Source organism: Rheinheimera baltica DSM 14885 (genome assembly GCF_000425345.1).
In the GTDB taxonomy this organism is placed as follows: Bacteria; Pseudomonadota; Gammaproteobacteria; order Enterobacterales; family Alteromonadaceae; genus Alishewanella; species Alishewanella baltica.
The window spans coordinates 13738-59326 of record NZ_AUDG01000023.1 but is presented as its reverse complement, the minus strand read 5'-3'; the positions used below and the strand labels follow the sequence as shown (position 1 = coordinate 59326).

43 protein-coding genes and 2 rRNA genes are annotated in these 45589 nt (G+C 47.8%); 26 read left to right on the top strand and 19 right to left on the bottom strand.

Features of this window, described 5'->3' with window-relative positions:
* Positions 1-271: ribosomal RNA gene (locus H595_RS0109525) — 23S ribosomal RNA — on the top strand; the annotation flags it as partial.
* Positions 272-436: 165 nt separating this feature from the next.
* Positions 437-551, top strand: a 5S ribosomal RNA gene (rrf, locus tag H595_RS0109520).
* Positions 552-722: 171 nt separating this feature from the next.
* Here the strand turns inward: rrf and H595_RS0109515 are convergent.
* The 3 genes from H595_RS0109515 to uvrD all read right to left on the bottom strand — a co-directional run bounded on the left by H595_RS0109515 (position 723) and on the right by uvrD (position 5869).
* Positions 723-1532, bottom strand: coding sequence for a hypothetical protein (locus tag H595_RS0109515; protein ID WP_156885952.1), 810 nt, complete (start codon positions 1530-1532; stop codon positions 723-725).
* 95 nt (positions 1533-1627) lie between these two features.
* A complete protein-coding gene (locus tag H595_RS21995) occupies positions 1628-3697 on the bottom strand; it encodes a tRNA(Met) cytidine acetyltransferase TmcA (protein ID WP_084153552.1) in 2070 nt (689 codons plus the stop codon).
* A complete protein-coding gene (gene uvrD, locus H595_RS0109505; RefSeq protein ID WP_027671008.1) occupies positions 3698-5869 on the bottom strand; it encodes a DNA helicase II in 2172 nt (723 codons plus the stop codon).
* A 187-nt stretch (positions 5870-6056) separates the two neighbouring features.
* Here uvrD and H595_RS0109500 point away from each other — a divergent pair, with 187 nt between their 5' ends.
* Complete coding sequence (locus H595_RS0109500; RefSeq protein WP_027671007.1) at positions 6057-7478, top strand: hypothetical protein; 1422 nt, start codon at positions 6057-6059, stop codon at positions 7476-7478.
* A gap of 16 nt (positions 7479-7494) precedes the next feature.
* Here the strand turns inward: H595_RS0109500 and H595_RS0109495 are convergent, their stop codons facing one another.
* Together H595_RS0109495 and H595_RS0109490 are read right to left on the bottom strand one after the other, a co-directional pair.
* Positions 7495-8193, bottom strand: coding sequence for an HAD-IA family hydrolase (locus H595_RS0109495; RefSeq protein ID WP_027671006.1), 699 nt, complete (start codon positions 8191-8193; stop codon positions 7495-7497).
* An 18-nt stretch (positions 8194-8211) separates the two neighbouring features.
* Positions 8212-9123 carry a LysR family transcriptional regulator gene (locus H595_RS0109490; RefSeq protein WP_027671005.1) on the bottom strand — a complete coding sequence of 304 codons (912 nt, stop codon included), beginning with the start codon at positions 9121-9123 and terminating at the stop codon, positions 8212-8214.
* A gap of 157 nt (positions 9124-9280) precedes the next feature.
* Here H595_RS0109490 and H595_RS0109485 point away from each other — a divergent pair, with 157 nt between their 5' ends.
* The gene (locus tag H595_RS0109485; RefSeq protein WP_027671004.1) at positions 9281-9727 is read left to right on the top strand and encodes a DoxX family protein; all 447 of its coding nucleotides are present in this window, start codon (positions 9281-9283) and stop codon (positions 9725-9727) included.
* A 186-nt stretch (positions 9728-9913) separates the two neighbouring features.
* Here H595_RS0109485 and xerC read toward each other — a convergent pair whose 3' ends face one another.
* From xerC to lptM, 5 genes are read right to left on the bottom strand one after another with little or no spacing between them, the layout of a single operon-like run.
* Entirely contained in the window at positions 9914-10852 is a 939-nt protein-coding gene (gene xerC / locus H595_RS0109480) for a tyrosine recombinase XerC (protein WP_027671003.1), read from the bottom strand.
* Positions 10839-11495, bottom strand: coding sequence for a DUF484 family protein (locus tag H595_RS0109475; protein WP_027671002.1), 657 nt, complete (start codon positions 11493-11495; stop codon positions 10839-10841). The genes xerC and H595_RS0109475 overlap by 14 nt, the downstream gene beginning before the upstream one ends.
* Positions 11492-12322 carry a diaminopimelate epimerase gene (gene dapF / locus H595_RS0109470; RefSeq protein WP_027671001.1) on the bottom strand — a complete coding sequence of 277 codons (831 nt, stop codon included), beginning with the start codon at positions 12320-12322 and terminating at the stop codon, positions 11492-11494. Before dapF ends, H595_RS0109475 begins: the two co-directional genes overlap by 4 nt.
* Before the next feature lie 12 nt (positions 12323-12334).
* Positions 12335-13591: a diaminopimelate decarboxylase gene (lysA, locus tag H595_RS0109465; protein ID WP_027671000.1), complete on the bottom strand. Its 1257-nt coding sequence runs from the start codon at positions 13589-13591 to the stop codon at positions 12335-12337.
* On the bottom strand, positions 13578-13766 hold the full coding sequence (lptM, locus tag H595_RS21990) for an LPS translocon maturation chaperone LptM (RefSeq protein ID WP_037054285.1): 189 nt from the start codon (positions 13764-13766) through the stop codon (positions 13578-13580). Before lptM ends, lysA begins: the two co-directional genes overlap by 14 nt.
* A 71-nt stretch (positions 13767-13837) precedes the next feature.
* On the opposite strand from lptM, the gene cyaY reads away from it, so the two are divergent.
* The 10 genes from cyaY to H595_RS0109410 all read left to right on the top strand — a co-directional run bounded on the left by cyaY (position 13838) and on the right by H595_RS0109410 (position 22919).
* Positions 13838-14155 carry an iron donor protein CyaY gene (gene cyaY / locus H595_RS0109455; RefSeq protein WP_027670999.1) on the top strand — a complete coding sequence of 106 codons (318 nt, stop codon included), beginning with the start codon at positions 13838-13840 and terminating at the stop codon, positions 14153-14155.
* 25 nt (positions 14156-14180) lie between these two features.
* Positions 14181-14861, top strand: a complete 681-nt coding sequence (locus H595_RS0109450; RefSeq protein ID WP_027670998.1) for an alpha/beta hydrolase — start codon at positions 14181-14183, stop codon at positions 14859-14861.
* A gap of 1 nt (position 14862) precedes the next feature.
* Positions 14863-15792 (top strand): hydroxymethylbilane synthase, encoded by a 930-nt coding sequence (hemC, locus tag H595_RS0109445; protein WP_027670997.1) that lies wholly within the window; start codon positions 14863-14865, stop codon positions 15790-15792.
* Positions 15789-16553, top strand: a complete 765-nt coding sequence (locus H595_RS0109440; RefSeq protein WP_240474867.1) for a uroporphyrinogen-III synthase — start codon at positions 15789-15791, stop codon at positions 16551-16553. Before hemC ends, H595_RS0109440 begins: the two co-directional genes overlap by 4 nt.
* A complete protein-coding gene (locus H595_RS0109435) occupies positions 16550-17668 on the top strand; it encodes a uroporphyrinogen-III C-methyltransferase (RefSeq protein ID WP_027670995.1) in 1119 nt (372 codons plus the stop codon). The genes H595_RS0109440 and H595_RS0109435 overlap by 4 nt, the downstream gene beginning before the upstream one ends.
* On the top strand, positions 17665-18744 hold the full coding sequence (locus tag H595_RS0109430) for a heme biosynthesis HemY N-terminal domain-containing protein (protein ID WP_027670994.1): 1080 nt from the start codon (positions 17665-17667) through the stop codon (positions 18742-18744). The genes H595_RS0109435 and H595_RS0109430 overlap by 4 nt, the downstream gene beginning before the upstream one ends.
* Entirely contained in the window at positions 18725-19246 is a 522-nt protein-coding gene (locus H595_RS0109425) for a DNA-deoxyinosine glycosylase (RefSeq protein ID WP_037054282.1), read from the top strand. Before H595_RS0109430 ends, H595_RS0109425 begins: the two co-directional genes overlap by 20 nt.
* Before the next feature lie 330 nt (positions 19247-19576).
* Positions 19577-20962 (top strand): pre-peptidase C-terminal domain-containing protein, encoded by a 1386-nt coding sequence (locus H595_RS0109420; protein WP_027670992.1) that lies wholly within the window; start codon positions 19577-19579, stop codon positions 20960-20962.
* Between the two features lie 78 nt (positions 20963-21040).
* Positions 21041-22096: a cyanophycinase gene (locus H595_RS21985; protein WP_051219813.1), complete on the top strand. Its 1056-nt coding sequence runs from the start codon at positions 21041-21043 to the stop codon at positions 22094-22096.
* Between the two features lie 94 nt (positions 22097-22190).
* Positions 22191-22919 (top strand): hypothetical protein, encoded by a 729-nt coding sequence (locus H595_RS0109410; RefSeq protein ID WP_027670991.1) that lies wholly within the window; start codon positions 22191-22193, stop codon positions 22917-22919.
* Here the strand turns inward: H595_RS0109410 and H595_RS0109405 are convergent, their stop codons facing one another.
* Positions 22920-23372 (bottom strand): acyl-CoA thioesterase, encoded by a 453-nt coding sequence (locus H595_RS0109405; RefSeq protein WP_240474866.1) that lies wholly within the window; start codon positions 23370-23372, stop codon positions 22920-22922.
* 130 nt (positions 23373-23502) lie between these two features.
* Here H595_RS0109405 and H595_RS23460 point away from each other — a divergent pair, with 130 nt between their 5' ends.
* On the top strand, positions 23503-24819 hold the full coding sequence (locus H595_RS23460) for a TonB family protein (RefSeq protein ID WP_051219812.1): 1317 nt from the start codon (positions 23503-23505) through the stop codon (positions 24817-24819).
* A gap of 48 nt (positions 24820-24867) precedes the next feature.
* On the opposite strand, the gene fre is transcribed toward H595_RS23460, so the two are convergent.
* The 4 genes from fre to H595_RS0109380 form a co-directional block, all read right to left on the bottom strand.
* The gene (fre, locus tag H595_RS0109395; protein WP_027670989.1) at positions 24868-25575 is read right to left on the bottom strand and encodes an NAD(P)H-flavin reductase; all 708 of its coding nucleotides are present in this window, start codon (positions 25573-25575) and stop codon (positions 24868-24870) included.
* A 26-nt stretch (positions 25576-25601) separates the two neighbouring features.
* Positions 25602-25880, bottom strand: a complete 279-nt coding sequence (locus tag H595_RS0109390; protein WP_027670988.1) for a 2Fe-2S iron-sulfur cluster-binding protein — start codon at positions 25878-25880, stop codon at positions 25602-25604.
* The gene (gene ubiD / locus H595_RS0109385; RefSeq protein ID WP_027670987.1) at positions 25877-27367 is read right to left on the bottom strand and encodes a 4-hydroxy-3-polyprenylbenzoate decarboxylase; all 1491 of its coding nucleotides are present in this window, start codon (positions 27365-27367) and stop codon (positions 25877-25879) included. The genes H595_RS0109390 and ubiD overlap by 4 nt, the downstream gene beginning before the upstream one ends.
* 140 nt (positions 27368-27507) lie before the next feature.
* Positions 27508-27771 carry a DUF6471 domain-containing protein gene (locus H595_RS0109380; protein WP_027670986.1) on the bottom strand — a complete coding sequence of 88 codons (264 nt, stop codon included), beginning with the start codon at positions 27769-27771 and terminating at the stop codon, positions 27508-27510.
* 90 nt (positions 27772-27861) lie between these two features.
* On the opposite strand from H595_RS0109380, the gene H595_RS0109375 reads away from it, so the two are divergent.
* The 10 genes from H595_RS0109375 (at position 27862) to H595_RS0109330 (ending at position 38287) form a co-directional block, all read left to right on the top strand.
* On the top strand, positions 27862-29562 hold the full coding sequence (locus tag H595_RS0109375) for an ABC transporter substrate-binding protein (protein ID WP_037054277.1): 1701 nt from the start codon (positions 27862-27864) through the stop codon (positions 29560-29562).
* Between the two features lie 12 nt (positions 29563-29574).
* Positions 29575-30333: a vWA domain-containing protein gene (locus H595_RS21975; RefSeq protein WP_051219811.1), complete on the top strand. Its 759-nt coding sequence runs from the start codon at positions 29575-29577 to the stop codon at positions 30331-30333.
* Positions 30333-31874 carry a phosphate ABC transporter substrate-binding/OmpA family protein gene (locus H595_RS0109365; RefSeq protein ID WP_027670984.1) on the top strand — a complete coding sequence of 514 codons (1542 nt, stop codon included), beginning with the start codon at positions 30333-30335 and terminating at the stop codon, positions 31872-31874. The genes H595_RS21975 and H595_RS0109365 overlap by 1 nt, the downstream gene beginning before the upstream one ends.
* 2 nt (positions 31875-31876) lie before the next feature.
* Positions 31877-32662: a hypothetical protein gene (locus H595_RS0109360; protein WP_027670983.1), complete on the top strand. Its 786-nt coding sequence runs from the start codon at positions 31877-31879 to the stop codon at positions 32660-32662.
* A gap of 18 nt (positions 32663-32680) precedes the next feature.
* The gene (locus H595_RS21970; protein WP_051219810.1) at positions 32681-33898 is read left to right on the top strand and encodes a toxic anion resistance protein; all 1218 of its coding nucleotides are present in this window, start codon (positions 32681-32683) and stop codon (positions 33896-33898) included.
* 6 nt (positions 33899-33904) lie between these two features.
* On the top strand, positions 33905-34945 hold the full coding sequence (locus tag H595_RS0109350; RefSeq protein WP_027670982.1) for a putative urea ABC transporter substrate-binding protein: 1041 nt from the start codon (positions 33905-33907) through the stop codon (positions 34943-34945).
* Positions 34929-35783 carry an ABC transporter permease gene (locus tag H595_RS0109345; RefSeq protein ID WP_240474865.1) on the top strand — a complete coding sequence of 285 codons (855 nt, stop codon included), beginning with the start codon at positions 34929-34931 and terminating at the stop codon, positions 35781-35783. Before H595_RS0109350 ends, H595_RS0109345 begins: the two co-directional genes overlap by 17 nt.
* Positions 35780-36670 (top strand): ABC transporter ATP-binding protein, encoded by an 891-nt coding sequence (locus tag H595_RS0109340; protein ID WP_027670980.1) that lies wholly within the window; start codon positions 35780-35782, stop codon positions 36668-36670. The genes H595_RS0109345 and H595_RS0109340 overlap by 4 nt, the downstream gene beginning before the upstream one ends.
* 119 nt (positions 36671-36789) lie before the next feature.
* A complete protein-coding gene (locus H595_RS0109335; RefSeq protein ID WP_027670979.1) occupies positions 36790-37431 on the top strand; it encodes a class II aldolase/adducin family protein in 642 nt (213 codons plus the stop codon).
* An 85-nt stretch (positions 37432-37516) separates the two neighbouring features.
* A complete protein-coding gene (locus tag H595_RS0109330; RefSeq protein ID WP_027670978.1) occupies positions 37517-38287 on the top strand; it encodes an EAL domain-containing protein in 771 nt (256 codons plus the stop codon).
* 98 nt (positions 38288-38385) lie between these two features.
* Here H595_RS0109330 and H595_RS0109325 read toward each other — a convergent pair whose 3' ends face one another.
* A complete protein-coding gene (locus H595_RS0109325) occupies positions 38386-40884 on the bottom strand; it encodes a TonB-dependent receptor plug domain-containing protein (RefSeq protein ID WP_027670977.1) in 2499 nt (832 codons plus the stop codon).
* A gap of 183 nt (positions 40885-41067) precedes the next feature.
* Between H595_RS0109325 and H595_RS0109320 the strand changes: the two genes are divergently transcribed.
* Positions 41068-42240, top strand: a complete 1173-nt coding sequence (locus H595_RS0109320; RefSeq protein WP_027670976.1) for a cystathionine beta-lyase — start codon at positions 41068-41070, stop codon at positions 42238-42240.
* A gap of 119 nt (positions 42241-42359) precedes the next feature.
* On the opposite strand, the gene H595_RS0109315 is transcribed toward H595_RS0109320, so the two are convergent.
* The 3 genes from H595_RS0109315 to H595_RS0109305 all read right to left on the bottom strand — a co-directional run bounded on the left by H595_RS0109315 (position 42360) and on the right by H595_RS0109305 (position 45085).
* Positions 42360-42596, bottom strand: coding sequence for a hypothetical protein (locus H595_RS0109315; protein WP_027670975.1), 237 nt, complete (start codon positions 42594-42596; stop codon positions 42360-42362).
* A 274-nt stretch (positions 42597-42870) separates the two neighbouring features.
* Positions 42871-44343 carry an amidohydrolase family protein gene (locus tag H595_RS0109310; protein WP_027670974.1) on the bottom strand — a complete coding sequence of 491 codons (1473 nt, stop codon included), beginning with the start codon at positions 44341-44343 and terminating at the stop codon, positions 42871-42873.
* Between the two features lie 424 nt (positions 44344-44767).
* Positions 44768-45085: a hypothetical protein gene (locus H595_RS0109305; protein ID WP_156885950.1), complete on the bottom strand. Its 318-nt coding sequence runs from the start codon at positions 45083-45085 to the stop codon at positions 44768-44770.
* Positions 45086-45589: the final 504 nt, after the last annotated feature.

Below are 45589 nucleotides of genomic sequence, written 5' to 3'. Positions count from 1 at the left end.
GATTGAGTGGAGTTGCTCCTAGTACGAGAGGACCGGAGTGAACGAACCGCTGGTGTTCGGGTTGTCATGCCAATGGCATTGCCCGGTAGCTACGTTCGGAACGGATAACCGCTGAAAGCATCTAAGCGGGAAGCCGGCCACAAGATGAGTCATCCCTCAGACTTTAAGTCTGCTAAAGGGTCGTTGGAGACCACAACGTTGATAGGTGAGGTGTGGAAGCGCAGTGATGTGTTAAGCTAACTCATACTAATTGCCCGAGAGGCTTAACCATACAACGCCCAAGATGTTTTGCGTGATAAAGCGCTAAGAAAGTACAGTGTGCATTTACTAATCAGATTGCCAAATACTGGAACGAGTTTTTATCAATTCCTATCCTGGAATTGACCCTAACGGGCCGCACTAAAGTGCGTTAAAACTTGTTCCCTACAAGTTTTTGCCTGGTGGCAATAGCGCTGTGGAACCACCTGATCCCATTCCGAACTCAGAAGTGAAACGCAGCTGCGACGATGGTAGTGTAGCATTCGCTATGCGAGAGTAGTTCACCGCCAGGCTCCCAATACGAAGCCCCGCTCATCGAGCGGGGTTTTTTTATGCCTGATATTTAGTGATGATAAATTTCAATTCAGGCTGTCATGGCTTAACAATCTTTATAAAGCACCGTCAGTTGGCTTCTTAGATACAAAAAAGCCCGCATTGCGGGCTAATTAATTAATGCTAATCTATTAATTTCGAAGCAGATTGCCGTGTATATCATATCGCCATTCTGCATTTAACAATATCGATAGGTAAGGCTTGGCTTTATCCGATGAAATTGCTTTTATAAAGTGGCCATTTTTATCTAAAAATATCAGCCATTCTTTCGCTGTTGAACTAAATTCACGCTCGGAAAGCTGAATATGCATGCCAAGATATTGTGAGATATTACTACGCCAACCATATTGTACTTTGAAAACGTAATTGCTTGCGTAGTCAGGGTGTAAATAGTTGGCTTGTTGAACAGCATTTAGCAAGTTTTTATCCGTAACACTGACTAATGCAATGGCGTGACTGCTGGCAATAAGTTGTTTTACAGCATTTTGCTCAGCGTTTGAACGTACTTTAGCTGACGTTGTTTTGCTACGTAGGCCATTTTCAATGGGCATAGAAATTTCTAGGGAGAATAAAGCGACTTCATAGCTGTCCATTAATACCTGTAGGCCTTTACCATCCATACAGTCTTTAGGTGGAACGATGCTGCTTTTAGCTCGCCTTGTTAGCATGTTATCTGCAGCAAGTAACTGCTCGATATTTTGGCTGCCAACTCTTTCTTGTAGTAATGCCAACATCTTAGATTCAGATTTATCTCTCATGACAAGTTCTGGTTCGCCTGCCTTTGCAGGTTCTTTGCATTGTTGATAAAAACGATTAATTTCTGCTGAGTGAAGTGCACTACTGATAGCCGATTGTAAGGTGCGTTTTTCTGATGACGAATAGCTGCTGGCAATGGCTGGCATTGATGAAAGCGCACTAAGTAGCGGTAACACAATAAACATATAAAAATACCTACGAAATGTTGGCGGCACCATAGCCTGACTGGATAAAAAAAGAAAGGTTTTACTGGTTTTATCTGTCTGAAATGTTAATTTTATCAATCATATTTACGTAGTAGCGTGACAATATGATTAATACATTCTTTTTTGCTGACAAACGAGTAGCATTGTAAGACAACAGACCAATCTGATTGCTGCCATAATAACGCCGAAAGAATCTGATGTAACTGTGAGTCTGGCTGGTATTTTTGTTGGTCGAACCATTGAAGTAACAGCGGTCTTATGAGTTCGAACGGGCGTTTTCCCTCACGGAATAAACTTAATTGTTCAAGTTCATTGTGAGTTAACGGTTTTTGTTTTTCAGGTTGAGCTAACATCAATGCTAACTTACTACTAAGTGAAGGATATTGCGCAAGGGCTCGATATAGTTGATGGCCAAATCGCTGTTGTAGATTTAAAGGTATATCCGGCGAGGCACTTACTGAGCGAAGCATAAGAATAGAATACTCTGCACTAGCCTTGTCAAAGGTTGAGCCTAATCTTACCGGCAGATATGATGAATGCTGCCAAAATTTGACTAAATTGGCTGTGGCCCCAAAGCTAGTACCCAGATAATCTATCTCAGCTATTTTTGCTGTTTGATAAAGCTGTTCGAGAAGCATGGCGCCGAGTTTTTGCCGCTGTAGTGCTGGTTGTACAGCAATTCGCATAACTCGCCACAACGCTGTTGTTGCTAGTTGTGGTTGGGCAAGATGAAATGCCAAACTCTGCGCTAGCAGGTGCCCTTGCACCCGGCGCTGTGCATGATAAATTTGCGTACAAAGCTCAGTAGGTAAATTGCCTTCGCGACTAATTAAACCGCAAGCCAGCAGTTGATTATCCTGCTGTAATGTTATTACGGTAAGTTGAGGGTTATCTAGCAAAGCGGCTAAATCTTTTACTTGTGTTTGATAATGCGCGAGGCTAAGCAAACCGAAAACCTGCTGCAATTGTATGGGGTGCGTAAGCCAGTCTTTTGCGCTGTAATAGATGAACTTTATAGCCATATTGGGCGCGTACGAAGGCTGATTGCAGGTTTGGCTTAGCAAGAAGCCATTAAAGATTAACTGTTCCAATGGGTCGGCCGCTTGATACCGAATAGCTTGGTGCATATGCAGTTTATGCCAGCCAGGACATTGTTCTGATAAATATTGCTGGAAGCGCAGCTGAAATCCCCGCCCTGTACCTTCATAGCCGTGTTCTGTGGTTGCGAAAACGATACGGCTAAACCGGCCAAGTAATTGCTGCAACACGGGAGCTGGAATTGCAGCGGCCTCATCTATTAGCAGCAAATCTGTCTTAAAGACGCTGCGTAACAGCTCATCGTAGGGAACAAACTGTAATTGATGCTGCTGATCAGCCGTGGCTAGCATCTGAAAGTGCTTTAACGCGGTTTGCGCAGCCTGCGGTGATGGTGCTGTAATAAGTATGTGTTTATTTTCTCCCGCAAGCTGCGCCGCAGCGATACCTAAAGCAGCTGACTTACCGCGTCCACGATCTGCTGTTAATACTAATGGCCGACGCCGGTGCCCAGTAACCACTTTCATAATGGCTGCAACTGCGTGTTGCTGCTCGTCGGTAATACAAGGCGGCGGGACGTTTTTTAATGCAGGCAAGGCCGGCCAGTCAAGTTGTTGTATCAGGTTTTCATTATGCAAAATAAGTACATTCTGCAGCTGCAATTGCTGTAGCCAGAAAGGTAAAAACTGCCCAACATGATTATTGGCGTTTATTGGATAAGGTAGCAGGCTTTTGTGTGCCGTATTTGGCTGCATTATCCAAGATGAAAAAGGTGGACAAAGTAGTAACCAAATGCCGCCCGCTTTTACGCATCCGGCAGACGCTGCAATTAAATCTGCAGGAAAACCATTGAATGCGTTGATCACCAAAACATCACATTCACTGCCAAGCAGCTGGTAATTGTGTTTGCCGGTTAAGTTTGTAGCATCAGTGGGCGCCTGCTCACCTATCCAATACAGTGTTTTATAGTTGATTAAGCCAAGTAGCTGCCGAGATACATCGAGCATTGTATCCTGCTCGCCCTGCCATACTATCGGCAAGCGTATATGCAACTGCGAGGCTTGCTGTTGCCATTGTTGTAGCTGAGTTAATAATGCCGGCAGTGGCATTTAACCTACTGCCTGTAACCGGGCATAAGCCGTTACCAACCATTTACTGCCCAAGCCATCGAAGTTGACTTGAATGCGTGATTGGCTGCCCGTACCTTCATAATTGAGTACTGTACCTTCACCAAATTTATCATGCAGTACACGCTGCCCTAGCTTAAAACCGGTATTTTCAAAAGCAACATGTGAGGCTGCACTGCCAAAACGGTTAAACTGTGTCGGCCGGCTCACCTGAGTTGTAAGACGGATTTCTTCCAGATACTCTGCGGGGATTTCACGAATAAACCGCGATGGTTTGTGGTATTGCTCCTGACCATATAAACGGCGGCTTTCGGCATGGGTTAAGTACAGCTTTTTCATCGCCCGTGTCATGCCGACGTAGCACAGCCGTCGCTCTTCCTCTAACCGAGTTGGGTCATCGCCACTTTGTTGGCTGGGAAACATGCCTTCTTCCAGGCCACAGATAAACACCAGCGGGAATTCCAGCCCTTTGGCACTGTGTAGTGTCATCAGTTGTACAGCATCGGAATGTTCCTCTGCCTGATATTCGCCGGCTTCCAGCGCGGCTTGAGACAAGAAAGCCGCTAGGGGCGTCATATCTTCAGCACGACGTTCATCAAAATTCTGACAAGCAGTAATTAATTCGTTTAAGTTTTCAATACGGGTTTCGGCTTTTTCGCCTTTTTCTGCCTGATACATGGCATACAAGCCGGTTTGTTTAATGGCATGTTCGGCTTGCTCATGTAGTGGCAAATCCACTACTTGAGAGTCAAGTTGTTCTATCAATTGCATAAAGTTATCGATGGCGGTGGCAGCACGGCCGGCTAACTGCTTTTGTGCCAGCATTTGTTGTAAGCTTTGCCATAGTGTTTGTTGCTGGCTGCGGGCATATTCACGCACTTTATTTAAGGTTGTATCACCAATGCCGCGTACCGGAGTGTTTATAACACGCTCCAGCGCAGCATCATCCTGACGGTTATGCAACAGGCGCAAATAGGCTAGTGCATCTTTAATTTCCTGCCGTTCATAAAAGCGCAGGCCGCCGTAAATACGGTAATGTAAACCTTCCTGAATTAACGCTTCTTCCAGTACCCGCGATTGGGCATTGTTACGATACAAAATGGCGGCTTCACTTAGCCTGTCGCCCTGTTTGTGCCAGTCTCGAATTCGGCCAACAATAAAACGCGCTTCGTCCAGTTCATTAAAAGCGGTATATAAAGAAATTACCTCGCCCTGTGCACCATCGGTCCACAAGTCCTTACCAAGCCGACCGGTGTTGTTGGCAATAACCGCATTGGCAGCTTTTAAAATGGTTTCGGTGGAGCGGTAGTTTTGCTCCAATCGGATTGTTTCTACATCAGGATAATCTTTTAGGAAGGTTTGAATATTCTCTACCCGGGCACCACGCCAACCATAAATAGACTGATCATCATCGCCAACAATCATCACTTTGGCCGTGCTACCGGCCAACAGACGCAGCCATTGATATTGAATAGCGTTGGTATCTTGAAACTCGTCTACCAGTATATGGCGAAAACGTTGCTGATAGTGGCCACGTACTTCGGCACTTTTCTTTAATAACTCGAAGCTGCGCAGCAGTATTTCTGCGAAGTCTACCAAGCCTGCCCGGTCGCACATATCCTGGTAAGCGGCATAAATTTTTACCATTTGTTGCAGGCTAAAATCACCTGCTGCGTCAATCATCCCAGGGCGCAGGCCGTCATCTTTGCGGGCATTAATAAACCATTGAATTTGCTTGGGTGGCCAGTGTTTCTCATCCAGGTTTAATGCTTTTAGTACACGCTTTACCAGCCTATACTGATCATCGCTGTCAATGATCTGAAAGCCCTGTGGTAAGCCCGCTTCCTGATAGTGCGCCCGCAACATACGGTGCGATAAGCCGTGAAAGGTGCCCATCCACAAGTTGTTTAAACTAACACCAATGGTGCTTTCAATACGGCTGCGCATTTCTTGCGAGGCTTTATTGGTAAAGGTCACCGCCAGCAAACTAAAAGGCGCTACCCGTTCTACCTGCATTAACCAGGCTAAGCGATGTACCAGTACGCGGGTTTTACCACTGCCGGCACCAGCCAGCACCAGCATGTGCAGCGGTGACGCGGCCACTGCGTCGCGTTGTTTATCGTTTAGCCCGTCGAGCAGGTAAGATACATCCATTAGTTCGTCTCGCTATTAACAATGGTCGCCATTATAGCAGGCAAAAGCGAGGCGCCAAGTTAAGCTGGAAATTTAGTGGATAAATAACCAGTTACTCTCAAAATCAGTACCGCACTTATCACATTGCAGCTTTTTACAGAATCGGGAAGGATAACAGCCAGCGTGATGCTACTATTAGAAACAGCTCATGCTATCTCTCGGCAACGTTAGAAAACAAGGTGATAAATTGGTTAGAACGTTACTCTTGGCTCTGCTCATTGTTTTCTCTCAAGTACAGGCGGCAACGCTTACACTGGCGTTTGACACGCCGGGCATCGAAATTTCAACTCAAGAGCAACTTAAGCTGATACAGCGCGTTGCTGAGATTAGTAATGCGGATATCCGTATTGTTACTAGCGGAAACTCTGCTGAAGCAGATTTGCTTTTGACTACAAGGCCATCTTTAAACTCCTGGATATTCAGCCAGATTGTTGTGAGCTATGTACCATCACTTATCGCATTGTCTCTGCAAGATGTGGATTTGCTGTCAGGTGCCAAAATTGCACAACTGCCCAGAGCCTATACTTTAGCTGACAATGATGTGGATCGCATTCCAGTAGATAGTAATGTGCTGTCTTTACTTCAGGCAAAACGATATGACGTTATTGTCGAAGTCAGTAGTGGTGTATTTCAACACGACATTAAGTCGCAGTTATATCGGCGCAGTCTTTATCCCGGTCGGTATATTCGTTTAGCAATGAAGACCAATGGGTTAAAGGATGGCATCGAGCAACTGGCGCAAAGTAGTGTTAATACTGAAGTTAAACTTCTCGATGAGTCTGCTAGGCCTGTAAAAATTCAATTGATTGCAAAGTCTTTTAATCCAGATAAATACTTGTTGCAGGAAACTACAGAAGACTTAGGTTTTTTTTCATTATTGCAGCAGCAATTACCGCAGTCTTTTCTAACGTCTGTTGTCACATCGACAGCGGATGCTGCAGCAACATTGCAGCAACCGCTACCCGCTTGCATCGTCAATTATCGGAAAAGAGCTGATCGTGATCATTTGATTTTTTCACTACCCACTCAGGTTTACTTAGGACCCAGGCTTTATGTTGCAAAGACAAACCCCCTTGTTGGCACCTTGACGGCGCTGTTGGAGGCAGGGGCGGAGTTGTCGTTTCAGAACATCGCCAGGCACGCACCAATGACAAGATTGGCAACGCTAGAAGCGCTGAAGCAAGATGTCTCGGTACCCAATGCCATTGAACAGCAGCACCATTTTTTACCTCTATTGCGTTTTGATAGCTCAGTTAGCTTGTTGCAGCGCAACAGAGTCGACGGGCTGTGGATATACCCGGTGATGTTTAGATTTAGCCTGGATGACGTCGCTAATGCCAGTGATTTTAGTAGCTTTATATTGCAAGAAACGGCCAAAACGACGCCGGTATATCTTGCCTGCAACAACACTGTTGAAACGCATCAGTTAATTGAAAACCTTAATCAATTACTTTCTGATGCTAGCTTTCTGGCCAAACTGTTAACGCACTACTCCATAGGGCTAAATCCAGCGGATGCTGAAGACTACTCAATTCAATACAGGCAAGTGTTAAAAGATGCCGCGCAGTAGCGCAAAGTGCCGGTGATCAGATTAGTGCAGTAAGTTCATTAATGTGCTGAATTCTGATATGCGGCAACACAGGCACCTGGCTGTTATGATGATCCAACCAGGCTGTCTGACAACCAGCGTTTAACGCGCCCAGAACATCGGCGCGGTGACTGTCGCCAATATGCAAAATTTCCGCTGGTGGAACCTTTAGTCGTGCGGCGGCGAGTAGAAATAAGTCGGCATAAGGCTTCATTCGGCCATCTGGCCCGGCTTGTAAACTGAATTCAAATAATTCACCGATACCCATCTTTTGGATACAGGCATTGCCATTGGTAATGGCGATAAGCCGATATTGTTTTGCTAGTGCACTAAGTAACTGCTTTATCTTAGGTTGCACACTTATTCTGGTGCGCTCGGTAAGAAAGGCGTCATAGGCTAGCTCGGCAATTTCACCGGCTTCACACTGTGCCAGCCCCAATGCAACTAAACCGGCTTCTACTCCAAGTAATCGCCAACGGCCAATATCATGGCGTATTTGAGGTGTGGCCTTTGCCAATAAACGCCGTTGCTGCCACCAGAACTCACTATCTGTCGTCACTGTGCACGGCGCATACTTTGCCAATACGTTTAACATGACCTGTTCAGCCGCGGCGATGACCGGCTTGTTGTCGTAAAGCGTATCGTCTAAATCGAAAGATAATACCTTTATGGGGCTTAACCCTTTAAATAACTGCATAGTGCTACCTAATAAGTATTAGTGTGACAGCTGCAAAACATGCTGCCATGCTACTGCGGCGAGTTGTTGGCTAAACCAGCTCAGTGCCATGCCTTCGCTTTGTTTTTGCCATGCCAGATATAACTGGATATTCGCTCTGGGTATACTGCACGCTTTGGCAATCAGTTCACCACGTGCAAGCTCATTGCCAACCAAATGTCGCGGCACAAAGCCAATACCTAAGCCTTGTTTTTGCGCATCTATTTTAGCCTGCATATTGCTTACAGTGACACGCTGGCGGGTGTCAAACAAGCCAGATGAGCGCTTGGTTGCGTCGATAGCTGAGTCGGCGACGATAATCGCCGTATGTTGCTGTACATCTTCCTGGCTTACCACCCGGTCTAATGCGGCTAGTTGATGATGCGGAGCTACCGCAAACACAAACTCGACCTCGCCTAGTGGTAGCACGGTAAACTGCCCTTTGGCAAAGTCGCCAGATAAACCCACAGCAATGTCGGCGCGGCCAGTTTGCAGTGCTTCCCAGCCACCTGCCATCACTTCTTCTTTAAGATTTACTTGGGTAATTTTGCCCAGTTGAAGAAATCGGTTAATGACATCAAGCACGGGGGCATTAGGCACAATGCTGTCTTTGGCGATAACCAGCTCAGTTTCCCAGCCGGTATCAAGCTGTTTTACCGCATTTTGTAGCTGATTTGCTGCATGCAATAGCGTACGGCCCTGATCAAGTAATAATTGGCCGGCAGGTGTGAGTTGTGCACGCTGCTTGCTACGGTCAAACAATGCTACACCCAAGTCAGATTCCAGTTTGGCGATAGTGTAACTTAGTGCTGACGGCACCTTGTACAGCGCTTCAGCTGCAGCAGCAAAGCTGCCTTTACGGTCTATTGCGTCTAATGCGCGCAGTGCGTCTAAGCTCAATACATTTTGCATGTTGGTATCACCCAGGCTTGATTCAAATATTTTGAATAGTGTAGTCAAAACATTGCGTTTTTACAGCTGGAATTATCTCGTTATAGTTACTCCATCGACACAAGGCTGCTGTCGACAGGCAGTAAACTTAACTTTAAACAATTTGATAGGTGATATTATGGCTACTTCAATGATTCAGAAAGTTTTAACATCAAATGCGGGTATTGCTGCATTAGCGCTAAGAGTTCCGGTTGGTATTATCTTTGCTGCTCATGGAGCACAAAAGTTATTCGGTTGGTTTGGTGGCTATGGTCTCGAAGGCACTGGAGGCTGGATGGACAGCATAGGTTTATCTCCGGGCATTGTGATGGCATTTTTGGCCGGTGCTGCAGAGTTTTTCGGTGGTATCGCCCTGGTGCTGGGCCTGTTAACCCGTCCCGCGGCACTTGCGCTTAGCCTCGCAATGGTGGTGGCGATAGTGGCAGTACACCTGCCAAACGGCTTGTTTATGAGCAACAACGGCTACGAATTTGGTTTAGCTCTGTTAGCTGCTAGTGTGTCCCTGCTATTTAGTGGCGCTGGTAAAGCCTCACTGGACAACCTGCTGGCCAAACGCTTTAACTAAGAAAGTAAAGTACACCAAGCGCCCGGTTCTGCCGGGCGTTTTTATTGCTGTTGAAATTGGATGTGTAACCAGAACCGCTATACCCACAGCAACACGCCGTCAACCCATCCATGGGGCTCGTTTCCGCCCGTCCAGGGCTTCAACGGTTGCTTTAGGATATAACGGTTCTGTATCGAGTTGCGTTAACTAGCCAGACTTCTTTTTCGCCCTTGGATGAGCATTATCGTAAACCTTAGCTAAGTGGGCGAAATCCAGATGGGTATACACTTGAGTGGTGCTTAAGTTAGCGTGGCCGAGCAATTCTTGCACCGCGCGTAAATCCTGGCTGGATTCCAGCATATGGCTGGCGAACGAGTGGCGAAGCATGTGCGGGTGTACATGCTGGTTTAGCCCTTGCTGTTTTGCCCAGAGTTGCACGCGTTCACGCACGTGTCGGGCGCTAATACGTTTATGCTGTTTGCTGAGAAACAACGCTTTAGTATCTGCCTCTGGTAGCTGCGCTGTAAACGCAGGGCGTTGTGCCAACCACGCCTTGACTGCCGTCAGTGCTATTTTACCCACCGGCACAATACGTTGCTTGCTGCCTTTGCCGGTAACACGCAAAAGCTGTTGCTGCCAGTCGATATTATCAATGTTGGCATTCACCAGTTCTTCTAAACGTAAACCGGAAGAATAAAACAGCTCCAGCATGGCTTTATCACGACAGGCCAGAATATCGTCGTGACTGTCAAAGCTCAGCAAGTGGTTAAGTTGATCAACACCAAGATTTTTTGGCAAGCTGCGTGCTGCCTTGGGCACAGACAAGTATTGTGCCGGGTTATCGGCCCGCAAACCTTGCGCCTGCATAAAGCGGTAAAAGCTACGTAGTGCTGCCACTTTTAGGGCAATGGTGCGTGGTTTGGCACCACTGCGACGCAGTTGAATAACATGCTGTTTTAACTGTGCTTCACTAAGCACTAACCAATGCGAGTCTGCTGCTGCAGGGCTTAACGCGACCTGTTGTAGCTGGCGCTGATAACTGTCCAGCGTTTTACTGCTGTAGCCGCGTTCATACTGTAAATAGCGAAGAAACGCCTGCAGCGGCTGTTGCCACTGCGGCGATAGGGTGGTGTCAGGCTGCGTCATAACCGGGTAACAGTTGCGACAAAATGGTCGCCAGGTGACTAATAAACAGCTTATCCATAGACGGCTGAAAATGGTCATCTTGTTCGCTGCCAAAGGCGAGTAAGGCCTGCGGTTGTTCTGCCGTAACAATAAGCACCAGAGCAACAGAATGAATGTTGTCGCCAAACAAGCCTTGTTGTTCTTCTTTGTTTAACCGGCCAAGGTAAACACCCTGCTGATTTAACCGCCGCGTGAGCAACATTTGAAACGGATGTGTGCTTTGCTCGTCACTAAAACGCACTAATCGGCATGCCTGCACTTGCGGCATGGCTGCCGTAAATTGTTGCAGGTTAGCTTGTGCCTGTTGCAAGGTGGTTGTTTGATAAAGTTGTGCCTGCAACTGGTTAAATGCCAGAAAGATTTGCTCGTTTTGTCGGGCAACTGACATTAGGCGGGTAATGTCATCTTCCAATGCTTGTATTTTTTCCCGCTGCAGTTCCAGCTGACGCTCTACCAGTGAAACACTGCCACGCTGTTGGTGCGGCAGCCGTAAATTAGCCAACAATTGTGGATATTGTTGAAAAAATTCCGGGTGATCCTGCAAATAGTCGTACACCACGTGCGCGGCCAGTAAGTCGGTTTCTTTAATTACATTGTCTGTCATAGCAATATTTGTCCATCATAAACATGCTCAGCCGGGCCAGTCATCTTCAGCGGTTGGCCAGGGCCATTCCAGCGAATATGCAAGCTGCCGCCGGGTAAGTCTACCCGCACCTGCTGCTGTAGTTTTTTTTGTAATTGTCCCACCACTACCGCAGCACAAGCGCCGGTACCACAGGCCTGAGTTTCTCCAGCTCCACGCTCCCATACCCGAAGTTTAATGTGCCCCGGGTTTATCACTTGCATAAAACCAATATTGGCCCGTTCCGGAAAGCGCTCATGCAGTTCAAACAGCGGACCTTGTATCTGCACCGGTGCGGTTACCACATCGTCCACTTCGACTACCGCATGTGGGTTGCCCATAGAGACAACACCGCAAAGTATTGTGTGGTCGTTGGCACGCAAAATATAGGTAACTTCCTGTTTTTGCGCTTTAAACGGTACTCTGGCTGGGTCTAGTTGTGGCTCGCCCATGTTAACCGTTACCTGGCCATCGGCTTCAACATACAACATAATCTTGCCAGACTTGGTGCTAACACCAATTTTATGCTTGTTAGTTAAACCGCGAGCCCGGACAAACTTGGCAAAGCAGCGGGCTCCGTTGCCACACTGTTCAACTTCAGAGCCGTCGGCATTAAAAATACGGTAATGAAAATCTAATTCCGGATCGTACGGTGGCTCCACCATTAACAGTTGATCAAAGCCAATGCCGGTGTGGCGATTAGCCAAGGCTTTGATCTGCTCTTTGGTCAGAAACACATTTTGGCTTACCGCATCGACCAACATAAAGTCGTTACCCAAGCCATGCATTTTAGAAAAATGTAACAACATCTGCGCCCCTACTTAATCGGTGACGATTTGTTCGCCACGCCATAAATCCTGCCATTGTTCGCGGGCGCGGATTAAATGCACATTACCACCATCTACCAGAATTTCGGCAGCGCGTGGGCGGCTGTTGTAATTAGAGCTCATGGTGAAGCCATAGGCTCCGGCAGAGCGCACGGCAAGTAAGTCACCTTGTGCAATAGCCAGTTCACGATCTTTACCCAGAAAATCACCGGTTTCGCACACTGGGCCAACAATGTCATATATTGCCGCGGGTGCTGCGGCATTAATATCTACCGGCACGATGGCTTGCCAGGCACTGTAAAGTGCTGGGCGGATTAAATCGTTCATCGCGGCATCAACAATAGCAAAGTTTTTTTCTTGCCCCGGTTTTAAAAACTCTACCTTGGTTAATAGCACGCCAGCATTTGCCATAATGGCACGGCCGGGCTCCATAATCAGTTCAAGTTGCGGGTAACTTTTAAGCCGTTCAACCACTTTACTGATGTAGTCGGCCGGTGATGGTGGCGTTTCTTTATCGTATGTTACGCCTAAGCCGCCACCAATATCGATGTGCTTAAGCACTATACCGTCACTGGCCAACTGATCAATTAACGTAAGCAGCTTTTCCAGTGCTTCTAAAAAAGGCTGTGTTTCTGTGAGCTGTGAACCAATATGACAATCAACACCCACCACATTTAAATGGCTGTAACTGGCGGCCTTACGGTAAATATCTCGAGCCAGCAGGATGTCGATGCCAAATTTATTCGCTTTTAAACCGGTAGAAATATAAGGATGTGTTTTGGCATCAATGTCCGGATTAACCCTTATAGAAACTGCTGCTGGCATATTGAGTTTGCTGGCAACGTGTTGCAGGCGATCCAGCTCGGCAATGGACTCTACATTAAAGCATTTAATGCCCAGCCCCAAGGCAAAGCGCATTTCGTCTTCGGTTTTCGCCACACCAGAAAACACCACTTTTTTCGCATCGCCGCCGGCGGCAATAACGCGGCGCAACTCGCCACCCGATACGATGTCAAAGCCACTGCCCAGTTTTGCCAGCAGGTTTAAAATGGCCAGGTTGCTGTTGGCTTTAACGGCATAGCACACCAAACTGCTTGGGTGTTGTGCTGCCGCACTGGCAAATGCTTTATAATGGCGCTCTATGGTCGCGCGGGAATAAACGTAACAGGGTGTGCCAAATTCGGTCGCAATGTCGGTCAGGGCGCGTTGTTCCGCAAATAAGCGGTTATTTTGGTAGCTAAAGTGGTCCACGTTGTTCATCCGTTTGTTGAGTGGGAATGGGTGTGTTTTGCTGCGGTTCTGCCACTTCTGGCGCCTGTTGTGGTAAGGTAAGTGGACCTTTTTGACCACAAGCACTTAGCAGGCTACACAGTAGAATTACTGCAGCAATAGTTAACAGCGGATCTTTGGTTGTAAAAGCATGCATGATGTTATTTTTTTATGGTGATTGCGCTCTATAATCGCATCCTTAGCGATAAAAGCAAACAGGTGAAGCAGATGAATGACCTAGAATATGATGATTTGACCGATAGTGTGTTGCTGGCAGTAGAACAAGCCGTTGATGACGCTGATGCCGATCTGGATTATGAATCGCATGGCGGCCTGCTTAGCATTAGCTTTGCTGATGGCAGCAAGATTATCATCAATAAGCAGCCTCCGCTGCAGCAACTGTGGGTTGCCACTAAGTTTAATGGCCATCATTTTGAATGGAAAAATGGCCAATGGATAGATAACCGTACCGGTGCTGAGTTTTGGCAATTAGTAAATGATGCCGCGAGCAAACAGGCTGGCGTACCACTGAATCTGGCGCCTTAAGCGCTATTGTTTTTGGAATTGTGTAATGGCTTTACTCCCTTTTGTTGATGTTAAAGCACAGGGCGATACTCGCGCTGTTGTGGTGTGGTTGCATGGGCTGGGTGATTCGGGGCATGGTTTTTCGCCGATAGTGCCTGAATTACGTTTGCCGGCTGATGCGGGCATTCGGTTTTTATTCCCGCATGCCCCAGAGCGTCCGGTAACGGTTAATGGCGGCATGCGTATGCGTGCCTGGTATGATATTAAAACCATGGAGTTAACCAGCCGGGCAGACGAAGAGGGAGTGCGCGAATCGGCTGCGGCTGTCCAGCAACTACTAGATAAACTGATTAGTGACGGCATAAGCAGTGAACGTATTATTCTGGCTGGCTTTAGTCAAGGTGGGGTAATAGCCCTGCATTTGTTAGCTCGGTTACCCTATAAGTTGGCGGGAGTCATGGCGTTGTCTACGTATATGTGCGCGCCGGAAAAAATAAAAGAAGAAGCCAATAGTGTAAATAAGTCGACACCAGTATTGGTCGCGCATGGTAGCCAGGACCCGGTTGTACCATTATTTGCCGGGCAGCAGGCGTATCACGTGCTTAAAAATGCGGGTTTTAACCCCAGCTGGCACGAATACAAAATGCCGCACAGTGTTTGCGCGCAAGAAGTGGCAGACATTAGCAGCTTTATCCAGCGACGTTTGTTGATACAGGCAGAAAGTTAATATGAACACTATTCGTATCGCCACCCGTAAAAGCGCATTGGCCTTATGGCAGGCTGAATATGTAAAAACAGAACTGTTACGCCATCATCCACAGTTAACCGTTGAGCTGGTGCCAATGTCGACACAAGGTGACAAAATCTTGGATACCCCACTGGCCAAAATCGGTGGTAAAGGGCTATTTGTTAAAGAGTTAGAACAGGCTATGCTCGAAGGGCGGGCCGATATTGCGGTGCACAGTATGAAAGATGTGCCGGTAGAGTTCCCCGATGGATTAGTGCTGCACACTATTTGTCCGCGAGAGAACCCGCAGGATGCTTTTGTGTCTAATCAGTTTAGCAGCATTGCCCAGTTACCCGCAGGTGCCGTAGTGGGAACGTCCAGTTTGCGCCGTCAGTGTCAGTTAAAAGCTCTGCGCCCCGATCTCACCGTGCGTGATTTACGCGGTAATGTAAATACCCGCTTAGCGAAGCTGGATAACGGCGAATATGCTGCCATCATTCTGGCCGCGGCAGGGTTAATACGACTTGGTTTTGAGCAGCGTATTGCCAGTTTACTGCCCATTGAAACCAGTCTGCCTGCCAATGGTCAGGGCGCGGTAGGTATTGAATGTCGTAGCGACGATATTGCCCTGCAGCAGTTGCTGGCGCCGTTAGAACATAGTGTTACTCGTAGCTGTGTACTGGCAGAGCGTGCGATGAATCGAACGCTACAGGGTGGCTGTCAGGTGCCGATTGGTGCTTATGCAGAGATTAACGGTGACACCTTATGGTTGCGCGGTTTAGTTGGTGCGCTGGATGGCAGTGAGATTATCCGCCATGACGTTCGTGGTCCGGTGGCACAAGCAGAGCAGTTAGGTGTTAGCCTGGGTGAGCATTTATTGCAACACGGTGCAGATCGTATTTTGCAGGCGGTATATCAGGCTGCACCATGACAACTGCCATGTTAGAAAGCATTCCGTTTTTAATTACCCGGCCTGCAGGTAAGGCTGACAATTTGTTGGCCTCGCTAGATAGTCTTGGAGTAGGCTATTTGTATCAGCCCCTTATTACCACGGCACAGGTCAGCTTAAAGCAACAAGATCAGCAACAGCTGCAAAACGCGGCCGCGGTTATCTTTGTTAGTGTTAGTGCAGTAAACAGTTTGCAAAATCAATATGATGGCGCCTTACTCACAGCGCCTTTGTTTGCGGTAGGACAGACAACGGCACTGGCATTGCACCGCTGGTTAGGCCGCGAAGTTATAGTGCCAGATGATCAGCGCAGCGAAGGTTTGTTGCAGTTACCTCAACTGCATGACGTGAGTGGCAAGCAGTTGGTGGTGGTACGTGGTAATGCCGGGCGTGAATTGATCAAACAAACGTTAGTGACACGTGGTGCCAGCGTACGCTACGTGCAAAGTTATAAACGCCAGCCACTGCCGTTAGATGGCGCCTTGTTGTGTCAGCAGTGGCAGCTGGCAGGCATTCGTTGTATTGTGGCAACAAGCAACGAAATTTTACAGCAGCTGTTTAATCTGGTGCCCAGCGCCAACCAGCATTGGTTACAGCAATGTGACTGGATCCTGGTGAGTCCGCGGATGCAGGAAAGTGCAATAGCACTGGGTATCGCGACAGAGCGAATTACACTGGCAGACAATGCTAATGACAGCGCATTACTGGCGGCTATCAGCCAGTTACAGAGGGAATATCAATGAGTGACAGCTTAGAGCGCGCGTCAGAAATGGATGCGCCATTGCAGCAATTAAAACATAAAATAGATGCTGAACCGGCCCCACGACGCGGCGGTGGTGCTATCAGTGGCTTAAGCTTATTGCTGGTGTTAGCACTGGGGGGCGTAGTAGGGGCTGGTGGTTATTGGCTATGGCCACAATGGCAGAGTCTGCAGCAGCAAACGAATACACTGCAGCAAAATCAGCAACGCTTAACCGACCAAAGTTTGCAGCAGCAAGAGACAAACAATCAGTTGCAACAGCTACTGCAACGTGAACAGCAACAACGTTTAATGCAGTTGGAGCAAAGCTTACAGCAGCAACAGCAGCAATTAGCGGCACAAAACCAAGCGCAAATTCAGGCACTACGTCAGTTAGTGCAAGAGCGCGATAGTGCACCGCCACGACATTGGTTACTGGCTGAAATTGAGTATTTGTTACAGATAGCCTCGCAAAAAGTCTGGCTGGAACAAGATTTTGCCACCAGCCGGGCGTTACTGGCCAGTGCCGATGAAAAATTAGCTAAACTGGACGATCCTTCTTTAATGCTAGTGCGACAAGCTATTGCGGCCGATACGGAGCAGCTTAGCCGTATTGTATTACCTGATGTCAGCAAGGCGCATGTGCAGCTGCAGCAGCTGCAAAAATACGTTATGGAATTGCCGTTGAAGTTGCAGGTATCAACCAAGGCAGAGCCTAAAGCACCATCGACCGAATTAGCACAGTGGCGGGAAACCTTGGCCTTTCATTGGAACAATACCTGGAAAGGCCTACTGAACCCCAGAAGCGCGGTGCCAGAAGACTACTTTGATTTAACTACAGAACAACAACTTATGTTGCGTGTTGCAATGCAGCAGCAATTGCAGTTAGCGCAATTGGCGATGATGCAACACCAGCATACGGTTTATGTTGCTGCTTTACAGCAATCTAGCGACAAACTGCAACGCTACTTTAGCGCTGATGACCACGCCGTTCAGCAGTTTAGTGCTGTGCTTACAGAGCTGGCAACCATTGATGTTACACCGCCGGTCATTCAGGCGTTAACCAGTTTGGCAGAGCTACAACAGTATCAACAACAATTGGCAGGAGAGGCATTATGATCCGTGTCTTGCTGCTGATTGGTGTGCTGGCGGCAGCCATGTGGTTTGGTCCGACGCTAATAAATCACGCTGGCTACATCAAAATTATTGTTGCCGGGCAGGTATTTGAATCTACCTTGCTCGGCCTGGCATTGCTTGTTTTAGTCGCAATGGCTGCCTTGTGGTTTGCCGGCTTGCTGCCGCGCAAACTGCTGCGGCTGCAACATGTGTCGTTTAACTTTTTACGCTGGCGCCGTCAACGAAAAGCCCAGCAGGCTTATGTATTGGGTATACAAGCATACGCGAAGCAGCAGTGGCAGCTGGCAAGTCAGCATTTAGCAAAAGCCTGTTACGACGATTTTATGCAGGACGAAAAGCGTTTACTTGCTGCCTATGCGGCTTTTTATGCTGGAGATGTTGCGCTGGCCAATAGCCATGTTGCGGCATTGCCGGTAGACGATAACACGACGTTGTTTTTACAAGCCGATTTGCTATTGCAGCAGGGGCAACCGGCACAGGCCAGTGCGCTGTTGGTGGATAAAGTATCGGCAGATAACGACGACAAGGGGCTGGGGCAGCTTTATTTACACGCGTTGCAACAGGCTGGGCAGTGGCAGCAGTTGCTGCAAATGGTACCGCTAGCGCTAAAACAGCAATGGTTCGATAAGGACAAGTGGCGGCAACAACGGTTTAATATTTACCCTGCTGCTATTAGTCAGCTAAGCCAGCAGCAACGCTTTGATGAAAACGCAGACTACTGGACTAATTTACCCGCTAAAGAGCGAAAATCGACCGCAGCAAATATTGGCCGAGCCTGGGCTATGGCGCAAAATGGTCAAAATGAGGCGGCGGAAAAAATACTGGTGAGCCAGCTGCAACTTGCTGAACTGCCGCAATTATTGCCTTATATCCGTCAAATACCCTTAGGTAAATCGGTACTAAAACTGCGTAAGCAGGTGCAACACTGGTTACGTGATAATGCCAGCAATGGTTACTTATATGCGCTGTTAGCATATCTGGCAGAGCAAGAAGGTGAAGTGCAACAAGCCGAGCTGGCCTGGAATAAAGCGCGGCAATATGAACCCAAGCTTGGATAAACCTGCATTAAATGGGCTGGCAGCGCAAAGCACGTCTCAAGCAAAGGTGCTGGTGCTGGGCAGTATGCCTGGTGCCATCTCATTGCTTGAACAGCAGTACTATGCCCATCCACGTAATCAATTTTGGCCAATAATGGCCGAAATTGGCGGTTTTTCTGCCAACCTTTCCTATCAAGATAAAGTTGAAGCACTTAACACACGCGGCGTAGCATTGTGGGACGTTATTGCCAGCTGTCAGCGAAGTGGCAGCCTGGACAGTGCAATTCGAGATGAGCAGCCAAACGATTTTGCCGGTTTTTTTGCAACCCATTCCCAGTTAGTTGCTATTGGTTTTAATGGCGCTAAAGCCTGGCAAAGTTTTAAGCGCTATGTGCTGCCACGAAATACGCTGCCCTCGCATATACAGTTACTAAATTTGCCTTCAACCAGTCCAGCGTATGCAGCGATGAGCTTTGCCCATAAACTCAAAGTATGGCAACAACTTAAACCCTTTTTGTTGTAGTTCACCTCAGGCTTGTGTTTGATTATTTACGCGTTTTGACATTTATTTTCTTGACAGATTTCGGCGTAAGAACAATATTGATTAGTAATTGAACTGTCATGTATGTGTGCTATGACTTTATTACTATGCAGCGCTGGAACATCTCAGCAGTGGGTCGCCCGACCTGCTAACCTGCATGGCTGTTCAACAGACTATCATTTGTCTGAGTGGTTCGACGAATAGCATTTCCCCTCTGATTTATCCCTAATTTTCTGCTCAGCGTTTTGCTGTGCGGAATAATACGGCCGTTTGGCCATTTCCTTGAAAAAAAACAATAAGCAGGAAGTAAAAATGAAAGCACTAAGTCTATTGGGCGTAGTTGCGCTATTGCTATGTGGCAATGCGCAGGCCTGTCTGCAACAAGAAAGTGAAAATAATAATAGCGAAAGCAGGGCTAATGGCCCGCTATGCAGTGGTGTAGCTGTGCAAGGCGCTATTGGTAGCCGGACTGACAGCGATTGGTACGCATTTGACACCACATCGACAGGTGATATTAGCGTTAGCTTGAGTCATGGTAATAATGCCGATTTTGATTGGTTTTTATATCGCTCTAGCGGCAGCTATATCGCTTCCGGCCAAAGTGGTTCTAATCCTGATAGTGGTACCTATAGCGCTTCACCTGCTGGCCAGCATTTTATCAAAGTTACCCGGTATAGCGGTACCGGCGCTTATCAATTGTCTGTCACCTTCAATGGCGCAGGCAGCGGTGGCGGCGGTGAGCCAGAGCCAGGCAGCTGTAACTACGGTGCCAGGCCGTCTAAGCCGGGTGGCTTAACGGCAACTTTGGTTGGTAGCAGCGCGGATACCTGCATCAGTTTAACCACGCCTGCCGTACTGCTAATGGGCGGTGGCGCAGATGTTGATGCGGCATTTAGCAATCGTATTAAACCGCATATTAAGGGAGGTAATGTTGTTGTACTACGTACCTCAGGCACCGATGCATACAACGACTACCTGCAAGGATTAACTAATGCGGCATCGGTAGAAACGCTGATTGTTAATACCCGTACTAAGGCCAATAGCGACTATGTCGATTGGGCCATTCGTGCTGCAGAGTTCGTGTTTATTGCTGGCGGTGATCAGTCCGACTACCTTAATCAATGGCAGGGTACCAAAGTTGAAGATGCGCTACTGCACCTTTATAACAAAGGCGGCGCAATTGGTGGTACCTCAGCGGGTAATCATGTACTTGGACAGTTTATTTACGATCCGGACGGTGTTTCAGGCGCAATCAGCTCGGAAGCGGTTACCGACTTTTGCCACCAAACGATCAATATCAGCAATGATTTCCTTAATCTACCGCTGTTGAACGGCATTATTACCGATACCCATTTTCGGCAACGTGATCGTATGGGCCGTTCTGCGGTATTACAGGCACACTTAGGCAGCACAGGACGGGTTGTCGCCGTGTCTGAAGCCACTTCAATGTTTGTTACGGCAAATGGTCAGGGTGTTATTGACGGCTCTAATGAAGCGTATGTGCTTAGGGCTGACGGTCAAACGCAATACCAGCAAACCAATTGCGGTCAACCGGTCATCATTAATAACCTGTTGCGTTACAAACTGTTACCAGGTCAAAGTTATAACCTGCTGAACAACAGTACTAGTGTAAGCCCAACCCGGCTGAGTATCGACGGTCGAAGTGGTAACTTCTACAACCCAACAAATCCATATTAAACATAACGTTTGATAAGGTGCAGTACAGTCTGTCGCCGCAAGGCGACAGACTTTTATTTACAAAAAGGTAGAGTCAAAATGAAAGCGATATTACCGCTGTGCATGTTGTTGTTTGGATGCACTCAACAAGGACAAGATAGCGTGAGCAATGATGCATTGGACGCGATAGCGAATGCTGAACAATGCGGTTTTGGCCCCCGGCCGACAAAACCCGCGTCACTGCAGCGTTATGCTGTGGGTTATACCGAAGATGTCTGTGTGCCGTTATCACCCGAACAAGCTGGCGTGATCTTAATGGGAGGCAGTACCGATGTAGACAGTGTTTTTATTGATAAAGTGCGGCCGCATATTCAAGGCGGCAATGTTCTGGTACTAAGAACGCAAGGCGAGGATGGCTATAACGACTATTTATGGCATTTGCTGCAGGCAGCGTCGGTAGAGACATTGTTGGTCGATAGCAGAGATAAAGCTAATAGTGAATATGTCAGCTGGGCGGTGCGTACGGCCGAGTTTATTTGGTTTGCTGGTGGTGATCAGTCAACGTATATCGCCAATTGGCAAGATACCGCATTACAGCAAGCACTGCATAATGCCTATAACCGCGGCGCCATTATTGGCGGTACGTCTGCCGGCAATGCCATTCTGGGCAGCGTCGTGTATAACCCAGATGGTGTGGGCAGCGCGGTATCAAGTGAGGTAGCGCAAGATTTTTGTCATGAAAACATTAAATTTAGCCCAGACTTTTTAGCCGCACCTATGCTGGCCAATACCATTACCGATACCCATTTTAAGCAGCGCGATAGGATGGGGCGGCTTATGGTGTTTTTGGGTCATCATCAGCCGCAAAATCTAACAGGCATTGCCGTGTCAGAGCGCACGGCAATGTGGGTGGAACGTTCTGGCGATACCGAGGTATTTGGCGAGCATGAAGTCTATATCGTACGCGCTGACACGCAATCGCGCTACCAGCAAACCCGCTGTGGGCAACCGGTTCAGGTAACAGACTTACTGCGTTACCGCTTAGTGCCAGGTGATAACTACCAGTTATTGCGGCATCAGTCTAATGTGAGCCCGATACGGTTAAGTTTAGATGGAGATCGAGCCCAGCTTTATAGCCCGCTAAATCCATACTGATAACACCAATAAGCCTTATGTTTAAGCGCAAACGGAATTAATTACTGTCCCGCTGGTCTGATGCTGACTAAAGCAAAGCAGGGACAGTCATTTTTTGTCAGGTGTTATTCTCGCAGTAAAAGTCTTTTTACAAGCCTATGGCCGAGCTTTAGCTTTGGCGTTGCTATTGCACTTACTATTTTTGACTGCATTATTACAAACCCGATTTACACCGTTGGCTAAGCCGCCTGCCGCTGAAGCAACAGTGTCGTACTTGTACCAACCGCCACCGCCATTGCAACAAAAAGCGCAGGCATTGTCCGTGCCTGAAAGCAGTGATAAAACTGAACCTGTCGCGACAACCACAGCTCCCGCTGTGGTGGAAAAGTCAGCAAAGAAAGTTGATACCCGTAGCGCTGTTGTTGCTGAAAAATTACCTGATATCGTTGACCAACCAGAAAAAAAACATACAGAGCAAGCGGCAACGACACTGCAACTAAGCCTGGCACAGCGTGCATTAAACCGTGCCGCAACCAGTGTACCTGCATCGATAGAGCAGGCAGCATCTGCCGGGTATCAACAATTTATGCAGGCGCAGCAACAGCCTAAAATGACGGTAGAACCGCGTCATTATCAATTGGATCCTGACCCAGCAAAGCAAGTGCTGGCAAAGCTAGACAATGGTAAACAGTTAGTTCGTATTAAAGGTGGTTGCCGAATTGTTGATCCCAACCTAGACGGTTTTGAGGCATTAATGGCTGCTAACCCAGTAGTACCGTGTGGTGATGAAGCAAAGACCAGCGACCTGCTTAAACAGGCGCTGGACAAACACAGTAAACGTTAATCAGGCTTCAGCAATATGCTGCTCTAAGCGGGCTTTTAACTCACCCTCAATTGCAACGGCTTTGCCGGTTTTCTGGTCAAGACAAACAAAGGTCACTTGGGCATCGGCGGCAACGGCATCTTTACCGGCAATACGCACTTCTTGTGTTACAACGGCACTTTTACCGCCTACTTTACTAAAGCGGGTAAACACTTCGAGTGTATCGCCCATGGTGGCGGCTACCCGGTAATTGATATTGATATTAACAATGACCCAAGCCAGGTTATGTTTGGCAAACCACTCAATATCGCCGCTGTCTTCTAGGTAGCCCCAGCGCGCTTCTTCCAGAAACTCCAAATAGCGGGCGTTATTCACGTGCTGGTAAATATCTAAATGGTAACCGCGCACTTTAATCAGGGTTTTGTGTGTCATGTGTTGGCTTAGTATTTGATTCAGGTGAAGTGATTGTGGCATATCAAAACTGGCCAAACCAGTGTTAGTGCTGAAGTTTTTTGTAACATACAGTGATCAATATTTGCAAAATAAAACTTTTTCGGTAAATTGCTAGCAAGCTTAATAAAATCAATCAGTTTAAGGGAACCGGATGAAAAAGTGGATTTGGCTGGCGCTGCTAAGCTGTGGCGCTGTGCAAGCTGACATGTTGGACGCGTTAAAAGCTTATGAACAAAAAAACTATATTGATGCGCAGCAACAGTTTGCTGAGTTGTTGCCATTGGGCAATGAGCTGGCAGCTTTTAATTTAGGTGTTATGGCATACCAGGCTGAAGGGCAACCGCAAGACCTGACCAAAGCACTAACCTATTTTATGCTTGCCGCTGACTTGCGGCATGAGCAGGCAAAAAATTTATTGGCACGTTTGGCTGCGCAAGCCAGTGAGCAACAATTGGAGCTGGCCAATCAGGAGTTTGAACGGTTAAAACAACGCGTGGCTATTGTCGCGACAGATTTAACCAAATCTCGCAATGCTAACGCACCTGAACCTATTCGGCGTGTACATCCTGACTACCCAATAGAGGCTGCGCGGCAAGGGCAGTTTGGTTATGTAGCGTTGCGCTTTTTAGTTGATGAGCAGGGCGAAGTTACCGCGGTGGACACCATGGATGCGTATCCAAAGAAGGTGTTTGAAAAGTCGTCAATTCAGGCGCTGAAACGCTGGCGTTTTGAGCCCAGTGGGCAAAAGCATCTGATGAACGTTCGGTTAGATTACTCCTTCGATGGTGGCGTTAAATTATCCGCTGTAGAAAATATGATGGAACAGCATAAGTTGTGGGAGTACGCCGCTTTAGGTGCGCCAGAGTATCAGCTGGCGCTTGGGACTTTGTTGTCGTTAATTGAAATACAAAGCCCGAACAGCTTTTGGTACGACCCTGATATGCCATTAGCCGCAACGCCAGATTTTAGTATTTATACCAAGCATGCCGTGCTTCGTCCTGACTTTGATGGTTTTTGGGGGCGTGCGATTGTCAGGGTAGCTGAAGACGGCACGATTACTGAACAAATCAAAGCTGACTTTGAACCGGGTAGTGAGTTAACCAGCCTGGTAGGTTTAAAACTGAAAGGCAAAGTGGAAACGGATGTATATCGTGTAGCGCGTTCATCTACTGATGGTGCTCGGCGCGTTTATGTTACACCGTCTATTCAAACTTCTCGTGCTATGTCTGGCATGTTTTGGTGGGAGCAGGCAGCTAAAAATGGTAATTTGGACGCGCAGCGTGTAATGGCGGCTTATGATGCTCAATGGGAAAATTATTTGTTAAGCCAGCAAGATGCTGAAGTGATGGCCTGGACGGGTACCCGCTTGATTATTAATGGTCAGCGTGAGCAGGGTATGGCATTGTTAGAGCAGGCGATAGCAAAAAACTATCAGCCAGCAAAAGAAATGAAAAAACAGTTTATGTAACCGTCTACTGTATATAATAAAAACGCCCCTTGTGGGCGTTTTGTATTTTTAGATATAGGCAAAGGCATCGCCAAACATATGTTCCCGATGTGCACCTTGTTCAATAAAGGCGCTACGCACTACGCCAGCCATGGCAAACGGGCCAGCAACATAAATATCGTAGGCTTCTAAGGAAACAAAATCTTCCAGCACGGCTTCATGCACCATGCCGCTGCGGCCCTGCCAACTTTCATCCAGCTGTTGTACGACCGGAATAAAACGGTATTTACTGTTTTGTGCTGCCCACTGCTGCATTGTTGCATTGTGGTACAGCGCGGCCTGCTCACGCACGCCCCAGTAAACAAATACCGGTCGGTCTACTTTTGTCGCCGCGATGCTTTGCGCAATGCTGTAGACATAAGAAAACCCGGTACCGCCTGCGACTAAAATTAGTGGCCGCTCGCTGTCGGCGCGAAATTGCGCATTACCCAGGCCAATTTCTGCTTGCACCGGTTGCTTTAACTGGTGCTGTTGCAACAGGTGCGCCAGTGCCTGGCTGGCATACTGATCGGCTACCGCGCCACCAATATGAAGCTCCAGTTGCGGCTGTGCGGGGGTGCTGGCAATTGAAAAAGGCCGTTTGTCACTGTCGCTCAGGTAAAGTTGTAAATACTGGCCGCTTTCAAATGTTACCGGCTCAGCCGGCGTTAACACCACACGATTAACCGTGGGGGTTAAGGCTTCAATTACATCTACGTTACAGGAAATTGTTGTCATAATATTCTTCGCGAAAACCTCAGCGCTTAGCTTTGGATAAAAGGATGGTGTAAAACCAGATCGGTACAGGGGTAGGCTAAACAACAGTAAGTAAACTGCTGTTGTTTGTCCAGCTCAGTTAGCGGCTGCGGTTCACTATAACGCACCTCACCACTTTTTAATTTGCAGACACAGCTGGTGCATACGCCCTGGCGGCAACGATTAGGAAAGTCGATACCGTTACGCAGTGCAGCGTCTAGGATGGTTTCATCCGGTTTCACAGTAAAACTTAGCTGCGCTGGCGCAATAGTGACCAAAAAACTCACAATTTGCTGTCCTTTATTGGCAACGTAATACCCAAGGTAGACCAAATCGCATCTACGCGTTGCTTAACAGCCTGGTCCATTACAATGGGCTCACCCCATTCGCGGTTGGTTTCGCCCGGCCATTTATTGGTAGCGTCCATGCCCATCTTTGAACCCAGGCCAGAGACCGGTGAGGCAAAGTCAAGGTAGTCTATTGGTGTGTTTTCAATCAGTGTGGTATCGCGTGCCGGGTCCATACGGGTGGTAATGGCCCAAATCACATCCTGCCAGTCGCGGGCATTGATATCGTCATCGCACACAATTACAAACTTAGTATACATAAATTGGCGCAGGAACGACCAAACACCCATCATTACCCGCTTGGCGTGCCCGGGGTACTGCTTTTTCATGGTCACAATAGCCAGCCGGTACGAGCAGCCCTCAGGTGGCAGGTAAAAATCGGTAATTTCTGGAAACTGTTTTTGCAGTATGGGCACAAAAACTTCATTTAACGCCACGCCCAGAATAGCCGGCTCATCCGGTGGTCTGCCGGTATAGGTGCTGTGATAAATAGGGTCTTTGCGCATTGTTATATGGGTTACGGTAAATACCGGAAAACTGTCTACCTCGTTATAATACCCAGTGTGATCGCCATAGGGCCCTTCGGGCGCCATTTCACCCGGAGCAATATAGCCTTCCAGTACAATTTCAGCGCTGGCGGGTACCTGTAAATCATTGCTGATGCACTTTACGACTTCAGTATTGTCGCCACGTAGCAAACCGGCAAAACCATACTCTGACAATGTATCTGGCACCGGAGTTACCGCCCCCAGAATGGTGGCTGGATCGGCTCCCAGGGCCACCGATACCGGATAATTTTGTCCCGGATTGGCCTTTAGAAACTCATAAAAATCCAGCGCGCCGCCGCGGTGCGATAACCAGCGCATAATCAGCTTATTTTTGCCCAACACTTGCTGACGGTAAATGCCCAGATTTTGACGCTCTTTATGTGGGCCCTTTGTTACGGTCAAGCCCCAGGTAATTAACGGTGCAGCATCACCAGGCCAGCAGGTCATTACCGGTAGCTGAGTTAAATCAACCTGTTCATCACTTAACACAATTTGCTGACAGGCGGCTTTTTTCACCTGCTTTACCGACATATTCAGCACCTGCTTAAAAATAGGCAATTTACTGAAAGCGTCTTTCAAGCCTTTTGGCGGCTCTGGCTCTTTTAAAAACGCCAATAGCTTGCCCACTTCCCGCAGCGCAGAAACCTCTTCCTGGCCCATGCCCAGTGCCACCCGTTGCGGGGTACCAAACAGGTTAGCCAATACTGGCATGTTATAGCCTTTAGGGTTTTCAAATAAAATAGCCGGGCCACCGGCGCGCAGCGTGCGGTCAGCAATTTCGGTCATTTCCAGCACCGGGTCCACTTCGACGGTAACTCGAACAAGTTCACCGCGCTGTTCCAGCTGGGCAATAAAATCGCGCAGATCTTTATATTTCATAGTGGCCTTTTAACAACGAAAGGGCATAAATACGACATAAATGCCACTTCGATCAGAATGACAACATTATACAGCTCTGTTGCGCGCTGACCAGTTTTGCCAAAGCGCTAAATAAAAGGAGATATGCACAGCTGTGCCAATTAGTTTGATTTTTCACAGCCACATAAAATGACGCCCAATTCACTTGGGTTAATATCCGCTGAAATGACATGAAATATTTGCAGCAATAAGCTGGCAGAAAAAATGCCTTTACTGAGTTTTGAGCGCAAGTTGGCAGGAGTTTGCTCAATACCTATATTGGCCAGCAAGTTACTTAGCTCAGCGTATTTGATACCCCGTTTTTGCAATTCAGCCTTTACCAGACGTGACGCGACACAGTTCCAATGCGGCAATTTGTTGCTCATGATACACACCTGAATAACATTGACCACATTTAAAATACATGGTACACATCTTTATAGCAAGGTATAGGTTTAATATGGAGAAATCTGCCCATGAGATTGTTAAGTGTAATGTTAATGGCGCTGGTGTGCGTACCGGTATTCGCGGTGGATTATATTCAACCTAAACCTTTACAGGAAGTGGTAAAAACGCCGGTAGCAACAGTAAAGTCTGGCCAACAGCAGCTACCCATTATCAGTTGGGGTGCTGATATGGCCACCATATATGCAAATGGCAATAGTCAAAAATCAACACCTCAATCTTTGTTTGCCGCTGCCGGGCTAGATTTCAATTTGGCGCGTGAAGATGTTTTCGCCACGCAGCTATCGAATTATCTTAGCGGGCAAACCCCCTATCTGCGCGGTACTATGGGCATGTTGAACATGGCGGCAGACTTATTAAACAAAGATACCAGAACAAAGCCGGTTGTTATTTTTAAATTGTCTGACTCGGCAGGCGGCGATGCCCTGGTCGTAAAAGACAGCATTCGTACCGTGGCCGATTTGAAAGGCAAAACCATCGTGTTGCAAGCCTATGGCCCTCATGTCGACTACCTAACGCGCATTTTGCAAGATGCTGGCATGTCAGTAAAAGATGTAAACCTGCGTTGGGTTGCAGATTTAACAGGTACCAATAATTCACCAGCCGCGGCGTTGCGAACTAAAGAGATAGATGCTGCCTTTGTTATTACGCCCGATGCGCTGGCGTTAACGTCAAATGGTGCTGTCGGCACTGGCTCAGAGGATTCAGTAAAGGGCGCGCGTATTTTACTGTCAACCAAAACTGCCAACAAAGTGATTGTTGATGTTTACGCCGTGCGCAGTGATTATCTGCAGCAACAGCCAGCGCAAGTGCAGGCTTTTGTCGGTACTTTATTGAAAGCCCAGGAGCAGGTTGCCACATTAGTTGCTCAACGGAATCAACAAAAACAAGACTACAACAGCTTCCTGCGTGCATCAGCACGGTTGTTATTGGATGCAGAGACTGCAACGGCTGATGCTGAGGGTCTTTATCAAGACGCAGCGCTGGCTTTGTTTAATGGTAATAAAGCTTTTTTTTCCAGTAGTAACGATTTGCGTCGTTTTTCTGTCATTGCCGAGGAGTCACTGGCGGGTGTAAAAGCCTTACAAATGGCAACGGGCGCTATGTCTTTGACAGCAAACAATTGGAATTATGAGTTGCTGCGCACTGGTATTGGTGCAGTGAAGTCGGTCGAGTCAGTACGATTTAATGAAAACGCTGCTGCCGCTGTTGTATCACGCAAGCAACAACAAGGTTCACTTGCTGAAGGTGAGTTATATTCTTTTGAGGTGTATTTTGCACCAAACCAAAATGCTTTTAGCGCAGATCTTTATAAAGAAGCCTTTGATAAAGTTATAAACTTAGCCTCTACTTATGGCGGAGCACTTATTACAGTAGAAGGTCATACCGACCCCATGGGTTACTTACGCCAGAAAAAGGCTGATGAAAACGCGTTAGTGTTGGGGCGGGTTAAACAGTCTGCCAAAAACCTCAGTTTCAGCCGTGCACAAAGTGTGCGCAGTGAAATTATAGCTTATGCCAATACCAAGGGTTTGGCGCTCGATTCCAGCCAGTTTGTTACCGTTGGGCACGGCATTGCGTTGCCGAAAACGGGCATCTGCGGAGACGAACCTTGTGCACCGAAAACGGAGCAGGAATGGCGGTCTAATATGCGGGTGGTGTTTCGCATTATTCAGGTTGAAGCTGAAGCTGACGTGTTTAAACCACTGTAGAGCAGGATGAAAATGAGAACAGCACTATTATTATCTGCTTTATGCCTTGCTGGCTGTGGTCCTGCTATTGAGCCTGTAGCACAAGATACTGTCGAAGAAACGGCACAGCAAAAAAGCTACGCCTTAGCGGCCACTCGTTATGACTGGCCGGCAGCGAGCCAAAATCAGTCTTTAGCAGATAATTTACTGACACAAAACTATTATCTGGTTTTTGACGGTTCCGGTTCTATGTCGGATAGTAAGTGTGCGTCATCGCAGGAAAAAATTGACGTCGCAAAGTCCGCCATAAACAAATTTATTCAAAACATTCCGTCAACAGCGAATATCGGCTTATATGTTTTTGACCACTACGGCGCTCAGGAACGAGTGCCCTTAGGGCAAAACAGAAGCCAACTAATAGATTCGGTTAAACGTGTGCTAGCCAACGGAGGGACTCCCTTGCGCTCAGCAGCCGAGGCTGGATATGAAGCCTTGACTAAACAAGCGCAAAAGCAGCTGGGGTATGGTGAATACCATTTAGTTATTATTACCGATGGTGAAGCCAGTAACAACGAAGACCCTGAACCCATTGTCAGGAAAATCCTGCGTGAGTCACCCGTTCAAATTCATACCATAGGTTTTTGTATTGGCGAAGGGCATAGCTTAAACATTCCGGGGCAAACTTATTATGCGGCAGCTAGCAACCCAGCAGAGTTGGACGCTGGTCTGGCGCAAGTTTTAGCTGAAGCTGATGATTACAATCTGCTTGATTACAACGGATCTGAAAACTAATGAACCACGCTCGTTCGGCTATGGTGTTGTTTCTGCTCGGCGCTATTGCAATCGGTGGTTACTACCTGTTTAAAGAGCAACATCTGGAAAATGCTTTTAAAGCCAGCTCTGATGCGTCCGGTGCAAAAGATCGCATCCGTATTGCGGTTGACTCCTGGGTTGGTTATTACCCTCTGTGTTCAGCTGAGTTGAAAAAGCGCCTGCGCGAGCTCGGTTATGTGCTCGAGTGCGTTGATGATGGTGCCGACTATCCGGGCCGAATGAAACAATTACAACAGGGCAACATCGATTTTGCCGTGGCAACGGTGGATAGCTACATTGTTGCCGGCGCCGCGGTTCGCTATCCGGGTGTTATTGTCAGTGTCATTGACGAGTCCAAAGGTGGTGATGCGATCATTGCGCGTAAAACGCGTTTTGCATCGCTGAATGACTTAAAAACCGGCGATATTAAGGTTGCACTTACACCATCATCGCCCAGTGAGTTTTTGGCTAAGTCGCTTGCGGTGCATTTTGATCTGCCGCCGCTGGCAAAGTCACAGCCATGGCTGGTAGCAACTGATGGTTCAGCCCAAGCGTTACAAGCATTACAGCAAGGTCAGGTTGATGTAGCCGTGCTATGGGAGCCAGATGTTAGTCGCGCGCTGCAAGACAAACAGTTTCATCGTCTTATAGGTACTGAGCAAACTGAGCGCATGGTCGTTGATGTGTTGGTTGCTCAGCGTGATCTGGTGGCGAAAAAGCCTGAGTTGGTTAGTGTGTTTTTGCAACAGTATTTTCGCGTGCTGAAACGTTATCGGGATGAACCCAAGCTGTTGCAGCAAGAACTTGTTCTACATACAGGTTTAGCAGAAGCTGACGTTGACACTATGGTAAAAGGTGTTGCCTGGGCATCTCTAACGGACAATGCACTAACCTGGATGGCGCATGATGCCAAGGTACCGTCAAAAGAAGCGGCGATAAGTAGTATTGAATCAGTCATTTCAGTGCTGACAGATTATGGTGATTTGAACCGTAACCCACTGCCGGATGCAGATCCGTATCGTTTGCTAAACAGCAGCTTTGTGCATCAGTTACATTTACAAAGTAACGCCGGTTTTACTGGCGCAGCTGATGCACTGCCGCAGGCAAAACAAAACTATGCCGCTTTAAGTGCGGCACAGTGGCAGAATATGCGTGAAGTTGGCACATTAAAATTGCGGGCAATCAATTTTTCTTCCGGCAGTGATGTGTTGTCATTAGATGACAAAACCCGGCTTGATGAAATTGCTGCAACCTTGTCACATTATCCACATTTTTATATTGATATCCGTGGTCATTCAGGTGTGCGGGGTGATGCTGCTGCAAACCGACAGTTATCGCAAGACAGAGCTGATGCCGTTGCTCGTTATTTAGAATTGACACATAGTTTTGCTATAAACCGAATGCGTGCGCAAGGGGTCGGTGGTGAGCAGCCGCTGGCACGACAACCGGGTGAAAGCGAGCGAAGTTATTTTTATCGCCTGCCACGAGTTGAACTGATTTTCTTAACTGAGCAGCTGTAAGCATGGCGGCAAAAGACCTATTTCAACCCGCGCAAATTAGACGTGCTGTAGCACAAAAAGCGGCGATAAGCCCTTTTGTGCTCTATCCAGCAGTATTAAGTGGTTTAGGGGTTGTTACCGGTGCGCTGTTTGGTTTTGGCGGCCTGGCGCTGGGTGTTGTTGGTTTTGGTGCTGCAACGGCGGTAACGGCATTTGCCACCGAATTTGGCTGGCGTCGAGATGAGCATGCCAAAAACATTTTAATGCAAGCCACGCGCAAGATGGAGCAACGCCGTCAACACGTCATTAGCAGTATCAAACAAGAGTTGGCCGGGCTGGATTTGCCGTTAGCAGCAGAACAAGTGGATACCTTTGATGTGAAGTTCTCCACTTTTGTTGCTGTGTTAGCTGATAGGTTTGCCATAACAGAACTGACTTACGCCCGTTACTTGGGAGTAGCAGAGCAAGTGTATTTAAGTGGCTTGGATAATATACGCAATGCCATGATCGCGCAAAAGGCACTGGGTGCTATTAACGCCGACAGACTGCGGCAACGTATTGCTGGCCTGTCAGCATCGGCACCAGAGCGGCCTGCTTTGTTAAGCCGATTGGAAGGCTTTAACAGCACGTTGGCACAAATCAGCGAACTGTTGTTGTTGAACGAAAAAGCTTTAACCCAGCTGGATGATGTAACACAGCGTTTAGCCAGAACGAAAGTAGAGCGTGGTATGGCGGATTCAGATACGGAGTCTGCTATTGCTGAGTTGCATCGTCAGGGCCTGCGCCTGGCAGAATATGCCAGCCAATAAGCATTAATGGAGAGAGATATGACTACATCAGGTGTAAGTGAAAATGCTGCATTGCAGGCCGTGACTGCCGACATGCTTAGCGCTGAAGTCGATACGCCAGCGCAGCAACAAGTGCCAGCTGATATTATTCAAGCTGCGGATCAGGTTGTTGCGCAGTTGTTTGCTGTTGATGTCGACAATGAAACGGCAAAGCAGCAAGCGGTGCAATCTGTAGAAACCATGGGCTTAAAGCTACAGCAAGAAGCCTCGCGCCGTTCTGAGATTTTAAAACAGCCAATAGCAACATTGGCGCGCAACAGTGAAGATGGCGGGCCTGTGGCAAAGTCATTGCTGGATCTGCGTGACACAGTAGAAGACCTTGATCCGAATCAGTACGATTTTTCCATGTCAGGTTTACGGCGCTTGTTGTCGCTGGTCCCCGGCGTAGGCACCGCAATGCGGCGTTACTTTTCAAAGTTTCAGTCTGCCAGTGGCGTGATTGACAACATTATTGACGCGCTGGATAAAGGGGCAGAGCAACTGAAACGTGACAACATTACGTTGGCAGATGATCAGAAGTTTTTACAACAATTGACCAAAAAACTGGCTCAAGCCGTCGTGCTGGGCCAGCAAATTGATTTGAAGCTTAGTGCCAGGCTCAACGAGTTGCTAAAAGATGATCCGCGCTACGCGTTTATTGAGCAAGAACTGCTGTTCCCTTTGCGTCAGCGCATTATGGACTTGCAGCAACAGCAAGCCGTAGCACAGCAAGCTGTGCTCACCGTCGAAGTGATCATCCGTAACAACAAAGAGTTAATTCGTGGTGTGCAGCGAGCGCTGAATGTTACGGTAACGGCGCTGCAAACGGCGGTAACATTAGCGCTGGCATTAGAAAATCAGCGTATTACACTGGCTAAAGTTACTGCAGTTAACGAAACCACTAATAAGTTAATTGCTGGCACGGCCAGTAAATTACGCACCCAAGGGGTGGCTATCCATAAGCAAGCCGCTGCAACACAGCTAGATATTGCCGTGCTGCGCACAGCGTTTGCCGATATTGCTGCAGCATTGGATGACATTCAGCAGTTCCGCCGTGACGCCCTGCCACAGATGCAACAGAATATTACCGAGATGGAGCAGGCAAATCTTGCTAACGCAGAGCGTATAGAGTCTTTGTTAAAAGGCCGTGATTCGCAAGCCAAACTGGGTTTAGGCAGCCAGATTGATCAATTATTTGAGTTGGATAACAAGGAGTAACACCCGATGAAATTATTTCGTTCCGTTATACTGGGCACAGCGTTGCTGGCCAGTTGCAGTGCTTTGGCTGCGGATAAATTTAAAATGGCTTGGTCACATTATACCGGCTGGGAGCCGTGGGCTTACGCAGAAGAGTCTGGCATCCTGAAAAAATGGGCAGATAAATATGGTATAGAAATTGAGCTGACGTTGGTGAACGACTACGTTGAGTCGATCAATCTGTACACGGCGGGTCAGTTTGATGCCTGTACTATGACAAATATGGATGCGTTAACCATACCAGCATCTGGTGGTATTGATTCTACAGCACTTATTATTGGCGACTACTCGGCAGGTAACGACGGTATTGTGATGCGCAATGCAAAAACTGTTGCCGATTTAAAAGGCAAAGATGTTTTACTGGTAGAGCTGTCGGTTTCACACTATTTATTAGCGCGCGCGTTGGAAATGCACGGTATGAGTGAGCGTGATATCCGGGTGGTAAATACCTCAGACGCTGATATTGCCTCAGCTTTTGTGGCACAAAAAGACGTTGCTGTTGTGACGTGGAATCCGCCACTGCAGCAAGTCAGACAGGTGAAAAATGCCAATTTACTGTTTGATTCTGCAAAAATTCCGGCAGAAATTCTCGATTTGACGCTGGTGAAAACCGCAGCGGATGAGCGGTTCAAAAAAGCGTTAACAGGTGCCTGGTATGAAACAATGGCAGTGATGAGTGGCGGCGGCAAAGCGCAGAAAGAGGCAATAAGCGCGATGGCACGCTCTGCCGGGTCAACGGATGCTGAATTTAATGCACAGTTGCAAACCACGCAGATGTTTTATCAGCCAGCCGATGCCGTTGCTGTGGCAACCAACAGCAAGCTCGCTGAGACCATGGACAGCGTAAGGCAATTCAGTTTTGCCAAAGGCCTGTTCGGTGTTGGTGCTAAAACGGTTGACCACGTGGGCATCAGTTTTGCGGACGGTAAGGTTTTAGGTAACAGCAAGAATGTAAAACTGCGCTTCGACGCCAGTTATATGGAGATGGCGCGTGACGGCAAATTATAAGCCGGTGCAGCCTGCGCGGTTGTTTGGTGTGCATGCCACACCACGCAACTGGCATAAGCTGGTATTGGGCCTGTTACCTTTTATATTGATCATTGCGCTGTATGCGTATGCTTCGCATGCACGAAAGTTGGACAACCCAGACGATAAATTGTTACCTGGTTTCAGTCAGATGGTAGAAGCCATGCAGCCGTTGGTCATGCAGCCAAGTCCGCGCAATGGCCAGTATGTTTTCTGGGCGGATACGCTATCGAGTTTAACGCGCTTAGCATTGGGTTGTAGTCTGGCCTTTGTTGCTGCGCTTTGGTTGGGGCTAAATATGGGCGCCTTTCGTGGTTTGGAGGCTAGCGCCAGCCCTTTTATTACCTTTATTTCTATGATTCCGCCGCTGGCATTACTGCCAATGCTGTTTATTACACTGGGTGTGGATGAGGTTGGCAAGGTAGCATTAATTTTTATCGGCACCTTTCCATTAATGACACGGGACGTATTTATTGCGACCAAAGCCATTCCAAGAGAGCAACTGGTAAAGACACTCACCTTAGGTGGTACGCAGTTGGCGTACTTATATCGTATTGCATTACCACAAATTATGCCGCGCGCATTGGATACGTTCCGGTTAAGTCTGGGCGCAGCCTGGTTGTTTTTAATCGCAGCTGAGGCGATTGCGTCGACGGATGGTTTGGGATATCGCATCTTCTTGGTGCGGCGTTATCTGGCGATGGATATTATTATTCCCTATGTAGCCTGGATCACCTTGATTGGCTTTTTACTGGATTGGGCTTTGCGCGTGTTGGCACGGCGCTTATATCCTTGGTATGCCGGAGTAAATAGTAAGTGAATCAGAATAATAAGCTTAGTATCGAAGATGTCTATAAATCATACGGCAATAAGCTGGTACTCGATAATATCGATTTGAAAGTAGCTGCGGGTGAATTGTGTACTCTGGTTGGGCCCAGTGGTTGTGGTAAAAGTACCTTATTACGCTTGTTGTTAGGGCAAGAGTTTGCCGACGCGGGAAGCATTATAATTGATGGTGCACCGGCGCGTCACCCTGATCCGCATCGTGGCATTGTGTATCAAAAGTATTCGTTATTTCCACATATGACGGTGTTTGATAATGTTATGGCCGGTTCTAGATTGAGTAAGCAAGCTTGGTATCTGCCGTGGAAGCGTGACAAAGACGATGAAGCATTTGCGATTAGTATGTTAGAGCGGTTGCGGCTGGTTGATGCCATGCGTAAATTTCCGCACGAATTATCCGGTGGCATGCAGCAGCGGGTTGCTATAGCCCAAGCGTTGATGAGCAAGCCGCCTTTGTTGTTGATGGACGAGCCTTTTGGCGCCTTAGACCCGGATACCCGCGAACAAATGCAGATCTATCTGATGGAGCTGCATGAAGAACACAAACTCACCATTTTCTTCGTTACCCACGATCTGGACGAAGCGTGTTACATCGGCACGAGGTTATTGGTGTTATCACAATATTATACGGATGACCGTGGTGAAGAGCCTACAGTGGCCCGGGGCGCAAAAATTGTCGGCGATTACCGTTTGGCACGAGAAGCATTGCCAACCACGGAAAAATCTAGCGCGTATTTCAAAGCCTTCGTTGAACAGGTAAGAGCCAATGGCTTTAGCCCGAATAATCGTTGTCATGTGCGTGATTTCAACTTAAAACATCCTCACTCATTTCAAACTCTGACCCGGGAAGAAAACCAATTTTAATCTGCTTCACATAGCAGGCCTCATAGTTGGGTGTCATAGCTATGCAGCCTGCTATGCGGCTGGGATGCAGTGTTAGAGCGCTTTATAATGGCCGCGGTGTAATTAACGCAGGTTTTAGAATGACAGAGCTCGAAGGGGTCATAAAATTTCAGTTGGATTTTAGCCAGCGAACAGTGCTAACCACGGCTGATGTGCTGGAAATTAACAGCTGGCGCACTATTATGCTGCAGCTGGGGATGCTGGGCCAAACGCCAACGCGCTATGACAACTATGGTTTTGGCAATATCAGCCAGCGTTTTGGCAGTGATAATCAATTTATTATTAGCGGTACCCAAACCGGCGGCATTGCGAATATGGCAGCCAACGATTATGCGTTGGTAACCGCTTGTCAGCCTCAACAAAACCAGATAGCCGCCAGTGGGGCGACACAACCCTCCTCAGAGGCCATGACTCACGGCCAGTTGTATCAGCTTAGTAACAATATTAACTTTGTAATTCATGCTCACTGCCCGCAAATATGGCAGCTGGCGAGCAAACTTGGTTTACCTCAAACCCGGGCAGACGTGCCTTATGGTACCGTAGCCATGGCTGATGAAGTGGCACGGCTATTTGCAGAGACAACTGTATTACAGCAAGGCATTTTTACCATGGCCGGCCATGAAGATGGCGTGGTGGCCTTTGGTTGCAACGCTGAGCAAGCCGGGCAAAGGTTGATTGCGTGTTATGCGGTAGCGCTTGGTCTCGACATGGGCTCTGATTAACGAAATCACCCATTTATAGTTGGTAAATGCGGCAAGTACTCGCTAAAGTTTAGTAACCCATTTTTTTTAGGCATTAAGGTTGTTGATGGATTTTCCTGAGCAAATTAAACAACAAACTTGCAGCGACTGCCTAAGCGGCCAATCCTTAGGTTTTCAAATCCGCATGGCATTTCAACCTATTATTGATTGGAAACACCAGGTTATTTGCGGTTATGAAGCGCTGGTGCGTGGCCCTGAAGGCCAGGGCGCGGGTTGGGTGTTTGAGCGTATCAACGACGACAATAAGTATTATTTTGACCAGGCTTGCCGGGTAAAGGCGATTGAAACTGCCGCTAAGTTGGGCTGTGGTACTTATCTGAATATCAACTTTTTACCCAATGCAGTATATAACCCGGAAACCTGTATAAAAGCGACGATTGAAGCGGTTGATTTATACGGGTTTGATTTAACCAAGCTGGTGTTTGAAGTTACCGAAGGCGAGCAAATTCCGGATAAAGACCATTTAAACCGGATATTCCGCAGTTATGCCAAACGTGGTTTTAAAACCGCCATTGATGACTACGGCTCAGGTTTTGCCACGCTCGACTGGCTGATTGAACTGCGGCCGCATATCTTAAAACTGGATATGCAGCTTATTCGCAATATTGAAGAAAACCCCGCCAAGCAATTTATTGTTGAGGAAACCATTGCCCAATGTGAACTGCAAGGCACTATGGTGCTGGCCGAGGGCGTGGAAACCAAGGCCGAGCTTGACTGTTTATTGGGGCTGGGTATTCGCTACTACCAGGGCTACTATTTTTCCCGGCCAGAATTGGAAAAGTTAATTACTACTGCCGAGGTAACCGGGTTAATCTAAAGCAGTTCGCTGTTAATGTGAATATTGCTTACCGGTGTAACCAAGATACAGATTTATACTACAAAAAGGCCGCTATTGTTTGATAGCGGCCTTCTTTATCAGAAGTTGTAACTTACCTTGCCATACAGCAAGCGGCCAGAGCGGCCAAAGGGTGAATAGTTCGAAAACGATGTATTGCCGGTACCATTTAGCGACGTTGGAAACGCATCGGGGTATTGGTCAAATACGTTATCAATACCCACACTTAAACGCCAGTCGTCGGTAAGTTGCAGGCGGCCCTCAATATCCACCAGCGTTTTCGGGCTAAGCGTAAAGTCGCGCTCTGCTGAAGTTCCCGGTGTGAGTACTTCACCATAACGGGTGGCCCGCAGCGTAATGCCATATTGTTCCAGGCTCCAGTTTACAATAGCGCCAAGTTTGTTTTTTGGCGTGCCTTCTTCAAACGTCAGTACGTTTATACGGCCAAACAGCTCCGGTGCCGGGTCAAGTACGCTAAGCTCTGCTGTTTCAGGTATTGCGGTAACATCGGTTGAGTTAACGTTTGCCACCATGGTGACATCAAAATCACCAGTCTTGTCGGTAGGCAGATTCCAATTTACCACCAGATCAAGCCCAGTGGTTTCGGTATCTACGCCATTGATAAAGAAGCGCCCGCCGCCAATGCCGATAAACCCCTGATCTACCAGGTACTGCCGTACGTTTGCCGCCGTCAGGTTTTCTGACAACACAATACGGTCATCAATATTTATGCGGTAACCATCCAGGGTAATGGAGACATCCCCCAGCCGAAATACCGTACCCAAGGAGAAGTTGGTTGACTCTTCAGCATCCAGTGGTTTGGCCCCCAATGCCACCGCCACAGGGTTGTTTACCGGGAAGGTAGTAATATCAAAGGGCACACCGTTGATAAAGTTGGTTGAGGTGCTGGTAAAGTATTGTTGCTGCAGCGACGGTGCCCTAAAGCCATTTTGCACAGAACTGCGTAGGGCAAAACTGTCGGTAATGTCCCAGCGCAGTGCCAGCTTACCGGTTAGGTTACTGCCAAAGTCAGAATAATCTTCTGCCCGCAGCGCCACCGAACCCAATACCTGATCGGTAATATTGGCTTCCATATCAACAAACACACCTACCGAGTTGCGGCTTTCATCTACCTCATTTGCAGGCCGAAACCCCGGAAACACCTGAGCACCACTTTGGGTAGGGTTACCATTTGGTAGCAGCACACCGCCGTTGCGATAGGAGTCTGGCTCACCCGCAAAGATACTGTAGCTCTCGCGGCGTACTTCAAGCCCGGTCGCAATATTGACCGGTGACGCTAATGCAGCAACATCAAAGCTGGTTACCGCAGAAAAATTACCCACCAGCTGGTCGTAGTCAAAACCACCGGCATCAAATACCGTTTTGCTGGTAGGGCCAATTGAGCGGTTTACCGTGTTTTCAATGGTAAATTCCATCTGGTTATAGCCATATACCACAGAGGCATCAAAGCTCCAGTCACCACTATCCCATTCGTAGCCTAAAGCGGCACTGCTGTCTGTTACATCAGGTGCAATAATTGGCAAAAAACCATCGGGGTGTACTTCAATGACATTTCTATCATCCTGTGCCCGCCGATAAAAACCGCCCGATTTTGCTGCTCTGTCCTGATAACTAAACCAACTGTATAGTTTGCCTGGGCCAACATTAAGCCCGGCATTCACAAATAATGTCATTTGCTCTAACTGTGGTTCGCCATACCAGGCGTTAAAGCGTTCAATGGTTTGCTCTCTTGGATCGAATTCATCGTTTATCTTTGGGTACTGCTGGCGGTAATCCCAGCCGCCGCGTTCGGTACGTTCGGCGTCTTTGTATTCTGCCGACACCGTAACAAAGCCTTTGCCGTCTAGATCAAAGCCTTTCCAGCCGGAAAATGTCAGGGTTTCACCGTCGGTCAGTGAGCGCGACACCGGGTTAGGTGAGCTCCAGGTGGCGCCGGCAGGGGGCGCTGAGGTAGGAGTGCTGTAGCTGGTGTCACGTACACCGTAAGATACCGTTACGTTGCCACCTTCGCTGGCTTCACGCAGCCGGATGTTTAATACCCCGGCAATGGCGTCAGAACCATACTGCGCTGAGGCGCCATCCCGTAGCACTTCAACCGCTTTAATGGCCGCAGTAGGAATGGTATTTAAATCCACCGCAGATGAGCCACGGCCCACCGTGCCATTAACGTTAACCAAAGAGGCGGCGTGGCGGCGTTTTGAATTAACTAATACCAGTGACTGATCCGGTGATAAACCACGTAACGTTGCCGGCCTAATGGTGTCTGTGCCATCTGCCAGCCCAGGACGGGGAAAGTTAAACGAGGGCAGTGCCACCGACAGTGCTTGGTTTAGCTCGGTATTGCCCGCACGTTCCAGTACGTCAGCGCCAACAATGTCGATGGGTACTGCGGTATCAGACACTGAACGGCCCGCCACGCGGGTGCCGGTAACAACAATTTGTTCTATTTTCTCATCAACTGAAGCCTCTGCATTATCATCTTGCTGTGCATAAGCATGCCCCGCGCCCAGCGCAGTTGCCAGCGCCAATGTGAGTGCAGCAGGTTTAAAAGCGCGCATAGTGTTCTCCATATATTATTGTTGTGCCCCGGATTTATACTGCCTTGCAGTTAACTGCCTGTTCTGCAAGCACCTGTTAAGGTGATATAACTGTAGCACATATTGGCAAAAGTGTTATAGCATAGCCATCCAGATGGCTTATATGCGACTAAAGTTGATAGGGTTCACAAGGCAGGTAAAAAAATGAAAAAAGACACTCAGCTGATACACGCGGGTCGGTCCAGGCAATACTGTGGCAATGTGGTTAACCCGCCAGTCGTTCGCGGTTCTACCATCGTGTTTGATACCTTTGCCGAGCTAAAGCATGCTACTGTTAATCGCGGCAACCGGGTGCCGTTTTATGGCCGCCGTGGTACGGATACCCATTTTGCGCTGCAACAAGCCATTTGCGAACTGGAAGGTGGCGCAGGGTGCGCGCTATATCCCTGCGGTGCTGCTGCCGTAAGTGGGGCGCTGTTAGCGTTTTTAACCAGCGGTGATCATCTGTTGATGGTTGACAGTGCATACGAGCCAACCCGGGCACTGTGCGACAAAGTGCTGACAGGCTACGGCATTGAAACTACCTACTACGACCCACAAATAGGTGCCGCCATTGCCAGCCTTATCCGGCCCAATACCAAAGTTATTTTTCTGGAGTCGCCTGGCTCTCTTACCTTTGAAGTGCAAGATATTCCGGCAATCTGCGCGGTGGCACAGCAGCATGATATTGTTACCATCCTCGACAATACCTGGGCCTCTCCTATTTTATGTCAGCCGTTTGCGCTGGGCGTAGACGTGTCGGTGCAATCGGCCACGAAATACATTGTCGGCCATTCTGATGTTATGCTGGGCACTGCCAGCGCCAATGAGAAACGTTGGCCACAACTGCGCGAACACAGCTATTTGCTGGGATACTGCGCCTCGGCCGATGACGCCTATACCGCACTGCGCGGTTTACGTACCTTGTCGGTGCGGCTAAAGCAGCATGAACAAAGCGCACTTAAGGTGGCTAATTGGCTGGCACAGCGCCCCGAGGTAGCAACCGTATTGCATCCGGCGCTGGCAACACATGCCGGCAACGCCATTTTTAACCGCGATTTTAGTGGCAGTAACGGTTTATTTGCCTTTGTCTTAAAGCATGGCAGTCAGCAGCAGGTAGAAGCGTTTATCGAGGGTATGGCGCATTTTAAAATGGGCTTTTCCTGGGGCGGTTATGAAAGCTTAATAACGGCAACTATGAAGGTGCAAAACCTACGCACTGCCACTACCTGGCCTTACAGCGGGCCGTTAATCCGCTTGCATATCGGCTTGGAAGATGTTGACGATTTAATTGCTGATCTTGACGCCGCCTTCACCCGGTTTGCGCAAGCCAGTTGAATCAGCGTTAACGGTACTGGCACGCGCAGCACGTTGGCGCGCATGTGTAACCGTCTTACGCTACCAATAATTGCCCTGCTGCTGTCCCGGCTATCAAAGGCCGGGAGTAGGGTGGAGAGTTAAATGCACTTTTCATCTTCATCAGATAAGTTAATGGCAAATAAAGCTAAAATGCCATTGATGATGTCTACCTTATCCTGCCTATGCGCTTCACCCTTGCGCTCATTATTAGTTTTTCTCTCTTGCTCTGATTCGTGAGCACCATTAACAAATTTACAGCCATTCTCGGCTACTTGGTGAGATGCACAGGAAGAAAGTGAAACCACAATTAAACACGGTAATATAAATTTACGCATAAACTTCTTATTTATTTAGCTTGTTATAGTGCACTACCATCAGTGACAAAACCCATAGATAACACTTGGCAGCATAATTAGGCTAAATGGGTTTAATACTCATGGCGCCATTGATAAAACCGTAAACTAAAACGTAATGTCATAGCAAAAAAGCTAATTTACAACAGTTTGCGCAATAAGGTGATGGTTTTTTAACGTAACAGCAACGCCTTTGCACTGTCATGCTTAAAACAACTACGAGTAAAGCGCCACTTGCTCAAGCTGCGTTAATTTGTCATGCAAAAAGTTTCATTTCAATGACGCGGATCAGAGAGCGAAAAAATGATGATACCCCAGAATTGTTTGCTGAACTTTTCATCGCGTCAAGTGCTTGCTCATCTAACCAATATCCCCCGATCATTACACCTACCGGAAATTCCACGACAGCAACCTCTGTTAATGGGTCTTTGGGGAGCAGGATTAGATTTGCACGATATCCTGGTAAAATCATACCTGTTTTCTCGAAGCCAAGTATTTCAGCGCTTTGCCGGGTAGCCGTGTTTAATGCGGCAAAGGGAGACAAACCTGCAGCCACTAAAAGCTCCAGCTCGCGCGCTACCGATGCACCGGGAATAATACCAAAACTGCCACTATCAGTGCCGGTCAACAAAGGAACGCTGGCTTCATGTAACAGCCCGGTGGCGCTAAGAAAAAAATCGGCATGTGGCGCTTCATAAACGGATGCGTCAACCTGACGCCAATATTGTTGTGCGCTTTTGGAAAACCATGTCACAAGCGGATTAATCATCTCAGCACCGGGCCGGTTTAAATAAGCGCCTTGTGTTTGTGCAATTAATACCAGTCGTTTATGTGCATATAGTGTGGGTGTAACGGCCTCTCCAGATTCAGCAATCGCCGCGGCTAACAAGCGCATCTCTTGCTGATCTAAATTATCTCTTAATCCATGCCAAACGAGAGTTTCAATGTGCTCAAACGTTGTGATACCTCGTCCAAGCGAGGCCTCCCAGGGGATCTCAAAGGGTTTAGTGTGAGGTATTCCTTTTGTTCTTGCACCTTCCGGTGAATGTCCGCTAACCGTCATGCCCAGGCTAGCCGTTTCATCAATAATGGCGTCAAAGGCTGCCCGGGTAAGATTTGAATACACTTTGACATGCCGATATCCGTTGCTGTGTTGGGCACGAACGGCTAAACGCGCTTCTTCGGCGGTAGTCACGGTAGTTTGTAACACCAGCTCGTTGGGGCCGCGACTATTAAGAATGGGCCCAGTAGTTATAAAATCCGGCCCTAAGAGGTGTCCGTTCGCTATACGTTCCATTAAACGAAGATGAAATGGATAACCAGACATATTACGCAACCCTGTAACCCCGTGCGCCAGGTAGGCAGCCAGCTCTGCCTCATCGTTAAGATGGATATGCGCATCAATTAGCCCGGGCATTAACGTATATCCGCGGCCATCGATAATAAGGGCACCATCGGGGGCATTTATCTCACCTGCCGCCGCAATCTTGGTAATTTTATCGCCGATAACCAGCACAGCTTGCAAACTTTGCGATATCGACGTTTTGTCTACCATCGAGAGCACGCGCACATTGTCAAAAAGTACGCCGCTTGGTTTAACTGTTTTAGGCTCAAGAGTATTTGGCAGGTCGTTGATGACAAACACTAACCAGGCAGTACTAGCAATTAAAACAACACTAATAGCGACAGCAATCTGTTTTAACCATTTCATCCCATTTTTGGTTTGCATTCAAATTTCCCTATGGCGTAACGTGGTGTATTGCGGCGGTCTTCGGCAACAGCCTGCCCCATACATTCTGGCATCAACTTATCGCCCTGAACGCGAAAGTTATCAGGGCTGATGCATGGTTTAAGCATAAAGCTCACGAGTGTTTATACCCAAATAAATTAACAATGTAACTCATGCCAGCGTTAATGCATAGCTTCTCAACATCCAATTTTGATGCGCTTGAACATTGCCAATCGAATTGGATGCCAGTTGATTGTAACCATGGCTTGCGAAAGGAATTCTGACTAACTCGACGTCCGCTTTGCTAACAGATCCTTGTTAGCAAAGCGGTACACGGACTGCGCAGGTACAAGACCGTCTTTTTCAGGCTCAATAATAAGTGCAGCGGGTGCTTTGGTGTAAAAAACATAAACAATTTATATAGTTATCCATCAGGGTTTTCCCTTGACCTTGCTGGGCCGCTACCGGTAAAAACTGGTTTAGGCTTTTGCTTGTTTTTGGTTTTATTCGATTTTTCTATCTTCTTATTATCACTCTTAGAAATTGTAACAGCATTATCAACCTTGTTTCGCTCGGCTCGTTTTATTTCTGAGACTTCCGTTGTTTTTTTAATAACCGTTATAGGCGTAGAAGAATCAGTCTCCTTAGCCTTTGTGGGGGCAGTAGTTTGTGCCTGAACCATTGGCATTAATAAAACAAGAACAACCGGTGAAATAGTTAAGATTTTTGAGAAAAGCTTCATGTGTGAAATATCCTTAATAATGCCCAGAAAAATATAGCGCATTAACGCAAGACATTAGGGTGGCGAACCGCGCTGTGCCTTGTTATGGAGCATAGTCCAATGGCGCCGAAATAAACAATATAAAAAAGCTTAATGTATAGATAAAAAAGCATGGGCTTACCTTTCCAGTTACTAGTACCGTGCAGCCAACGGCGCATGTAAAACGAACCAACTAAGCAAGGGATTGCGCCAAGGCACAGGATGCGCCCCTCCCGTGGTGAAAACACTGAACCAGGAGGTGAATAACGGCTAAACGACACAAAACAGAAGAAACAGATTGCTGTTGGCAAAACAGGCGATCATGGCTAAACTCGCCCCCAATTTACTGCCGCTAGCCAGCGCAAATAAAGCCACTCAGGCTGCAATCGATATATCTACTATATAAGCAGAAAACTCAAACACCGGGCTTGTCCAACAACAGGATTAAGTCGCGGCTGCGCGCGACCTATCCTTGTTTATTAGGCA

Coding starts and splice junctions, on each gene's coding strand:
- H595_RS0109315 (WP_027670975.1), bottom strand. CDS start 42,596: ATGCGTAAATTTATATTACCGTGTTTAATTGTGGTTTCACTTTCTTCC.
- H595_RS0109305 (WP_156885950.1), bottom strand. CDS start 45,085: ATGAAGCTTTTCTCAAAAATCTTAACTATTTCACCGGTTGTTCTTGTT.
- H595_RS0109425 (WP_037054282.1), top strand. CDS start 18,725: ATGAACCCAAGCTTGGATAAACCTGCATTAAATGGGCTGGCAGCGCAA.
- H595_RS0109325 (WP_027670977.1), bottom strand. CDS start 40,884: ATGCGCGCTTTTAAACCTGCTGCACTCACATTGGCGCTGGCAACTGCG.
- H595_RS21975 (WP_051219811.1), top strand. CDS start 29,575: ATGAGAACAGCACTATTATTATCTGCTTTATGCCTTGCTGGCTGTGGT.
- H595_RS0109335 (WP_027670979.1), top strand. CDS start 36,790: ATGACAGAGCTCGAAGGGGTCATAAAATTTCAGTTGGATTTTAGCCAG.
- H595_RS21970 (WP_051219810.1), top strand. CDS start 32,681: ATGACTACATCAGGTGTAAGTGAAAATGCTGCATTGCAGGCCGTGACT.
- lptM (WP_037054285.1), bottom strand. CDS start 13,766: ATGCATGCTTTTACAACCAAAGATCCGCTGTTAACTATTGCTGCAGTA.
- H595_RS0109320 (WP_027670976.1), top strand. CDS start 41,068: ATGAAAAAAGACACTCAGCTGATACACGCGGGTCGGTCCAGGCAATAC.
- H595_RS21995 (WP_084153552.1), bottom strand. CDS start 3,697: ATGCCACTGCCGGCATTATTAACTCAGCTACAACAATGGCAACAGCAA.
- H595_RS0109475 (WP_027671002.1), bottom strand. CDS start 11,495: ATGACAGACAATGTAATTAAAGAAACCGACTTACTGGCCGCGCACGTG.
- xerC (WP_027671003.1), bottom strand. CDS start 10,852: ATGACGCAGCCTGACACCACCCTATCGCCGCAGTGGCAACAGCCGCTG.
- dapF (WP_027671001.1), bottom strand. CDS start 12,322: ATGTTGTTACATTTTTCTAAAATGCATGGCTTGGGTAACGACTTTATG.
- H595_RS0109500 (WP_027671007.1), top strand. CDS start 6,057: ATGCTATCTCTCGGCAACGTTAGAAAACAAGGTGATAAATTGGTTAGA.
- uvrD (WP_027671008.1), bottom strand. CDS start 5,869: ATGGATGTATCTTACCTGCTCGACGGGCTAAACGATAAACAACGCGAC.
- ubiD (WP_027670987.1), bottom strand. CDS start 27,367: ATGAAATATAAAGATCTGCGCGATTTTATTGCCCAGCTGGAACAGCGC.
- fre (WP_027670989.1), bottom strand. CDS start 25,575: ATGACAACAATTTCCTGTAACGTAGATGTAATTGAAGCCTTAACCCCC.
- H595_RS0109450 (WP_027670998.1), top strand. CDS start 14,181: ATGGCTTTACTCCCTTTTGTTGATGTTAAAGCACAGGGCGATACTCGC.
- H595_RS0109365 (WP_027670984.1), top strand. CDS start 30,333: ATGAACCACGCTCGTTCGGCTATGGTGTTGTTTCTGCTCGGCGCTATT.
- H595_RS0109360 (WP_027670983.1), top strand. CDS start 31,877: ATGGCGGCAAAAGACCTATTTCAACCCGCGCAAATTAGACGTGCTGTA.
- H595_RS0109380 (WP_027670986.1), bottom strand. CDS start 27,771: ATGAGCAACAAATTGCCGCATTGGAACTGTGTCGCGTCACGTCTGGTA.
- H595_RS0109375 (WP_037054277.1), top strand. CDS start 27,862: ATGAGATTGTTAAGTGTAATGTTAATGGCGCTGGTGTGCGTACCGGTA.
- H595_RS21985 (WP_051219813.1), top strand. CDS start 21,041: ATGAAAGCGATATTACCGCTGTGCATGTTGTTGTTTGGATGCACTCAA.
- H595_RS0109350 (WP_027670982.1), top strand. CDS start 33,905: ATGAAATTATTTCGTTCCGTTATACTGGGCACAGCGTTGCTGGCCAGT.
- H595_RS0109490 (WP_027671005.1), bottom strand. CDS start 9,123: ATGCAAAATGTATTGAGCTTAGACGCACTGCGCGCATTAGACGCAATA.
- H595_RS0109495 (WP_027671006.1), bottom strand. CDS start 8,193: ATGCAGTTATTTAAAGGGTTAAGCCCCATAAAGGTATTATCTTTCGAT.
- H595_RS0109430 (WP_027670994.1), top strand. CDS start 17,665: ATGATCCGTGTCTTGCTGCTGATTGGTGTGCTGGCGGCAGCCATGTGG.
- H595_RS0109440 (WP_240474867.1), top strand. CDS start 15,789: ATGACAACTGCCATGTTAGAAAGCATTCCGTTTTTAATTACCCGGCCT.
- hemC (WP_027670997.1), top strand. CDS start 14,863: ATGAACACTATTCGTATCGCCACCCGTAAAAGCGCATTGGCCTTATGG.
- H595_RS0109435 (WP_027670995.1), top strand. CDS start 16,550: ATGAGTGACAGCTTAGAGCGCGCGTCAGAAATGGATGCGCCATTGCAG.
- H595_RS0109330 (WP_027670978.1), top strand. CDS start 37,517: ATGGATTTTCCTGAGCAAATTAAACAACAAACTTGCAGCGACTGCCTA.
- H595_RS0109420 (WP_027670992.1), top strand. CDS start 19,577: ATGAAAGCACTAAGTCTATTGGGCGTAGTTGCGCTATTGCTATGTGGC.
- H595_RS0109405 (WP_240474866.1), bottom strand. CDS start 23,372: ATGCCACAATCACTTCACCTGAATCAAATACTAAGCCAACACATGACA.
- H595_RS0109515 (WP_156885952.1), bottom strand. CDS start 1,532: ATGTTTATTGTGTTACCGCTACTTAGTGCGCTTTCATCAATGCCAGCC.
- H595_RS0109485 (WP_027671004.1), top strand. CDS start 9,281: ATGGCTACTTCAATGATTCAGAAAGTTTTAACATCAAATGCGGGTATT.
- cyaY (WP_027670999.1), top strand. CDS start 13,838: ATGAATGACCTAGAATATGATGATTTGACCGATAGTGTGTTGCTGGCA.
- H595_RS0109310 (WP_027670974.1), bottom strand. CDS start 44,343: ATGCAAACCAAAAATGGGATGAAATGGTTAAAACAGATTGCTGTCGCT.
- H595_RS23460 (WP_051219812.1), top strand. CDS start 23,503: ATGAAAAAGTGGATTTGGCTGGCGCTGCTAAGCTGTGGCGCTGTGCAA.